The 55,227-nt window shown below is 51.7% G+C and carries 62 protein-coding genes; 7 read left to right on the top strand and 55 right to left on the bottom strand.

Going from position 1 to position 55,227, the window contains the following annotated elements; genetic code table 11:
* Positions 1-52: 52 nt before the first annotated feature.
* Positions 53-3,394, bottom strand: coding sequence for a GapS6b family protein (gapS6b, locus tag AC6I8C_RS22315; RefSeq protein WP_497823899.1), 3,342 nt, complete (start codon positions 3,392-3,394; stop codon positions 53-55).
* 15 nt (positions 3,395-3,409) lie between these two features.
* Positions 3,410-3,736, bottom strand: a complete 327-nt coding sequence (gapS6a, locus tag AC6I8C_RS22310; RefSeq protein ID WP_265135638.1) for a GapS6a family protein — start codon at positions 3,734-3,736, stop codon at positions 3,410-3,412.
* 238 nt (positions 3,737-3,974) lie between these two features.
* On the opposite strand from gapS6a, the gene AC6I8C_RS22305 reads away from it, so the two are divergent.
* Both AC6I8C_RS22305 and AC6I8C_RS22300 read left to right on the top strand, forming a co-directional pair.
* Positions 3,975-4,643 carry a recombinase family protein gene (locus AC6I8C_RS22305; protein WP_140034363.1) on the top strand — a complete coding sequence of 223 codons (669 nt, stop codon included), beginning with the start codon at positions 3,975-3,977 and terminating at the stop codon, positions 4,641-4,643.
* Positions 4,621-5,025, top strand: coding sequence for a hypothetical protein (locus tag AC6I8C_RS22300; protein WP_497823898.1), 405 nt, complete (start codon positions 4,621-4,623; stop codon positions 5,023-5,025). The genes AC6I8C_RS22305 and AC6I8C_RS22300 overlap by 23 nt, the downstream gene beginning before the upstream one ends.
* Positions 5,026-5,184: 159 nt before the next feature.
* Here AC6I8C_RS22300 and AC6I8C_RS22295 read toward each other — a convergent pair whose 3' ends face one another.
* The 34 genes from AC6I8C_RS22295 to AC6I8C_RS22130 form a co-directional block, all read right to left on the bottom strand.
* Positions 5,185-5,760, bottom strand: a complete 576-nt coding sequence (locus tag AC6I8C_RS22295) for a PIN domain-containing protein (RefSeq protein ID WP_265135643.1) — start codon at positions 5,758-5,760, stop codon at positions 5,185-5,187.
* Positions 5,760-6,221 carry a helix-turn-helix domain-containing protein gene (locus tag AC6I8C_RS22290; protein ID WP_064691087.1) on the bottom strand — a complete coding sequence of 154 codons (462 nt, stop codon included), beginning with the start codon at positions 6,219-6,221 and terminating at the stop codon, positions 5,760-5,762. The genes AC6I8C_RS22295 and AC6I8C_RS22290 overlap by 1 nt, the downstream gene beginning before the upstream one ends.
* 362 nt (positions 6,222-6,583) lie before the next feature.
* Entirely contained in the window at positions 6,584-8,092 is a 1,509-nt protein-coding gene (locus tag AC6I8C_RS22285) for a conjugal transfer protein TraG N-terminal domain-containing protein (RefSeq protein ID WP_497823897.1), read from the bottom strand.
* Positions 8,092-8,475, bottom strand: coding sequence for a hypothetical protein (locus AC6I8C_RS22280; RefSeq protein ID WP_265135649.1), 384 nt, complete (start codon positions 8,473-8,475; stop codon positions 8,092-8,094). The genes AC6I8C_RS22285 and AC6I8C_RS22280 overlap by 1 nt, the downstream gene beginning before the upstream one ends.
* Entirely contained in the window at positions 8,472-9,926 is a 1,455-nt protein-coding gene (locus AC6I8C_RS22275; RefSeq protein WP_497816623.1) for an integrating conjugative element protein, read from the bottom strand. The genes AC6I8C_RS22280 and AC6I8C_RS22275 overlap by 4 nt, the downstream gene beginning before the upstream one ends.
* A 9-nt stretch (positions 9,927-9,935) precedes the next feature.
* Positions 9,936-10,910, bottom strand: a complete 975-nt coding sequence (locus AC6I8C_RS22270) for a TIGR03756 family integrating conjugative element protein (protein WP_497816622.1) — start codon at positions 10,908-10,910, stop codon at positions 9,936-9,938.
* Positions 10,910-11,305, bottom strand: a complete 396-nt coding sequence (locus AC6I8C_RS22265; protein ID WP_140034356.1) for a TIGR03757 family integrating conjugative element protein — start codon at positions 11,303-11,305, stop codon at positions 10,910-10,912. Before AC6I8C_RS22265 ends, AC6I8C_RS22270 begins: the two co-directional genes overlap by 1 nt.
* A gap of 239 nt (positions 11,306-11,544) precedes the next feature.
* The gene (locus AC6I8C_RS22260; protein ID WP_497816621.1) at positions 11,545-11,802 is read right to left on the bottom strand and encodes a hypothetical protein; all 258 of its coding nucleotides are present in this window, start codon (positions 11,800-11,802) and stop codon (positions 11,545-11,547) included.
* A gap of 195 nt (positions 11,803-11,997) precedes the next feature.
* Positions 11,998-12,258, bottom strand: a complete 261-nt coding sequence (locus AC6I8C_RS22255; protein WP_497816620.1) for a hypothetical protein — start codon at positions 12,256-12,258, stop codon at positions 11,998-12,000.
* Between the two features lie 131 nt (positions 12,259-12,389).
* Complete coding sequence (locus AC6I8C_RS22250) at positions 12,390-15,248, bottom strand: conjugative transfer ATPase (RefSeq protein WP_497823896.1); 2,859 nt, start codon at positions 15,246-15,248, stop codon at positions 12,390-12,392.
* Positions 15,248-15,664 carry a TIGR03751 family conjugal transfer lipoprotein gene (locus AC6I8C_RS22245; RefSeq protein WP_497816618.1) on the bottom strand — a complete coding sequence of 139 codons (417 nt, stop codon included), beginning with the start codon at positions 15,662-15,664 and terminating at the stop codon, positions 15,248-15,250. The genes AC6I8C_RS22250 and AC6I8C_RS22245 overlap by 1 nt, the downstream gene beginning before the upstream one ends.
* A gap of 11 nt (positions 15,665-15,675) precedes the next feature.
* Positions 15,676-17,223 (bottom strand): TIGR03752 family integrating conjugative element protein, encoded by a 1,548-nt coding sequence (locus AC6I8C_RS22240; protein WP_497816617.1) that lies wholly within the window; start codon positions 17,221-17,223, stop codon positions 15,676-15,678.
* The gene (locus AC6I8C_RS22235; RefSeq protein WP_497816616.1) at positions 17,213-18,130 is read right to left on the bottom strand and encodes a TIGR03749 family integrating conjugative element protein; all 918 of its coding nucleotides are present in this window, start codon (positions 18,128-18,130) and stop codon (positions 17,213-17,215) included. Before AC6I8C_RS22235 ends, AC6I8C_RS22240 begins: the two co-directional genes overlap by 11 nt.
* Positions 18,130-18,768 carry a PFL_4703 family integrating conjugative element protein gene (locus AC6I8C_RS22230; RefSeq protein ID WP_193585627.1) on the bottom strand — a complete coding sequence of 213 codons (639 nt, stop codon included), beginning with the start codon at positions 18,766-18,768 and terminating at the stop codon, positions 18,130-18,132. The genes AC6I8C_RS22235 and AC6I8C_RS22230 overlap by 1 nt, the downstream gene beginning before the upstream one ends.
* Positions 18,765-19,130: a TIGR03750 family conjugal transfer protein gene (locus tag AC6I8C_RS22225; RefSeq protein WP_064691080.1), complete on the bottom strand. Its 366-nt coding sequence runs from the start codon at positions 19,128-19,130 to the stop codon at positions 18,765-18,767. The genes AC6I8C_RS22230 and AC6I8C_RS22225 overlap by 4 nt, the downstream gene beginning before the upstream one ends.
* A gap of 15 nt (positions 19,131-19,145) precedes the next feature.
* Complete coding sequence (locus tag AC6I8C_RS22220; RefSeq protein WP_193585628.1) at positions 19,146-19,535, bottom strand: TIGR03745 family integrating conjugative element membrane protein; 390 nt, start codon at positions 19,533-19,535, stop codon at positions 19,146-19,148.
* Between the two features lie 30 nt (positions 19,536-19,565).
* Positions 19,566-19,808: a TIGR03758 family integrating conjugative element protein gene (locus tag AC6I8C_RS22215; protein ID WP_064691079.1), complete on the bottom strand. Its 243-nt coding sequence runs from the start codon at positions 19,806-19,808 to the stop codon at positions 19,566-19,568.
* Positions 19,808-20,143, bottom strand: coding sequence for an integrative conjugative element protein, RAQPRD family (locus AC6I8C_RS22210; RefSeq protein WP_497816615.1), 336 nt, complete (start codon positions 20,141-20,143; stop codon positions 19,808-19,810). The genes AC6I8C_RS22215 and AC6I8C_RS22210 overlap by 1 nt, the downstream gene beginning before the upstream one ends.
* A 337-nt stretch (positions 20,144-20,480) precedes the next feature.
* Positions 20,481-21,173 carry a hypothetical protein gene (locus tag AC6I8C_RS22205; RefSeq protein WP_497816614.1) on the bottom strand — a complete coding sequence of 231 codons (693 nt, stop codon included), beginning with the start codon at positions 21,171-21,173 and terminating at the stop codon, positions 20,481-20,483.
* A 114-nt stretch (positions 21,174-21,287) separates the two neighbouring features.
* On the bottom strand, positions 21,288-21,902 hold the full coding sequence (locus AC6I8C_RS22200; RefSeq protein WP_265135677.1) for a hypothetical protein: 615 nt from the start codon (positions 21,900-21,902) through the stop codon (positions 21,288-21,290).
* A 249-nt stretch (positions 21,903-22,151) separates the two neighbouring features.
* A complete protein-coding gene (locus AC6I8C_RS22195) occupies positions 22,152-22,925 on the bottom strand; it encodes a TIGR03747 family integrating conjugative element membrane protein (protein ID WP_265135679.1) in 774 nt (257 codons plus the stop codon).
* Positions 22,918-25,017: a type IV conjugative transfer system coupling protein TraD gene (traD, locus tag AC6I8C_RS22190; protein ID WP_497823895.1), complete on the bottom strand. Its 2,100-nt coding sequence runs from the start codon at positions 25,015-25,017 to the stop codon at positions 22,918-22,920. Before traD ends, AC6I8C_RS22195 begins: the two co-directional genes overlap by 8 nt.
* Positions 25,010-25,582, bottom strand: a complete 573-nt coding sequence (locus tag AC6I8C_RS22185) for a restriction endonuclease (protein WP_497816630.1) — start codon at positions 25,580-25,582, stop codon at positions 25,010-25,012. Before AC6I8C_RS22185 ends, traD begins: the two co-directional genes overlap by 8 nt.
* Entirely contained in the window at positions 25,582-26,088 is a 507-nt protein-coding gene (locus AC6I8C_RS22180) for an integrating conjugative element protein (protein ID WP_265135682.1), read from the bottom strand. Before AC6I8C_RS22180 ends, AC6I8C_RS22185 begins: the two co-directional genes overlap by 1 nt.
* Positions 26,085-26,756 carry a lysozyme family protein gene (locus tag AC6I8C_RS22175; RefSeq protein ID WP_265135684.1) on the bottom strand — a complete coding sequence of 224 codons (672 nt, stop codon included), beginning with the start codon at positions 26,754-26,756 and terminating at the stop codon, positions 26,085-26,087. Before AC6I8C_RS22175 ends, AC6I8C_RS22180 begins: the two co-directional genes overlap by 4 nt.
* Positions 26,735-27,454 (bottom strand): TIGR03759 family integrating conjugative element protein, encoded by a 720-nt coding sequence (locus tag AC6I8C_RS22170; RefSeq protein WP_265135686.1) that lies wholly within the window; start codon positions 27,452-27,454, stop codon positions 26,735-26,737. The genes AC6I8C_RS22175 and AC6I8C_RS22170 overlap by 22 nt, the downstream gene beginning before the upstream one ends.
* A gap of 10 nt (positions 27,455-27,464) precedes the next feature.
* The gene (locus AC6I8C_RS22165; protein WP_497823894.1) at positions 27,465-28,208 is read right to left on the bottom strand and encodes a DUF2275 domain-containing protein; all 744 of its coding nucleotides are present in this window, start codon (positions 28,206-28,208) and stop codon (positions 27,465-27,467) included.
* Entirely contained in the window at positions 28,205-28,825 is a 621-nt protein-coding gene (gene pilL2 / locus AC6I8C_RS22160; protein ID WP_497823893.1) for a PFGI-1 class ICE element type IV pilus protein PilL2, read from the bottom strand. The genes AC6I8C_RS22165 and pilL2 overlap by 4 nt, the downstream gene beginning before the upstream one ends.
* A 127-nt stretch (positions 28,826-28,952) precedes the next feature.
* Positions 28,953-29,201 (bottom strand): DUF2442 domain-containing protein, encoded by a 249-nt coding sequence (locus AC6I8C_RS22155; RefSeq protein ID WP_265135691.1) that lies wholly within the window; start codon positions 29,199-29,201, stop codon positions 28,953-28,955.
* On the bottom strand, positions 29,185-29,427 hold the full coding sequence (locus tag AC6I8C_RS22150; RefSeq protein WP_497823892.1) for a DUF4160 domain-containing protein: 243 nt from the start codon (positions 29,425-29,427) through the stop codon (positions 29,185-29,187). The genes AC6I8C_RS22155 and AC6I8C_RS22150 overlap by 17 nt, the downstream gene beginning before the upstream one ends.
* A gap of 103 nt (positions 29,428-29,530) precedes the next feature.
* Entirely contained in the window at positions 29,531-30,019 is a 489-nt protein-coding gene (locus AC6I8C_RS22145) for an STY4534 family ICE replication protein (RefSeq protein ID WP_497823891.1), read from the bottom strand.
* A 325-nt stretch (positions 30,020-30,344) separates the two neighbouring features.
* The gene (locus AC6I8C_RS22140) at positions 30,345-32,387 is read right to left on the bottom strand and encodes a DNA topoisomerase III (protein ID WP_497823890.1); all 2,043 of its coding nucleotides are present in this window, start codon (positions 32,385-32,387) and stop codon (positions 30,345-30,347) included.
* Positions 32,388-32,402: 15 nt separating this feature from the next.
* A complete protein-coding gene (locus tag AC6I8C_RS22135) occupies positions 32,403-32,957 on the bottom strand; it encodes a hypothetical protein (RefSeq protein ID WP_497816612.1) in 555 nt (184 codons plus the stop codon).
* Position 32,958: 1 nt separating this feature from the next.
* The gene (locus AC6I8C_RS22130) at positions 32,959-33,672 is read right to left on the bottom strand and encodes a PFL_4669 family integrating conjugative element protein (RefSeq protein WP_497823889.1); all 714 of its coding nucleotides are present in this window, start codon (positions 33,670-33,672) and stop codon (positions 32,959-32,961) included.
* Positions 33,673-33,737: 65 nt separating this feature from the next.
* Between AC6I8C_RS22130 and AC6I8C_RS22125 the strand changes: the two genes are divergently transcribed.
* Complete coding sequence (locus AC6I8C_RS22125; RefSeq protein WP_497816610.1) at positions 33,738-33,926, top strand: hypothetical protein; 189 nt, start codon at positions 33,738-33,740, stop codon at positions 33,924-33,926.
* Positions 33,927-33,947: 21 nt separating this feature from the next.
* Here the strand turns inward: AC6I8C_RS22125 and AC6I8C_RS22120 are convergent, their stop codons facing one another.
* The 5 genes from AC6I8C_RS22120 to dnaB-PI form a co-directional block, all read right to left on the bottom strand.
* A complete protein-coding gene (locus AC6I8C_RS22120; RefSeq protein WP_497823888.1) occupies positions 33,948-35,123 on the bottom strand; it encodes an STY4528 family pathogenicity island replication protein in 1,176 nt (391 codons plus the stop codon).
* Between the two features lie 84 nt (positions 35,124-35,207).
* Positions 35,208-35,456, bottom strand: coding sequence for a ParE family toxin-like protein (locus tag AC6I8C_RS22115; protein WP_497823887.1), 249 nt, complete (start codon positions 35,454-35,456; stop codon positions 35,208-35,210).
* Between the two features lie 70 nt (positions 35,457-35,526).
* A complete protein-coding gene (locus AC6I8C_RS22110; protein ID WP_110412188.1) occupies positions 35,527-36,108 on the bottom strand; it encodes a DUF2857 domain-containing protein in 582 nt (193 codons plus the stop codon).
* Positions 36,098-37,675, bottom strand: a complete 1,578-nt coding sequence (locus tag AC6I8C_RS22105) for a ParB family protein (protein WP_265135706.1) — start codon at positions 37,673-37,675, stop codon at positions 36,098-36,100. The genes AC6I8C_RS22110 and AC6I8C_RS22105 overlap by 11 nt, the downstream gene beginning before the upstream one ends.
* The gene (gene dnaB-PI, locus AC6I8C_RS22100; RefSeq protein ID WP_265135709.1) at positions 37,672-39,051 is read right to left on the bottom strand and encodes an SPI-7-type island replicative DNA helicase; all 1,380 of its coding nucleotides are present in this window, start codon (positions 39,049-39,051) and stop codon (positions 37,672-37,674) included. The genes AC6I8C_RS22105 and dnaB-PI overlap by 4 nt, the downstream gene beginning before the upstream one ends.
* 557 nt (positions 39,052-39,608) lie before the next feature.
* Here dnaB-PI and AC6I8C_RS22095 point away from each other — a divergent pair.
* The 3 genes from AC6I8C_RS22095 to AC6I8C_RS22085 are packed head-to-tail and all read left to right on the top strand — an operon-like array spanning position 39,609 to position 41,022.
* A complete protein-coding gene (locus AC6I8C_RS22095) occupies positions 39,609-40,184 on the top strand; it encodes a hypothetical protein (protein WP_265135711.1) in 576 nt (191 codons plus the stop codon).
* A complete protein-coding gene (locus tag AC6I8C_RS22090) occupies positions 40,166-40,636 on the top strand; it encodes a hypothetical protein (RefSeq protein WP_115388365.1) in 471 nt (156 codons plus the stop codon). Before AC6I8C_RS22095 ends, AC6I8C_RS22090 begins: the two co-directional genes overlap by 19 nt.
* Complete coding sequence (locus tag AC6I8C_RS22085; protein WP_158150148.1) at positions 40,636-41,022, top strand: acyl-CoA thioesterase; 387 nt, start codon at positions 40,636-40,638, stop codon at positions 41,020-41,022. The genes AC6I8C_RS22090 and AC6I8C_RS22085 overlap by 1 nt, the downstream gene beginning before the upstream one ends.
* Positions 41,023-41,054: 32 nt before the next feature.
* Here the strand turns inward: AC6I8C_RS22085 and AC6I8C_RS22080 are convergent, their stop codons facing one another.
* The 12 genes from AC6I8C_RS22080 to AC6I8C_RS22025 form a co-directional block, all read right to left on the bottom strand.
* The gene (locus AC6I8C_RS22080) at positions 41,055-42,827 is read right to left on the bottom strand and encodes a TraI domain-containing protein (RefSeq protein ID WP_497823886.1); all 1,773 of its coding nucleotides are present in this window, start codon (positions 42,825-42,827) and stop codon (positions 41,055-41,057) included.
* A gap of 61 nt (positions 42,828-42,888) precedes the next feature.
* Complete coding sequence (locus tag AC6I8C_RS22075) at positions 42,889-44,295, bottom strand: UvrD-helicase domain-containing protein (protein ID WP_265135718.1); 1,407 nt, start codon at positions 44,293-44,295, stop codon at positions 42,889-42,891.
* A 162-nt stretch (positions 44,296-44,457) separates the two neighbouring features.
* Positions 44,458-45,393, bottom strand: coding sequence for a DUF1281 domain-containing protein (locus tag AC6I8C_RS22070; RefSeq protein ID WP_497816606.1), 936 nt, complete (start codon positions 45,391-45,393; stop codon positions 44,458-44,460).
* A gap of 101 nt (positions 45,394-45,494) precedes the next feature.
* Positions 45,495-46,481, bottom strand: coding sequence for an ArdC family protein (locus AC6I8C_RS22065; RefSeq protein WP_497823885.1), 987 nt, complete (start codon positions 46,479-46,481; stop codon positions 45,495-45,497).
* Between the two features lie 74 nt (positions 46,482-46,555).
* Positions 46,556-47,152, bottom strand: a complete 597-nt coding sequence (locus AC6I8C_RS22060; protein WP_265135722.1) for a hypothetical protein — start codon at positions 47,150-47,152, stop codon at positions 46,556-46,558.
* 68 nt (positions 47,153-47,220) lie between these two features.
* Positions 47,221-47,832, bottom strand: coding sequence for a hypothetical protein (locus AC6I8C_RS22055; protein ID WP_497816605.1), 612 nt, complete (start codon positions 47,830-47,832; stop codon positions 47,221-47,223).
* Between the two features lie 80 nt (positions 47,833-47,912).
* Positions 47,913-48,521 carry a hypothetical protein gene (locus AC6I8C_RS22050; RefSeq protein WP_265135726.1) on the bottom strand — a complete coding sequence of 203 codons (609 nt, stop codon included), beginning with the start codon at positions 48,519-48,521 and terminating at the stop codon, positions 47,913-47,915.
* A gap of 70 nt (positions 48,522-48,591) precedes the next feature.
* Positions 48,592-48,936, bottom strand: a complete 345-nt coding sequence (locus tag AC6I8C_RS22045) for a hypothetical protein (protein ID WP_265135728.1) — start codon at positions 48,934-48,936, stop codon at positions 48,592-48,594.
* A gap of 13 nt (positions 48,937-48,949) precedes the next feature.
* The gene (locus AC6I8C_RS22040) at positions 48,950-49,291 is read right to left on the bottom strand and encodes a hypothetical protein (RefSeq protein WP_312354222.1); all 342 of its coding nucleotides are present in this window, start codon (positions 49,289-49,291) and stop codon (positions 48,950-48,952) included.
* Positions 49,292-49,384: 93 nt separating this feature from the next.
* On the bottom strand, positions 49,385-49,732 hold the full coding sequence (locus AC6I8C_RS22035) for a hypothetical protein (protein WP_265135732.1): 348 nt from the start codon (positions 49,730-49,732) through the stop codon (positions 49,385-49,387).
* Positions 49,733-49,810: 78 nt separating this feature from the next.
* A complete protein-coding gene (locus AC6I8C_RS22030; protein WP_497816604.1) occupies positions 49,811-50,068 on the bottom strand; it encodes a hypothetical protein in 258 nt (85 codons plus the stop codon).
* Positions 50,069-50,382: 314 nt separating this feature from the next.
* Entirely contained in the window at positions 50,383-51,276 is an 894-nt protein-coding gene (locus AC6I8C_RS22025) for an integrase domain-containing protein (RefSeq protein ID WP_497816629.1), read from the bottom strand.
* 938 nt (positions 51,277-52,214) lie between these two features.
* Between AC6I8C_RS22025 and AC6I8C_RS22020 the strand changes: the two genes are divergently transcribed.
* Positions 52,215-52,835 (top strand): hypothetical protein, encoded by a 621-nt coding sequence (locus AC6I8C_RS22020; RefSeq protein ID WP_497816603.1) that lies wholly within the window; start codon positions 52,215-52,217, stop codon positions 52,833-52,835.
* Positions 52,836-53,306: 471 nt separating this feature from the next.
* On the opposite strand, the gene AC6I8C_RS22015 is transcribed toward AC6I8C_RS22020, so the two are convergent.
* Together AC6I8C_RS22015 and AC6I8C_RS22010 are read right to left on the bottom strand one after the other, a co-directional pair.
* Complete coding sequence (locus AC6I8C_RS22015; RefSeq protein WP_497823884.1) at positions 53,307-54,002, bottom strand: hypothetical protein; 696 nt, start codon at positions 54,000-54,002, stop codon at positions 53,307-53,309.
* Positions 54,003-54,140: 138 nt separating this feature from the next.
* A complete protein-coding gene (locus AC6I8C_RS22010; RefSeq protein ID WP_064691066.1) occupies positions 54,141-54,827 on the bottom strand; it encodes a replication initiation protein in 687 nt (228 codons plus the stop codon).
* Between the last annotated feature and the right edge of the window lie 400 nt (positions 54,828-55,227).

The raw sequence follows: 55,227 nt of genomic DNA, 5'->3' as shown, positions 1-55,227 counted from the left end.
AAAGACGTGAAACCCGACAATCCCCTCATAATAAAAATTAAACTATCGACTATCAGTTATAAAGAGCATCTAGTTTTTCAGTGATTCTTTTATTGACTTCATTAATATCAAGAAATCTTCCATTAAGATATCGCACGTAAAGTTCAGTTAAGAATTCAGTTGCTTTAGGACGGAATAAGAAAACCCCCGCGAACTTGACAAAAAAATCAGCTATCTTTTCTTCAGCGGAAAAACCTGATGAATCAAATTTATGCTGAATGACTGAGCTACAACATAAATTAAAAATCCTATCAACTTTATGTCCATATGGATTGTTAAAGAAAGTTAAATGAAGATTTTTAAAAGGATAAGGTGCTACATAAGCTGTGATTGACTTAAGAAAATAGCGTTCAAGTACTCTTGATAAAAAGTCGCTTACATCGAGATCAGGGTTATACGATCCTATGTATTTATTTAAGAGTCCATACAAAAAGTGTCCTTCTAAATCTGAAGGTGAGGCAGCTAAATTATAAAAATCAGTATTTATGATAGGGAAAGGTAAACCATTAATTGCATGTAAAAAAATCGCATGCTCCCTTTGTGATTTTGAAATTTTTGATGCCGCATCACTTATTATTTTGTATGGATTAAGAGGTGTTATTTGAAAGTGAGCTAATAATATCCAGCAAGATTGTGTATCTATTGAAAATACTGGTATATTGCTATTTTTTATTGCATAGATTGATTTGACATAACTATATCCATAAATGTCTATATTTTCAGCAAACTGTTTATCATAATTATCTGGGGTTATGTTTAAGGGCATGAGTATGGGCAAGATTGCTTTCAAATTACGTAAAAGTTCATTATTCCACTTTTTGAATCTTTCAGAATTAATAAAATGGAGTTTGCCATTTTCATCTTTGGAAACAGTACCATATTTATCACTTTCCACGGATTTCAGCCATCTGGTTAAGGCATCGATATCATCTTGTGTTAAATGTAATTTTATGCCATTTTTAATGAAATACTCAGAAGTTGATGTTAAACATAAATATAAAATCGTTATCATATCGGTACATGCATCACTCTCAATATTACCTCCATCATTAATTAATGCTTCGAACCGTGTTTTAGGGTTTTCAAGAAGCATCATCGCAGACTTGATTAGATCATTTTTACCAATTAAGTTCATCCTAACAGCTAAAGGAAGTCCTTTATTCGAAAAGTATGAATCATCAATTTTACTAAAAGGTAAGTATTTGCTAAACTGCTCAATCATAACTGATGGATCTTCAGAAAGCCTTAATATTTGAAAGGCATCTGAACCATCATTAGATTCGTCACGAACGTCGGATGCCAAATCCTTAATTGCAATAAAGGGAGGGAGAAATGCTTCAATTTTTAAGTGCTTAACCCCAGCAACAATCTCATCTCCTATCTCCTTATCCTTAAATGCTTGAGCTAAGAGCGAGTTTGGTGAAAGTATGTGTCTATTAGATAATTTCTCGTCATAGGAAATTACTCTCAAAATGACTTTATCACCATCACGATACCGTATGGCATGTTCTAAACCATTAATATGATATGATGGATTGAAATCCTTAGCCTTTTCACTGGTTATTATTTGTATGCATGCTTGTGAAATGTAAAAGTAATTGTCATCTAATGAGTCTTTAAACCAATTGATAACTATATTTTCTACTAACTCAAAGTGAGCCCTATTCACGAGGATACTTATTACATCAAGTGTGACTGGCTCAGGGTTAGCAAACAAGGAAATATCAATTTCACTGATTGTTTTGTCGAGGCGTTCGAATTTCTCTAACTTGTAAAGAGCTTTTAAAGTAAGCGAGATTTTTTGTATGTTATTGTTTTTATTGTTTTTTTCTGCCTCACATAAAGCATCATTCGCTGATCCATGGAATAGATGAGTCCAAATTATTAAATTATGGATTTCAACGGGTTTATCTTTATCATTTACCCTATTTGATAGGCATATTAAATCTTTGTGACGCGCTGTGTTGTGTAGCTTATATAAAGCATACTCAATTAATGGTGAGCACCATAATTCTTTTTTGTCGCTTAAAAAATATAAAAGAAGATCACAGGCCTCTTCTTCATTGCCACAGTTATATAAAGTTTCACTTAATCTTTTGATATATTCAGCATTTATAACCTCATAATCAGGCTTGGGTGTTTTCAATAAGGTTTTGATGCATTCTTTTAACTTGCTTGTATTATTTGATAGCAATGCAACACTTAACTCATTTAGCTTAACTTCAAGGTCATTAAAGTCCCCAGTGATAGTAACTCCATTATCAATCCAATTTTTAAGCTTTTCCTCTGGCATTATCTGTTGAGCAATCCAAAATGTACGATAATCGATTTCTTTAGTCTCGAATATAGAGCTAATTTTTTCTTGATGTTTCTGTTCATTACTAATTAGCTTTTCTACTATTTTTGTCGGGTGATTATCAGATACATCACCTGATTGACATAAAATTTTTATTTCGTCTGCGTAATCTTTGGCGAATATGTCAGTTTTATCTATGTTTAATCTACATATCTCTAAAAGTTCTTTACTGGATAACTTAGTGAAAACTAGTGCAGGAAATAAAATATTAAACAACCGCGAGTCATTACTCTCACTTTCCGTATAAACCTGCAAGGCCTCTTTGATTAAACCATCAACCTTTTCTTTTTCTGCTTGTGTTAGGATCCAGTAATCTTTACTTTTGATACTTTCGTTTAACACAAATGCTTTTGTTAAAACTGAGAGGTAGTTAGAGTTGTAGTTTTGAAAATCTTCTTTCAAGTGTTCTGCAGCTTTATGAGCCTCTGCAAAGCAATTAAGTCTTATCAAGCCATCAATCATTCCGTTAATTTCTTCTTCGGATATATTGTGGATTTCATTTTGTAATAAGTTTAATAGCTCTTCTTTGGTTGAAAATATTGATAATGCAACTGCTTTACTGTGCAGCCCTACATCTTTACTCTGGGAGAATCTTTCTTTTGCTTTTGCTAATCCTTTAGTTTGAGCCTCCACAGTCAGAATTAGTGACAAAGCTAAGTCTTTTATCAATTCGTTACTTGAGTTTTTGAGTGTAGATATGATTTCTTTTAGATCGAGTTCGCTTTTTGGATTCGAAGTGTGCTCACATTTTATTTTAAGAATGGTCAGGAGTTCTGTTACTTCACTTTCTAAGCCACTCATGCTCTCAATGAGCTTTATTTTTCCCCTCGCAGAGTCAAAGTCTCTGTTATTTATTTCATTTAGAATTGCCCTGACTGGTTTTCTCAAGTTATCAGGAGTAGTTGCCGTAATTATTTCTTGGTAAGTTCCAGCGTTTATTATTTTAGGTCCTGCTACTGCATCGCCTGAGCCTGAATGAATTAAGGTTGTATCTGACATGGGATTACCTATTAACTATTTATTGTTAACTATTTTGCTGCCGCCAACGTTGTCGCCTGAGCCTGAATGCTGCTGATTTATATTAACTACAGATTGAGCGGGTATTGCGGTTAATAATGCTTTAATTTCCGGGGATTCATCAAATCTTCTTTCAATAGCTATAGGACTCATTTCATCGTTCAAAGGCATTGATTCAATTTTATCTGAAAGTGATTCAACAGCCTCTTCATCCAGAATAAAACTTTTTAGTTTTTCTTTAATCGTGCTTTTTGAGAATGATAAACCAGCTTGTAATAATTCATAAATACCGCGTGCCAGGATTGCTGTAGTGATTGCTTCCATGTGATTTTCCTTTTGGGTTAGATCCTGTTCATTTCTGTCAGATACACCTTCTCTTACAAATTAAGACTTATCTCACTCATTGGCAATCATCATTCAAGCTTATGTGAAAGTATTTTTGCTGTGACATTTATGTATACCCAAATGTCACCCCCTAAAATCATGCGTTTTTACCTTTAAGTCATGATATAAAAGTCATGCTATTCTTAGTCATAACCTAAAAGTCATTTATGGGTAAAAAATGTACATTTTTGCTTATCTGCGTGCTTCCACGCGAGAGCAGGACGCTGAACGCGCTAAAGATCGTCTTCAGCAGTTTGTTTCAGAACGTGGACATCGGATTGCCAGCTGGTACGTAGAGAATGTATCTGGCGCGTCACTGAGGCGACCTGAGCTGATGCGATTGCTTGAGAACGCGGCTCCGGGTGATGCGATACTGATTGAACAGGTTGATCGCTTATCTCGCCTTGATGATGATGGCTGGAAAACACTTAAAGAGCTTATAAGTAGCAAAAGCCTGTCGATCATCAGCCTGGACCTGCCTACAAGTTATGTCGCGCTCGAGAACCATCGTGGAGACGAATTCACAGCTGCCATGTTGCGGGCTATAAATGCCATGATGCTGGATATGCTTGCAGCCATTGCACGCAAAGACTATCAGGACAGACGTCGCCGGCAGAGCGAAGGGATAGTTAAGGCGGTAGAGAGCGGAAAATTCAAAGGTCGTCAGCCGAATCTGCAGATGCATCAGAATGTCATTAAGCTGCGTCTGCAAAACGGGATGAGTATCAGGGAGACAGCTTCAATATGCGGCATCTCAGAGCGCCAAGTGATTAGGATTACGCAGCGCCATCTCAGTAACAGTGATCCCGAAGGGAAAGGGGTAGATGATGAAGCACACAGCATATGAGCGCGGAGCTCAGGCAGCGGGTCTGTATAAGAAATTAACAAAAACAATGCGGGTATCGAATGATGCCTGCATAAGCTGGGCCCAGAAAAATGGGATACCAAACATTTTGGGACGATTACCCGTTCCGATAGCAATTTTCTGTTTGCTGATTACAGCTCTGCTTTGTGGGGTAGTAATAGGTAGCTTAATTGTTGTGGCAGCTATGTTCATTTATATGCTTTGCAACATAACTATCAGTAATGAAGACGGTTACAACAGTGAGCATAACCCCTCCTATGGCACGGAGTGGCGTAATGGTAGCGAGGGCACTGGAATCTATACTGGCCCGGAGCATGGCCCCGGACCTTCTTATCGTGTAGATAATGATGACGATGAAGATTAGAAGTCTCATGCATCTAATCTTGGGGGCAGTTTGGATATAGAAAATTATTGTACGGTAAGCCTGTTTTTTGTACATTTTTAGGGCTATTGCCGAAGGTCGTTCACTACTTACTTCATAGGCCGTAACCGTAGCCAGTGGCCTTATCGGCCACTAAGCGGACTAGATCAGCAAGCGATACATGCTTAACTCTTTTACGGTTTGCGCCATGCCTTGCCGTAGTAAGGCTTCTAAGTATTCATCAACTGACATTGGCGGTCTCCTCAGATTGCTACGCTGCGTAGTTACTGCCGAGAGTACGAGCGCGCGATTTAAATCGAACAAATCCATCACAAAATCATCAGGATGCAACGCTTCTATACCGAAAGCATTAAGTGCCGGTGCCGGAAAATCTTTAAGATTGAACGTCACTATGATTTCAGAATTGCTACGAACAGAAGCTGCGACGACGTGGCGATCGTCAACGTCAGGTAAATCAACACTATCAATTAGCGGTTCAAAACCTGTAATCATCGCATCGGGAACCACTGTATTCATCAGTGCGGCGGTGCGTTGAATCTGTTCCGGGGTTAAATCAGTCCTATTTGCCAAAAGATTCCGCTGCCATTCATCTTCAATAGTGGCTGACCATTTCGGCTGATACAGTCCAGTCAGCCCTAAGCGGATCAGTAAATCCCGTAGAAATGACGGGTAAAGTACACAAGCATCTAAAACTACGGGATAAGGTGTGTGGTTCATTAGTAAAGTCCAAGCTCCTGGCTTAGATCTGCCAACTCCTGCATTGCTTTATTGCTTTCGCTATCTCGCTGATCTTTGTACTTCATCAAATCGGCGAAAAGCACGCGGCGGTGGCGACCTGTTTTATGAAAAGGCAGCTTCCCGTCTTCCAGCAGTTTCACCATGTGAGGGCGTGAAACATTCAGAATATTGGCTGCTTCCTGCGTCGTTAATTCTGCATGTACAGGAACAACTTGAACCGCGTTACCGAGGGCCAGTTCACCTAAAATCGACATAAGCAGCGTCAGTGAAGACGTTGGCAGTTCGATCTGGTGGGTTATGTTATCTGCGTCCTGAATTGCAATTTTTTGTGTTTCCATTTTTGTGGAGAGGTAGGCGGCAAGCTCCCTTTGTCCACGTACAGCTGCCTCAATCTCCCCTTTAGCCGGAAGGCTAAGGCTGTCAAGAATTGAGTTTGTCATTTTAGTATTCCAGTTATCTAGTTGATTTGAATGTATAATTTTATGTGTATATGCGTATGTTTGTGATTTCAGTTTATGGTTTTAGTATGTGATTTCAGTTTATGGTCTTAGTGTGCGATTTCAGTTTTAGTGTTACAGCAGCTGTTAATAAATAGATTAATCGAAACAAACGAAAAACGCAACAAACGAAACAAGCGAAACATACGAAATACGCACAAAAGGCGATTATTGACGAGTGCGGCACTCTAGCCGTTTCGGTCTGGCGCGGGAGTGCACCCGATTGCTATAGGTAAGCCTGTCTAAAAAACAGGCTTACTGTACAATAATTTTCTATATCTAAACTCACCCCATCTACACCGACGTTACAATTTCACGGCTCTTTTAGCGGTATCAACAGCACTACCACCTGCTTTTTGCACATCAGAACTTCCGTTTTTAAGCGCACCATCAAGTGCTCCACCCACTCTGATACCTGCCCATGAAAGCGCACCCATCCAGAACGCCGGCAGAACCAGAAACATCGATGCCATTACGAAGTTCATGATCAAGTCATCCGAACTGTTCTGAAAGCCGGCCATGTTGAAACTGCTGTGTGTGTCCGAGCTATAGAGCGCCGTCAGCAGCCAGCTGTCCAGCCAGCGCGCCAGCTCCCACCAGAACGTCAGGAAGTTCAGGGCGAATACAACAAACGTCAGTGTGATAACCGTCTTAATCTCATACGCAGAGAACGCCAGGATAAGCGGCAGAATGAGCACTACGGCCATCAGCATCACAGCCTGAACCATTGGTAATGCCTGTCGCATGGCGTCAAATGCCGGAAACGCCGCGAGGCTTCCAAGGGCCGTTCCTCCGATCGCTGCGACGCGAGATACTGAGTTATCCAGGGTGAAATCCGCATTGCCGCCGTAGCCGGCATAAACGTGGCCGCCCTGTGAAACCGTCAGGCTCTCAGGGCTTACCAGACGGCGTACTACGGCCTCCCGGTAGTCGGTCGCATTGCCTCCGATCATGGTCATGGCTGCTGAGAGGCGAGTCCATAAGCCAGGGTCAGCCTGGTCCACGACGCGAGCCTGTAGGCCAGTTTCAGCCTTACTCCACCATTCGCTGCAGGTCGGATAGCCACCCCGGCCGGTGTCCGGTCGCCCGCTATCCCGGCTTTCGCTCCATGGAAACGCGGCGCGTGGTGTTTTTGACTGCAGGCTGCCGTAATAGCTGCCCAGGAACGTCTTACTGCCAATCCACTCAATGTCGCGCAGGGTGGCTTTATCCTTCGTCTGCCCCTGGTCCTCGCGCTTCCACATGTACAGTGCCAGGGAATAGCAGTCGTTGGTGAAGTCCTGCAGCTCCTCGGCGAGTCCCTTGTTATCGATGCGCGTGTGCTGTACCTCAAAGCGGATCTGGCGCATATCAGGACGGCAGGGGATGGTGGCGACGGACGCCTGGGTGATGCCCTTTGCCAGCTTGTGCATCAGATACCACCACACAGGTGCGGCGGCGGTCTGGTCATTAAGGCTGGAAATCACGGGCGAATAGCCCGTGTCATCCGGTGCCTTCGGTGTCCAGGTCCCGCACGTCTGCGCGCGCGTGGCGTCATATTTGATGGTGCTCATGTCCACGTTCATTAGCGGCATACAGCAGGCAATTATGACCAGAAAGGAGGTGTAAATGGCGTGCTCCATCCGGGGAATGGACAGCGCGCCCTTATTTCCCTCATCTTCACCTTCCTCCCGGACCTTCAGCCAGATGCCGATAAGGCGAAAGGCCACCGGGGCGGCAAAAAGGCCGGTACTGAGCAGGATATTCCACAAACCGTTATTGACGACCCAGCCGAGCAGGGTCAGGAAATACTCCAGGTAGCTGTTGGTCAGCATTATGATGCTCCCGTGCCGCTGAGCAGCACCAGTTCACACACAACGGCAAAAACCACGCTGACGGCGGCAATCCGCATAAGCGGCTGCCTGTACTGCGACCTGAAGCCCGGCGCGCGCAGGATCTTCATAAACCCCCACGTCAGGCCGCCGTATACCGCCAGCCGCCACATCAGCCATCCGTATTTCGCCTGCTCCATCCACTTGCTGAAGGCGGCCGTTTGGTCAGGGTTTTTGATCGCGTTATCCGCAATAACGAGCGCGGCGAGCAACAAAATTAGCAGCGTGCCGGCAATAATCAGCGTGCGCTGCAGAAAAGGATGACGACGGAAAAACGAGGCGCGGCGCGCCTCCTTCACAGGTTTCATGGTGCGGGCCTCGCTCATTTGCTTTCAGTCTCAGGCACCGCCAGGCGGTTCATGCGGCTGTCAGTGTTGTCATCGCTTTGAGTCTGCGGGTTGCTATTTACGCGGCCATTTTCGCGATCGATAATGGTCAGCACGGAGTTGCGGGATAGCTCGCGTTTGAGCTCCATTTCATTACGCAGCGCGGTAATTTCCCTGTCGATGGCAGTTACCCGGCGGTCGCCTTCTTCAATGGCGGCTGTCTGGGAGGCGGCGTTCGGCTCTGACATGCCGGTGACGATCATACGGCGCATAATCAACGCCGTTTCTACCGTATCAGCCATTGCCAGTTCACCCGCAAGCCGGGCTGTGAGTGCGGCATTGTCAGGATCACGCTGCAGCGCCCTGATAACGCCGGCTGTGATTGGCAGGCTTCCAGTTTTAAGCTTCGCCAGGTTGGTGGCGTTGGGGGGCTCGGATCCGTTAACCAGTTTCACAAGCTGATCCGTATTCTCTTTTGTTGTTTCCTCAAGAATGGGGGCAAAGCCGGTGCCGGCCTGAGTGGCTCCCGGCTGTTGTTCGTCATCGCCACTGGTGCACTGGGATGCATCAGCGCAGGTACGCAGTGAGCTGTCGCCAACCACCTGGACCACGGCTTTTGCCGCTTCTTCTGCGCTGCCATATTTTGCGCACGCACCGCCGTTGCAGCTGCTGTTGCTGATTGGCGTGTTGCTTAGCACGGGCTGGCTGTTCATCATGTTGTAGCCGGCGGCGGCCAGATCGTGCGTAGGACGAATGGCAGGCTGATTTTGCCCGCCGCGCTTCTGTCCACCTATCCAGTTCTGTCCGGACTTGCCCTGCAGCTTTTCAGAGGCGTTGTTAACGCGTACCGCGTCGGCATCGCCACTGTTGACAAGCGATTTATACTCATCCATGACTGCGCTCTGGTTCCACTTGTTGTTGCCAGCAAAGTTCATCATGCGTTTGGACATGTTCTGACAGTTAAGCTGGGCCTTATCAAATGCCACGCTTCCCTGTAGCACCCCGTTGGTCAGCATGTCGTACAGGCCCGGATTGGCGCGCTGTATCACCATGGCCGGCAGGCTGGCGACCGCGCCGGTGGCCCCCTGAATAACGTCGCTCATCAGGTTTTTATAGCCGCTGGTCACGCCGTTCAGCTGGTTACCCACTGTAGTTTTAAGATCGAAATTGCCGCACATCAGGTCACTGCTCCAGCCTAAATCCATTCCCAGTTTGCGCATGCTGCTGCGCGTGGCTGGCTGGGAAATTACGGAGCCTCCGCCGAGGGTGTAATAGAGCTTGTCAGATACCGCGCCGCTGACGTTTTTGCCGTAGCCGAACGCACTGTCGTTGACCGACGGCAGTGAAAGGCCAAATGCGCCGGACCGGTTATCGTCATCAGCCTGTGCCATGCCGATCGATATGCTGACCAGGACCGCAAGAAACGCTGGCCTCAATGTGGTTGTGTTCATGGTTGCCTCTTAAAAATTGGTTGCATAAAGAAAGGTCTGGCCGCGACGTTTGCAGCAGCTGTAGGGCTGCCACAGGGCATAGGCTTCGTTGCCGTCCTGCGCAGTGGGATAGGCGCCGTCAGGGAATACGGCACAGGTAGCCGAGAGCGTGGGCGACAGACGCTGCCATTTATGGTTGGCCGTGCCGGTGTTTTCTTTCACCTCGCCCGGCGGCCAGTAGCCCGGCTTACGGGTGCCCTTCAGCTGCTGATAAACGTGGATCTGCCCGGATCGGGTTATGAAGTCGGCCACGCGCTGGGCGACGACGGCGGAAGCCTTGTCATCGTCCGTCTGGCTGACGAAGCCCGATCGTGGATAGAGGTTGCCCCACATGTTGGCGGCGGCCTGGCTGCCCAGCTCGCGTTGTCCGGGAATAAGCGCCTCCGGATAAAGTGATTCCGGCAGGCCCGTGCGCCACATAAGCGAATCGAGGGTGCTGAGGAAGTAGGGATTAAATGCCTGTGCAGCGGTGTCGCAGGAGTAGCCGGCGATGCTGCCACCAATCAGGGAGGTCGCCGGATGCCCGATGGCGTCTGCGTATTTAAATTTGATGTTTGACTGACGACGCCCTGCGTCCTTGATGTCGGCGGCATTCCCTCCGCCGGCGGCAGCGCCGCTGGTCAGTCCGCCGTCAACAGCTCCGGCAGCTCCGCTCATAAAAGCCATTTCATGCCAGGGATTGCCGCCCGGGCCGGTGTAGGTTGATACCACCACCTCAGGGATATAGTGCGTCACCTTAACCGAGGTTTTGACCGAGCAGCCAAAGGGCGTACACATCAGCCAGTAACAGACGCCACTCACGCGCCAGCTGATACAGTCCTGCGTCACCGCGCTGGCAATAATCCCGGCGGTATTGATGGCGGCAAACGTGGCGGGCGCAGCGGCCACGGCCAGAACCGAGGCCGTGCCAGCGGCGGAGAAGTGCTTTTTGAATGACCCTAGCATCAGCCTGCCCCCTGCGTGCGGTGCAGGCTGGCCTGCGCCACGTCAGCCGTGCCATATACCACGTCCCGATCATCAAATACGACGGCTGGGTACTTGTGCAGGCCGATTTCCCAGGCGTGGACCACCTGACGATAGGCGCCGGCAATTTGCGCCTGCTTCCGGGGCCAGTCGGGTGACTGAATGACCTGCTGAGCCTGCAGGGCGGCCTGCTGAGGATCTGACGACAGATCACCGAAAATTGCCTGCTGCAGACGATCTGGCCCATCCAGCCAGACGACTTCAGTATCGGCGGTAAGGTTCAGGGGAGGGTGCTGAGCGTCGGTAAAAACGACGGTGCCTGCCATTACCTGGATCGGTATCAGCAGGGAAAAAAACAGGAGTGTCCTGATGCGCATTGCAAATCTCCGTCACGGGTATCAGGATGCCAGCGTGACAGCGCGTGCTCAGGGATTCAGCAGTAAACTCTATTTCGGATTTTGAAAATTTTCAGGTCACGCCAGAATTCGGCGTCTGAACAAAAAAGTACACGAGGTAACATTTGTAGCGACAGGTTAAACCAAGAGGGCAATTGCCTCCTGCGCTTTCAGGAAGCAATTGGACAGACAGATAAAAACTGGACAGTGTAGATTTACTGCTAAATTTTCTTATCCATTTGAGCCATACCAATGTCGAATTTATGATTTTTTGCTGCATCCAGCACCTCTCCGAGCCCCTGACGTTCAGGTCCGTCCCGGCCATCAAGACCCTCGCCTTCAGAACGATTAAATTTAACAAACTTATAAATGGTTTCAACGCAAAACTCAGCCAGTTCGGCTCGTGAGCTGGCACTGTCATTTTCACCATTGTTTAAAAAATTCTCCAACTCCTGGGCAATACCATTTGTGTTTTTCACTAAACAATCCTCTATGTGATGTATTGAAATAATATAATTTTATCAGAATTCGTTAGTGAAATTAATGTATTCAAGCATCTGGGATCAAGACGAGATCATGTGGTAATTGAAACCGAATGTTAATTAACATGGATTAAAAGGTTTGATAAGAAACCGGCCAGATTAGCCGGCTAATTGATACATATGAGACGCGCATTATTCCTGAAAAACGCTGCTAACCCAGAGCGTCATATAAACCATATCCGCCGCGTCGGGCACGTTGACGTACCAGCGGGGCGTGTCAAATTCATTGTCCAATGGCAGGCTGGCACGGCCTTCCTGAGTCAGAAGAATGTCCGCGCGCTTTCCCCGGCCATCTTCCAGATGAATGGCAACACAACTGTTTTTCCCGATTCGGTGCGGGTTACAGGTAATGGCGACCGGGGGCTGCAGGCGCTCCTTCAGCGCACCTTTCATCGCCTCAAGTCGCTCCTGGGTACTCTGCGTGGCGACAGGCTCACCCTGAGGGTACAGGCCGAAAAGGGTAGGCGTGGGCGTCTCGTCAGCCGCAGGGGTATGTGTTACAGGGCTCGCGTATTTAAGCTTAATCATGCGGTCAGCTTCTCTCTTTTATCGTTGTATTCCGGCATCCCAGCCGACTCAGCCGTCATCAGTCCACGCAGACGATCCAGTTTTCTTGCTACGAGAATAGCAGCATCGAGCTCTGAACAGTTATGTTTACGCATCAGTGCCTTGCGCTCCGCTTTCTCTTCCTTTTCTGTCATTCCCAACGCCAGAAACAGGCTGGACGGCACGGCCCGGAACAGTGCCTGCATTTTTTTCGACAGCACCACGCCCTCGGTATAGCACCCGGAAAGTTTGCTGGCAGACAGCAGCACGGTCTTTTCCTCCTCCGAAAGCGTGCGGAAGCGGGCGATGTCCTCAACTTCTTTCTTCGGCATGGTCAGGCAGATCCACCATTCGGCCATGTTCAGCATTTTGCCTGCAGCCGCCGGATAATCCTCCAGGTTCTGGGTGGCAAGCCAGAGCCATGCGCCGAGCTTACGCCACATCTTGACCACTTTAGTCATGTACGGCGCGAGAAGCGGGTTAACGGTCACAATGTGCGCCTCATCCACGGTAAAGACGATGTCGCGCTCACGATACTGGTCGCGTTCGGCAATGTTGTTAACAGTATTGGTCAGGGATACCATAGTCAGCGCCATCTGCGCCTCGTAACCCTCGCGTGCAAGGTGACCGAGGTCGATAAGCGTAACGTCCGCCTCCGGCCACAGCGCGCCCTCCTGATTGAATAGCTCGGCCTCAAAGCTGCCGGGCTGAGTGAATATGCCCAACGACTCCGCCATTTCAGCCGCCTTTGCCCGACGCGACTCATTGCGGTTCTGGCCACCTTCACTGGCCTCATCAACGGATATGCGGTTCAGTGCGTTCTGCAGATCGCCCGGCAGCATCTGGCGATTTTCATTCAGGCTCTGCCTTGCGGCCATCAGCAGCGCTTCGCGGATCATGGCCCGGTCGGCGCGTCTGAGCGCAGCGTCTTCCTTCGGGTCGCCGCCGGTGATCATCATGCGGGCTGAGATTTCCATTTCGCCCAGGATGTCGCGCTTCTCGTTGCCGTCTCCCTCTTCGTCTCCGTTGTCCTCGTCGATCTCAGGCAGGTCGCTTTCATTTACCGCCGGTGCCGGCGCGTCCACCTCAAACAGCTTGTGTGCGTCGGCGAACGGCGGCAGCGATACGCCGCTACCAGGCTTGACGCTGACCTTATTCACCGTGAGGCCAAGGCTTTCAAAGTAGTCTGCCGTCAGGCCGAAGCTGTTGCCGGCCTCGGCGATAAACAGACGTGGGCGCTGTACGGCCATCAGCTGGCAGAGCATTGAGCACAGGGTGGCCGATTTGCCCGCCCCGGTTGGCCCGAACAGCAGCATATGCGCGTTCTGGGAACGGTCGTGTTTGTTGAGCGGATCGAAGTCCAGCACGTCGCCGCCCCGGTTGAAAAAGCTGAAGCCCGGGTTGCCGGTGCCGGTTTCACGACCGGTAACGGGCAGAAGGCCGGCAAGGTGCTGAACCCACGTCAGGCGGGTGTACCAGTGTTTTTTGTCATTCTGGGGGTTAAAGCACATCGGCAGAGCGCGCAGCCAGGCATTCAGTGGGCCTACATCGTGCTCGGAGCGGACGGGCTGCAGCCCCTCGTTGAGCAGCACAGTGGAAAGCTCGATGCGCTTGCGGTTCATTTCCGTCATGTCCTTTGCGCGCAGCAGGAAAGTGATGGCGGAGCGGTACAGCTTGTGCCGGCTACCCAGCAGCTCCTTTACAGCGGCCACGTCCTGGCGCACGCGCCCCGACTCTGTGTTTTCCCCGATGGCGTTCTTTGCCAGCCGGTTAAATTTCTCTTCCAGCGTGTCCTGTGGCTCCGCAATGATGGTCATACATAGCATCGTGCCTTCGGGAAACATGTCCATCAGAGCATTGACCTTTTTCTCGCCCCGGCTTTTCTCCCCTGTCAGCGTACCCGGCGTCGGTGGCTTACGCAGCCGCTCAACCGACAGCGCTGAATGCGCCAGATCGTCAAACCACCACACGCCGTTCTCTACGTCAGAACGCGGCGGTGTGAACAGCAGCGTCTCGGAGAAATCGTTTTCAACGGGGATCGTGCCGTCCGGAGTGTTGCGGCTATCCTCATAGGCCGCCGCACGGTAAAAGCTTTCCCTGTCCATGCCCTCCGGTGCTGGGTTAAACAGGCGCAGCAGCCAGGCGTGGATCTGCAGGCCGTTCTGGCGTGTGCAGCCGATGTTGACGCTGGAGAGGGCGCCGCACAGCCTTTCGCACGCCTGGTTCAGCATGCTGACGGGAGGCATCAGGTCGCGGCTGTTTTTATCCACCCAGCGGTATACGACCATGCGGGTCCGCCGTTGCTGGCCGCGCCAAGGCTGCCCGGTGATCAGCTTATCTTCAAAAAGCCCCTGCGGCCTCGCGATGCCGCGCAGGTGACTTTCGGTTTCCTGTAACCACGCTTCGGTAAATTCGGTGTGCTGCGCGTGCGGCTTGACGTACCCGCGCAGCTTGTCCAGATAGGCGTCAATGTCGTTTTCGTCCTGGCAGAAAAACTGCACAATCCAGGGGTTGGCCTCAATGTCATCAAAGCTGTCCTGCAGGGCGTCCTCAATCACATCACGGATTTGCTCAAGGCGTGAGTCGGGACGTCCCTCGGTGGCAACCGGGGTGATGTCGTACACCGCCCCAACCGAGACGCCATCGTCAAGCAGCAGGCACTGTTCTTCGTCCAGGAACTCCGCCCACGGCAGGTAGTCCACCACGGACGGGTTATGCGCATAAACACGCTTTTCATCATTCTGCGTCATATTTCCCGGACGCGTCAGCGGCTCCGGGATACTTTTTTCAGGTGAATCCTGTCGCGTGTGCTGGCTTTTTTTAAAGAGTCCGAACATCAGAGCGCCTCCGTGCGTTCGCCTGGCATCGCGTACTGCGTCTGGTCATAGAAAGGGAAAACGGTGCTGTAGCCCGGCACGGGCGTGTTGCCCTGCGCCAGGTGCGGGAAAACGTACATCACCATGTCTGGATTCGGCAGGCGCGGAAACTGCTGGCTGATCTCCGATTCCTGGGTACGGCTGTAGCTGCGATCGTCGCTGGCGGCCGCCTGCTGTTCCCCGTCGGTCAGGGCGCGACGTAGCGCGGCGCGCCCCTCCACGCCGCGTGAAGGACCGCTTTCGCCGTCCGTACCCTTCCACAGCTCCAGCATGTTGCTGTTGCCCGCCGGCAGCATCTCATCCTTTGACGTCGAGCAGCCCGTGAGAGTGGCGGCTGCGACCAGAACAAAAACGCCGAGTGTTACTGAAATCTGCATGTCATTTCTCCTCAGTCGAGCCCGCCGGTGCTGCCGTCTTCACCGGGCAGGGTGAAGTCGTAACGCACCTTGCGGCCCTTGTCTTCATAGTCAATTGCCAGCTCACGGGTGATGTGCACGGCGAGGTGCGCGCCCGGCTGAACGTAAATGGCGTCAAAGGTCTGCCCGTAGCGCTGCTTCACCCACTCGGTGATCTCGTCGGAGCTGCCGGAAATCGCCTTGCCGAGCACGGCCTGTCCGGCGTCGCCGGTCAGCGTGGAGGTCACGCCGCCGTAGGCGTTGGTCTGGCTGGTCTGCTGGTTCTGGCCCACCGCATCGCCGGCGGCACCTGCGGCGCCCAGCAGGCCCAGTGTTGGCAGGTACGTGGACGCGTTGGATTTACGCGCGCCTGAAATGCACGGAATGCCGTTTTCATCGGAAATCCATCCGATGCCGCCGCTGGTGCCGGTGTCCTTGTCGCCGTTGCGGGCGTTCTGACCGTTGCTGTTGCCGGCGCGCCCGCTGCGGTCCGGCTTCGGCAGGGTGCGCACCGTACCGTCGGTAAACACGAAGGTGATGCTGCTGACCTGGCCCCTGACGCAGGACAGGGTCCAGTCGCCCGAGGCCGTGCCGGACACGATCGCGCCCTCCACATCCGGGAGCTCGATACCGTTGGCGGTCAGGTTGTCCTTACCGATAAGCACCTTGAAGGGATACGGATCGGTCACGGTGCCGTTAACCGGCACGCGACCCAGCAGGGCGGTCATGGCGCGGCTGCCGATAAGCGTGGAGTTTTCCGGCAGGGTATAGACCGGCTCGGCCTCGTCTTCCCCGCCCTTTTCGCTAGTCGATCCCTTCACCTGCTGCTCGTAGCTGGCCTTCTGCTTTGTGATTGCATTGTCGCTCATGAAGGAGGTCGGGAAGGCCGTTGTGCTGCCGGTTCCTGCGCCAGCGCTGGATCCGTTGCTGCCCTGCCCGGACGCGGCGCTTTTGCCGTCCTGCGGCGTTACCCACATCAGGCCGTCGTTACCCGCCGCTGCCGGGCTGCCGCTCCCGCTTCCCATACCGTCCAGCCCGAGGCCCAGCGGTATGTCTCCGTCCTGGCCGGTGGCCTTATCGGCCAGCCCTTTGCCGGTACTCTGCAGCTGGGAAGTGAGGTCGTTAATTTTTGACGTCAGCGTATTCTGTTGCTGGCGCAGCTGTTTTTCGCGCTCGCTGAACCCTTTCTGTACGCCCTGCACCGCCTCGTTAACCTGCCCGGACACGTTCTGGTTGCGATCGCGCAGCTTGCGGTTTTCTTCCAGCAGGTCGGCATTCTGTTTGTTCAGCGTGGCCTGCTGCTGGCGCACGGCGTTGAGCGAGCCTACGATGGTACGCAGAGTGTCCTGCGGCGTGTCACCCTCAACCCCGATGGCCTTGAGCTCCTGTGGCGTCAGGTTCGCAAGCGCTGGCGAGCTCTGAGTCGAAGGCTGCGCCGGTTCGGACGGTTTGCTGTTGTGGCCTTTAACGACCACAAAGACACCGGCAATCAATACCGCCGGCACCAGAACCTTGACCAGGCCGTTGGACTTAATCTTCATAGCGGATCACCTTCTGGACGGAATGGGCGGCCTTGCGGGCGGTGGAGGGCTCACGCACGAATGCCTCATCGGCGCGGCCAGCGGTGACCAGGTACAACGTGGTGGTGTCCTCCGGCGTGCCGGCGGCGCCCAGCCAGCGGTGCTGGAAGGTGGCAGTAACGAACTGGCCCTGCAGCTCGCGCGGATCGAGCACGATCTTTTGCGGGGAGTCGTTGCGCACCCGCAGCGCTACTACCGTACGTCCGGCCACGCCCCAGCCGGCCACCGGTGACACGGTCACGGGTGCAGAGGGATAGAGTGTGGTGATGCGCGATGGCAGATGCGGATTAACCGGATGAATACCCGGCACACCTTCAACCGTGCGCACGGGGGCGTACAGGTTCTGCGCGGCGTAACGCGTCAGCAGGACCGGAATAGGCGCCTTGTAGCTGACTTTTTTACGGTTAGTCTGCGGTTTATCCCCTTCGGCGCCGGACGCCGGGGAGCTGGCATCAGCGGCGCTGCTGGCCGTGCTGACGTCGCCGCTGTAAATGATTTTGACCGGTTCGGTCGGACCCGTGCCGGCGGCATGAACGTCCAGCAGAATGACCTCGCCCGATTCCATGTCCTGCAGCTGCAGGCGAGTTGACGGAAAGTCGCTTTCGGCCTTCAGGTAAACCGCGCCGCCGGTGCTCTGCACGCGCAGCTTGCCATTCAGTGCGGGCGGAAAGCCTACGCGCACGTTTTTGTCGGCAAAAATAACGCGCTCGGTGCCGGTTTTCAGGGGGATCTGCAGGGGAACGCGCTCCCACTTCATCAGCTCATCGGCCCGGGCAGATGCTGAGCTGAGTATCGCGGCGGGCAGCAGCGTGAGCGACAGCGCCACCAGGCAGGCGCGGGAGCTGAAGGTCATCTTTGAGCAAATCATCACATTGTTCCCTTATTTTCTGCCTTTGAAAGCCGTTGCGGGATACCCTCATAGCAGTCCAGTGCCAGCCCGAAGGGGTTGGTTTCGGAATCGCCGTCCCAGCGAACGACCCTCAGCGGATAGCGCACTGTTGCGCGTTTGACCGGCTCGGTTAGGTAGTATTCATCCGCAATCAGATCGAGGCTGACGACCCAGTTGTCCCGATCGATAACCTTGACGCTCTTAGTGGTGTAACCCCTGCCGGGGATTTCATAAACAACGCGCACGCGGTCAGTCAGCTCGCCTTTGGCATCCCGCTGGTTTGAATCCTCTTTAAGAAACGCCTTACATTGTGGCGTGAGGTACGGTGAAAGCGACTCAATACGGGCGGGATAGTCCACCTTGCCGTTTTTCGGCCAGGCGTTAAGCTGCTGAAAAATATAATACGCAAAGCTGTAAACGGTCGGCGGTGGCACTTCCCACACGGGACGCGTGCTGCCCTTGCGCAGATCGGGCGGAATATGAATGGTCAGCTTCTCCGGGGCGCGCATCCAGCCACCCAAGGCGGTCATCAGCAGTATCAGCAACACGAAGCAGGCCGCCCTCAGGGAAAAAATATGCTGATCGCGGCCCTTAACCGCGTGGCGAAAACGACTCATTTGGTACTCCTGATTGGTATACTCCGGCGCACAGACCAGCGCCGGGAATCGACGATCAGTTTCGGGTCACCGATCCCCATGTGGCGCTTTCTGAGCGCGAACATCTGCCAGATATAGTTCTCAGGCTTGCCGCGCTTTTTGCGGGCAAGCCACTTTCCGCCAAAGCTGATGAACACCAGGGGAAAGAGCAGGCTCCCCGTGGGGATAACCAGCCAGCTGAGAAAAAGTGCAAAGGGCAGTGAAATGATTAAGCCCAGAACGACTCCGATGCAGGCAGCCAGGCCTAACTCGGGGGTGGTAAACCCCCGGAATACGACTGGCTCTGAATTGAGGCGATCCGGCATATCTCGGATGGTCGCCATTCACACCGCTCCTTATCAGGTAACAATCTCGGCGGATTTGCCCAGCAGCCAGATAACCAGAACCAGCAACACAATGCCCACGATCACGATCCCGCCGAATTTACCCCACGTGGCGCGGCCGTCGCGGACTTCGCTGAACGTGGTGATGCCGGCTTCCGCAACCTTCAGGAAGCACACCGCGGCGATGACGAGGCCGATGAGAACGATGCCGTCCTGTAAATAACCCTTGATAGTAGACATCAGCCCGCCGCCGCCTCCGCCCGAGGTTGGTGCTTCCACAGCTGGCAGATCCGCCATAGCGTTACCGACCGACAGGGCACTCAGAGTGACCAGCGTGGTAGCTCGGGCCCAGCTTTTACGCACGCCGGAACGCGTGATGGAAACGAAAGACGCAATTTTTGACATGATATTTCCTGTTTAAGTGATTGAAAAAAATTAACTTCCGAACATCCAGATACTGATTACGACTAAAACGAGGCCCCTTATAAAAAGGCTTTTTACTGCTGATTCCCTCACGCGCTGGTTGGCCCAGCCCGAGTAAAGGTCAATGGCGGCCCAGGCGACCCAGGTAAACAGCGTGGCGAACAGCAGACCAAGGCATAAGAGGTATATCGCTGCGGGGTCCAGATCGCCCGAAGCTGCCTTAAAGGCCATCACCTGCGCCTGAGTCATTGCCATCAGGGACGCTCCCGACGGTAATTGCCCGACACGCCCGACAGATCGCGAGGCTGTGCCCGGGACGGCTCAATGTAACGATCGATGCCGGCGCTGATGGTGCGCAGATCTGCTGTGGCGCGCTGGTAGTCAAAGAAGTAGCGGCCACGTTCTGCGGTATCCCCCTGAGCGGCGGCCACCCGGGCACGCTCCAGCGACGCCTGCACCTGAACGATCATGCGCTGGGCGGACGCCAGCTCATCCTTTTCAGATGCCTGGGCTGACAGCGCCGTGAGAGATGAAAGGCCCAGCACGCCGCCACACAGAAAAAGTCGGGCTACCGGGCGGAAAGATTTCATATGCACCTCCAGTGGTTGTTTGGTGCGGTAAGGATGCGGAATCCGGGCGAACGGGTCAGCCGTTAACTCATTACCCGAAAATGAAAATTAACTGGGAGAGGTTGAGGAGGGGGGGAGTGGTTAGAATGTTTTAGATTGTTGTAACTACTAACTTCTACTGTCGCACCGCTTGGCGGCTTGCCTGCTGACGACGTTACCCGAAACGAGTTCAGGTAACGTCGTCCAGCCTGGTAAAAGCAGTAGTTATGCTGTTAAGGCATTAAAGTCCGCTATGAGCGAATTTCGGACGTTATCGCCACATTAACCGGCTTGTCCGGAGCAACACCCTGATAAGCGTTTATATACGCGGACCGCCTCGATCTGGAGTTGGCTCATCATCTTCGGGTGAAGGTAATTTACTGAGATTTAGATTTTTCGAGAACTCAATAAGCTCAGATATTTTAGTAAATATTGTAAGTTCTAATCCATCCACAGGATCAAAAGTTATATGGGTCCCGTAAAAACTTGCATCTCCCTCCCCACCTGCGATGTCTGACAGCTCGTTTATGTATAATTCAAAACCCTCATTACTTATCCCAGCTTTCATATCTAAGAAATCATCAACAAAAGCCGGCATAAATTTCTCATTATTGCCAGAAAAACTCTTATTAAATAATGGGCATACTGTAGGAAGATACGTATCAATCTTTAATACAATCTTATTGTCGCTTGAGTTATCAAGCCGCCAAGAAATGAAGTGAGCATTTAATGAACTAGGGAGATTCAAATCACTTATAGTATTGCAGAGTTTTGCTCTTAATGGCTTTGCTGACTCTGATGATATTTCAGATTTAAACTCTTTAAACTCTATAAGTATATTTATAGCATTAACCCCTGCAAAGTAGTCAGCATATTTTTTATCTTGGCTTCCATTAAATGCGCCAACATTATAGGGGTATTCAGGGCCGAATTTCTTAGTAATCTTATATTTTAAATGCTCAACGAATGCTTGCTGTACTTGGGCTTCGCCTATTTTAGTTTTAGGTTCCATTTACCTTCCCTATTTTCTATAAATTCAACAGATTGTGACACCTTTAGCCCGCAATAGGGGCCAAGGCAAGCAAGGTTCAGGCCCAGAGGGCCGAATTCCTTGCGATTGGTAAGATTAACCGGCATTAGCACTACAAAGAAGTTTCTGTAGTTCATTCACTGTTTTTTGAACCAAATTATCGTATGTGTCTGGCCCATACCTTTCGGCCATAAAAACAGTAGCATCATCAAATTCAATAATGCATTTAGTACGGTCTCCCTTCATCGGAAAAATATTACAAGGAGCAGCCAGCACACTCGATTTTATGTGCCCATCAATAACAGCCTCGTACTTATCAAAAACACCAAATTCGACATGATTACTAAGAACTAATCCTCTATAACCACGATCATTATTTCCTTCAACAAATGGATTGCGTTGTTCAAATTCTAATGGTGTTAGTGTTGCTACAAGATGCTTTTCATTACTTATAACTCTTTCATTTTTAGGTTTATATTCGCCCAGTGAGTTAGCGCTCCCATTCCATGAGATGTCTACGCCTTCTCTATGAACAGTAACAAACCCAGTATTGCCATTAGCATTCATAGCCCCCTGATGGGACATATTTGCTATTACTTTATAACCTTCATACTCAAATTCAGCATGGGTTTTATACACTATAGCAGGATATTTTCCTTCAGTTGGTCTTGGTTGCTCATAATTCGTTGGTGATAGATATGCTTCAGACATTTTCACTTCCTCAAAATTGTAATCCTTCTTGGAGAGCCTGATCATCTCCCCCCAACCTCAACTACCAGAGGCTACTAGCGCCTTTTATGCGTTTTTGCGCATTAAGGTGATAGTGGCCAATGGTCATATTGAAAGCGATTGTTATAAACTTCGACTTAGTAATACCAGATTTCACTAAGGATAAAAATTAATGAAAGAAGGGAAGTGACCTGAATAAGTGAAAGGCCCGCTTTTGCGGGCCCGGGGAGATCAGAGGTACTTTTTAAACGATGCGGTGGTTACCGTAATCGCAAGCCCCAGCATTATGGCTGCGGGAAGCAGCAACAGGTTGGGATAGACCGCCGACGGCCATGACAGGTATGCCATTGCCGGTATGTATACCGCCGGCTTAATCATCCTTTTTGCGCGGTGGTATAAAAACGACGATTCATACCCCGCCCCGTAGCGACGCAGGTCGCGGCGCCCCAGCCCCTCAACCACTGCTACGGCGATGACCAGCATAAAAAGCGGGATGGAGAGCGTCAGTATCGTAACCCGAATAAGCGTCACCACGGCCACCCAGACGCTGGCAAGCAGATACTGCTGCAGGTAGCCGGCGAGCCAGCCGCTGGCCGATTTCAGCTGGCGGGAAATTTCGTTGCCGCTGTTCATTTCCGATTCATACATCGACTGCACCCAGCCAACGAAACCGCTGTCTACGAAGGCCCACTGATAGGCGAACGTAATCCAGTGCGTGACGGTAACGGAGGGTTCAGAGAGCAACAGGCTGCGGGTAAAATCCGACGACAGGTAGCCCATTTCCGTGGTCATCACCTGCTGGCTGTGTGCGGCGCCCATTTCCGGCCAGAAGAATGCGATACCGATGTATTCAACAATCAGGCTCAGGAACAGGGAGGCCAGGATCATGCCGACCAGCTTCCACGGCCAGCCCCAGACCAGGTTGTAAATCAGTCCGTGCTCTCGCGGCGGAACCGGCTGCTGTTGCGGGTTCTGTGGCGTGACGTTGCGACGTGGTTCAGCCATTGTCATCTCCTTTCAGAGCTCTGGGACCGGCCGCGCCGCCGTTCCACCACCCTTCGCTGCTGTGGTAGTTCCGGCGCATCTCTTCGGCCAGGCGGGTAATATCGTCCGGCATGTGCTCGTCAGCGGCGTCGCCGGCGGGCAGTGGCATGCGGATTTTCCAGAGCTGACCGCCCTCAAGCAGGGCAAACGCCTGGCCCTTCGGCAGCGACACGATATCCGACGGCTCCAGCAGCGGCACCTTGATTGTGCCGACGCGGTCCTGCGTACTGGAAGTAAAATCCTGATTAACGGCGACGTCTGCTGAATCCTGGTGCCCGGAGACCAGCGTTTTGCTGTAGATTTCAACCTGTGGCAGCTGGGTGGTCAGCAGCTCCGCTGTCCGGTTCTCGCGCACACGCAGCATGATGAGGTTATTAAAGTTACCCTGCACCTGAGAGGTTTTGGCCGCGCTGCCGATACGCGCCTCAATATCAGAGGACGTCTGCGTGTAGGCCGTGACCTGCATCCCCGCGCCCCCGCCCTTGTTGATCAGAGGAATAAACTCATCGCCCATTAGCTCGTTAAACTCATCACAGTGAAGGTTAATCGGATTTTTGCGGTCGTCCGCTCCCGGCAGGCCTGCGTTGATTCCGTGCTTGTAAATGTGACCGGCCACGCTCACCAGATCGGCAAACATGCTGTTACCCACCGCGCTGCCCACCTCGCTGTCGCTGAGCGCGTCGAGGCCGATGTACACCACCCCTTTTTTACGGATCACCTGCTCCCAGTCAAAGATCGGGCGCGGGTCGTCCATGTTGAGGTAGTCAGGCGATAGCAGCTCGGCAGTTTTTCCCGTGGTCAGCTTCTCCAGCAGCGGCAGCAGTGACGCCACTATCTTGTCGAAGTAGGTCCGGTCGTAGCGCACGGCGGAACGCAGGCCGTCCAGTATCGGATCGTACAGCTGCTGTCCCTGCTCGGAGCTCAGCGCCACCTCATACGCCCAAATACGCACGGCGTCCGGTTGTCCCTGCATGTTGCGGGGCACGTCATCTTCACCGAAGAGTTTAAGGTTGTTTTCGATCTGCTTACTCAGGTCGGGAAGTTTATTCGTAATGACTTTCACCGCGTAGCGCAGGTACAGGTCCGCGATGTTGTTCACGTAGCGTGTGATCAGCGTGTAGTCCGGCCGTTCACCCAGAGCAACCAGCGCCCGCGCCACGATGTTCACGAACCGCCAGGCGAATTCCCGGAACGCCGCGCTGTTGCCTTCGCCGCTCAGCTGCCCGGCCACGCGTGATGCCACCTCGGAGACGCGTCCGAAGCGTCCCACGGCGTTATAGCGGGCCGATATGTCGGGCCACCCGAGGTGAAAGATGGTCAGCTCATCGCCGCGGCCGGCGCGGTGCGCCTCCGCCCATACCCGCTTGAGCAGGTCGGCGTCACCTTTCGGATCAAACACGATCGTCGTGTCGCCGCGCCGGATGTCCTGGGTTATCAGCAGTTCGGCCAGCCGGGTTTTGCCCACGCGCGTCGTGCCATAGACCACCGTGTGCCCTACGCGCTCGCGCAAATCCAGCGTAACGTCGATCTCGTTGGGTTCGATGCCGTGTATGGCCGGGTTGCCTCCCACCGGCGGCAGCGGCCGCACCGGGTTCAGAACGGAATCGGCGTTCAGCAGTTTGCTCAGCGCCGGCAGGCGCTTTTCCGTGGCCTCCTCGGCGCGGCGCGCCAGCTGGTACAGCCTAGACGGCTGCAGGTAATGTGCGACCTCGGGGCGCAGTGTGTCACGCAGGCGCTGGGTATGCGTCTGCGTCCAGCGAAATCCCCTACCGATAAACAGCCGTCGCTTACTTAGCGGGATCTGCCGGGAGGTCATCACGTAACGCGGCAGCCGGCGCAAGTTACGCCGGTAGCGGATCACCTGCATACCCTGACGGGCCCGCACGATGGACAGCACGGCAAAGCCGCCTGCTGTAACGTAGCTGACGGAGGGGGCAAGGGCGACCGCCCAGGGCGCGCTGACGCACACCACGGCGGCGGTACCGGCCACGGCGGCCGTGTTCAGCTCAACGGCCGGGCGCAGCAGCGCTTCTATAACGTAGCGGTTACTCATGGGACCATTCCTTCAGTGAAATGCCGGACAGCAGCCTCAGCAGGTTTTGCCCACTGATGATCTTAAGCCGGGAAGAGGTACGGCAGACGGCATGGCTCATCTGCCCGGTTCTGCCGGTATGGATAAAAAAGCCACGATGGCCGGCGCGGGAGAGCAGCGCATCGAAATCCCGGACGTGACCCGGGGAAATGGCCCGGCTATAGCGTTTAGCCTGTATCAGCCAGCACTCGCCGTTGATAAACACTTTGCCATCCAGGCCGCCGTCACCGCTGTAGGACGCGTTGCGCTCGACCTTAAGCCCCTGCCGCTCAAAGGCAAGCAGCAGCAGCTCCTCAAAAACGTAGGGATTTATTTTGCGCAGGTAGCTCATCCGCTGGCCGTCGCCGTTCAGTTCGCGCAGGCGCTGATGCACGCGCGCTGCAGTGGCTCGATAACGACGGTGCCGACGGGCGGTGGCCGTCTCCCGGCGAAACAGCCACGCGATGACGATAAGCAGGACGACAAGCCCGGCAGCCAGCAGAGGATTGACCGACAGCAGCAGGGCAACGGTTTGGGGCGTGCCCATCATGGCGCGGGCTCTTGGGTCAGCCCGCCGTCGGTGATAAGCACGGGGTAATGCGTCAGCTGCAGGCGGCGCGCCAGATCCGAACCGGAGGCCGGGGCAAGGGTCATGCCGGGCGCCAGGCCGCGCAGCCCGTCAAGGGCGTCCTGGCTGTCCACGTTCACGACAAGCCCCACGGCACCTCTGGCCGACAGACGCTGCGCATTGTGCCGCAGCCAGGACCGGGATACATCATCGTCCCCGATGATGAACAGCGCGCCGATGCCGGGCAGCTGCAGGTTGCGAGGGCTGATCGCGCCCGGCGACATTTCCGGCGTGGTAACAGGCAGCATAGCCGCTTCGCCCTGGGCGGGCGGCGCGGAGACGGGTGCCGGCGAGTCCTGCCGGTTAACCGCGTCAAAGATGGCCTGCGTGCTCTGTCCGCCGAGGTCGGCCAGCACGTTCAGCTCCGCGTGGGACGAGAGCGACAGCAGGATAAAGGGCATAGCAAGAAAGCGGACGTTTTTCATGGTATCGGGCTCTTGGGTTCAATCCAGACGAATCCGGTGTTGGAAGTGGCTGCGGGCACAGGGGCGTTGTCCGCCAGCTGCACGGGAGCTGGCGCCGGGCCGTTATCCACGGGGGCAGGCTGCAAAGGCGGCGACTGCAGCATGGCAAGCTTTGTTCTGATAAAGGAACGGTAGCGCGCGGCGGCCTGTCCGCCGGCGGGATGGTGATAGCATCCGGCGGCGTCCAGCCAGCTGCCGGGCTTGCGGTCCCAGCATTCGCGCAGGATAACGGCGGCGGCGTTGAGGTTGGTGTACGGATCCAGCGCTTCCCAGGTGGACGTGAAGTGATCGCCGTTCCAGCCCAGGTTGACCTGCGCAATGCCCACGTCAATGCGCTTCAGGGAATGGGTCTTCATGAACACCTGCAACGCCTGCCAGGCCTCAAGCCGGGTTTTATAGCGATACCCCTTGCCCGCCACGTTCAGCGTCCAGGGCCAGGGACGTACGCCCTGAGGCAGCGTGCGGGAGGATTCCTGCAGGGCAACCGAATACAGCGCCTCAGGTGGCACGCCGTGCTGGCGCGCCACCTTTGTATAGCCGTCGGGCACGGTCTGCATACCAGATGACCAACAGTTTACCGACGCCAGCAGCAGCAGGGCAGCGCCGGTCAGTATGCCGCGAGTTGCCATCCGTTTTCCCCCTGCTGCAGCACCACGGGCATCATGCCGTTGCCGAACCGCATCCAGCGGCCACCGTCGTGATTAAGCGTGATCTCACGGCTGCGTACTCTGTCAAGAGGGATGTGATGCGCTTTGGCCCAGCTGCGCAGCGCGTCGTCGTCGCCCTGGCTGTCAACCAGATAGATATCGACCGGACGCTTGTCGGCCAGCACGGCGGACAGTCGCGCATCGCACTGCGCGCATCCGGCAGACTTCACGAACAGCGCCAGTCGGCCGCCGGTGTCGTGAGCAATACCCGCGGCGTTTCCCATGTTAACGGCCAGCGTGTTGGGGTACAGCCGCTGCCAGGCGCTGTTTACCTCGCGCTGAAATTCCATTTCTTTCTGCGTGCGGGCAAATTCCTGTTTCACCCACTTCTCGGCGTACTGACGGCGCTCTTCGGCGCTGCGCGCCTCGATGCCGAGCGTGGAGAGTGGATCGAGGCCGGGCGACTGCGTGCCCCGGGGGCCGTTCATCAGCTGCTGATAGCGCTGATAGTCCTGCTGGTTCAGCCCCCACTGCCCCGCCTGCTGCTGCAGATCCTGAACCGCGCTTTGCCCGGTGTGCTGCGCGTCCGTAGCCTGGCCCTGGCTGTCAGTGGTCTGGACACTCGCGTACGCGGTGCCGCCGCATGTAAGTAGAAACAGAATCAGTGCTTTTATCTTCATTTCGACTCCGTTAGTGAACGTTAACGGTGGTTACGTGCCCGTTTACCCGAAACTGCGCCTGTCCGTAGCTGGCGCCGATCAGCGTCCAGCCCTGCACGGACTGGCCTTCGCCGATAAGGCGGATCTGTGACAGGTCGCTGAAGTCCTCCGGGGCTACGGCGGCAAAGGACGTGGTGCCCCGCTTTTCCACGCCGGTCAGCACAAACGGCGCCCGGCGTGCCACTTTATGGGCGGCACGATGTGGCTTAGCGGGTGTCGGCTTTTTTACGGCGGGCGGGGTGTCGGCGTGAGGCGTGTCTTTCGTCTTGTCCTGGAGCGCGTTCAGCTGCGCGTCGAGCCCGGACAGCTGCGCCAGCATGCTCTGCCGGGCGACGCTGAGATCGCCGACGGCCTGCTGCAGGGCGACAAGCGCCGGGCCGCTCCGGTCCTCCTTCAGCTTGGCCTGCAGGGCGCCTATCTGCTGCTGCTGCCGTTTCAGATCTGCGCCGTACGCCTTCAGGTTGTCCTGCAGGGGCGTAAGGTCGGACTGGGTCAGTGCCTGCGAATACACCACGTTTTGCTGTTTTTCGACGTGAGCGAGGCGCTGATCGAGCGCGCTCACACTTTTAAGGGAAATAAACGTCAAACCGGCCACGGCCAGCGCCACCGCGACGCCGCCGTAAAGCGGCAGTCGGCGCAGAATCGCCGCGCCTTTGCGTGGCTTCAGCTGCACTTCACCGGCGAAATCGTCTTCATCAAGGGCGGGATTGCTCATTTTGTCAGAAACCCTCCGCGTACGGGCTGGCCCTGAATCACCGGAGGGGAAATGGTGTTGCCGGACGCCTCAGGCAGCGTGGCGGCGCGCGGCGACAGCTGGGTGGCCGGAAGCTGATAACCGGCGCGCAGGCTGTGGCACACCACGCGCTGCACGTCGTCCACCTCAAGCTGCCAGGCCGCTCCGGCCATTACCTGTAGCGCGGTGCGCAGACGCATCGGGCCGAGCTGATACTGCACCGCCGGCAGCGGCTGCCGGTATAGCACGCCATTGGCCGGGCCGGTCTGACAGAGCGAGTAACCGGACTGCTTCAGGGCATAGCGCATGGCGTCGGCGACAGTGGGCTGTAGGGACGGGGGAATGCGGATGTCGATAATCTGGGAAAGCGGATCCTGCTGGGCTGCCTGCGGGTCGGTGCTGACCAGAAGATAACGGTCGTAGCGCACCACCTCCGGCACGCGCCCGTAGGGATCGTCGGCCGGGGTCTGGACGTTGCGGGAGACGCTGACCGACGGCGTCGGCTGGGCGGGCGCCCGCTCCTGCAGCTTCTGGGGCGGCGTGGCGCATCCCGTCAGCAGCACGAAGGGCAGGACGGCGGCGAGGGCGTGTAGTTTCATCTGAAGATTCCTGTAGGTGACAGAACAGGCATCACTGTGCGGAACTCTTCAGCGGGCTTCTACGAACAACTCTTTTTCCGGATCCAAAAAAAAACGCCGACCGGGGTCAGCGTTCAGGCAGGGCGCGTCAGGCGACCTGATGAGGAGGGTGCGTGATGTCACCGCACCCCTGTATCAGCCCCTCAACGGAGATGTCTTCGTCAAGGGCGTCCCAGTGTATGCCACGGGGAGATAGTTCGTAGTCGTTGCGCTGCTCAGGCGTGGCGTCAAGCAGCCGCGGAAACCAGGACAGCGGTACGCCAAGCGTACGATCGTCCGTGAGTTCAACCCACATGGTGGAGTCATCGAACCGGACGTCTCTAGCTGAAATAGTCATTCCAGGCCTCCAGTAATGTCGTTTTGTGTAGCTTCACCAGTACGAACAGCTCTTTAAGGGTCCGTGAGTCAAATCCGTCATTTCTTGCCAGCGCCACCACGGGTTCAAGCCAGAACTTAGCTTCAGCGCCAGATTTGGAAACGTGGATATGCGCGGATTCACGCGGATTGCCTTCGTTGGAGTAGAAAAAGAACCGAAAACCGTTCAGCCGAAGTATGACAGGCATCGTCAGTAACCTTTAGGGAATTATGGTGGAGATTACAGCGGCAGTCAAAACCCTGCAAACGCCGTAAAACTGCCCGTGAAAGGGCAGATTTGGGAGGGTAAAATCAGAACGAGTTGTCAGCGTAGGACGGCGCCTGCTCTGAGCCACTCTGTGCCGTCGGCGCATCGCTGCGTTCCGGTTTGTAGACCATGTCCTGACCGATTTTAATCCAGTCTACCTTGATCAGTCGGGCCTTCAGGCTGACGCGGCTTTCGCCGGCGTGCTCACCGTTTTTCAGCTGAAAAATGTCGGTTGACGGGTTGCTCAAAGAAAACCCGATCAGCACCTTCTTGTCCTCATCAACCGCCTTCTGGCAGCGGTTAATCAGGCTACTGGCTTCTTTGCCGGCAACCGTTACGTCAAAACGAACGTAGGAAGGACTGTCACTCGGGCCGGACAGCGCGTTGATCACGCAGCTGATGAAGGTGCCGGACTGCGCGTTAACCTGCCGGACGTTACTCAGGTAACCCAGGCCTTTTATGGTCAGGTTAAAGTAATCGTTGCGGCTGGCGGCGGACGTGGTGGTGGCGGACTGCGCGTTGTTTACAGACATGATGTTATCTCCGGGGGTCAAAAAAAATCGACGGAGAAAACTTCGGCCCGGACGGGAGAAGTCTTCCCGTCGGGGAGTCAGATTCAGGTGAGTCTGACTGTCTGGTTAGTTGAATAAACCCTGAGCGTCAGGCAGTAGGTGCCATATGTTGACGATATCTGCTTCCAAAGGTGCGCAGATGTACCACACAGTGTGCGCTCCCTTTCAGGCTACAGGAGCTTTCTGTTCAGCCACCCGAAGGCGATTCTCTCAGGCTGATGAATCATTGGTGGTCGTCAGAGACGACGGATAAGCCCTTTTATTTTTAGGCCGCGCGTTCGCAATGTCAACCGTCCACCTGTAAAACGCCCGGGGCTTTTGGCCCGCTGCTCCTGCGCTTCCCGGCGGCCCGGCGTTTTGTTTTGCGGTTGGCCTCACCAACGATCCCCTTGCATTCCGGGTACTGAACGCAGCCCCAGAACGTGCCCTCTTTACCCGTTCGCTGACGCATCGCCTTGCCGCAGAGCGGACAGTCTGGACCGACTGGCACTGTGACGTGAAACGGCTGCGCGCGCCCCTTTTCAATCAGGTGACGCGTCCACTGCGCTTGTTTTTGCATAAAGCCGTGCAGATCCGATTTCCCCTGCGCGATATCGTCCAGCGCCTGCTCCCAGAGAGCTGTCATGCCGGGGCTGGTCAGCGTCTCCGGTAGCGCGGCGATCAGCTCGCGGGCCATCTGAGTAGAGTGAATGTGTTTCCCTTTTTTCTCCAGGTATCGACGCTTGAAAAGCGTTTCCAGCACGCCGCTGCGCGTGGCCTCCGTACCCAGCCCGGCGTTTTCCCGCAGGACCTTTTTGAGCTGGGGATCGCTGACCAGGCTGGCAGCATTTTTCATGGCCGCAATCAGCGTGCCCTCGGTCATGGGCGCGGGCGCTTTCGTCACGTTGTCTTTTACGGTCCCGCCCTTCACGCGGCATACGTCGCCTTTATCGAGCGGCGGCAGGCTGGCCGGCGCGTCCTCTTCACCTTCCGCCTCGTCGTCATCCTGCAGGCCGCTGAACAGCGCTTTCCAGCCGGGCACCACGGTAACGCGTCCGCGCGTCCGGAACAGCTGGTTTCCCAGGTTAAACGTCGCGCCGGTGACGTCAGATTCCTGCAGCGGCATAAACTGCGCCAGATAGTGCTGACGAATGAGCTGATAAACCTTCAGCTCATCTGAGCTGAGGCGCGCCAGGTCAAATGCCTGGCGCGTGGGAATGATGGCATGGTGAGCGGTGATTTTTTTATCGTTCCATACCCGGGACATAAAGCTTTTGTCCAGGCCCGACAGCGCCGGAGCGACCGAAGGGTCGGATGCCAGAACAGCCCGGAGAACGTCCGCCACCTCGTCCCGCATGGACAGCGGCAGGTAGCCGCAGTCGGTACGCGGATAGGTTGTCGCCTTGTGGTTTTCATAAAGCGCCTGCGCGATGGTCAGCACCTGGCTGGCCCCCATCCCCCACTTTCGGGAGCACACCTGCTGAAGCGTGCCGAGATCGAAGCACAGCGGCGCGGGCGTTTTTTCCCGCTTCTTCTCCGCGATCAGAACGGTAGCCGATCCGGTTTTCTGGCAGAGCTGCAGAACGGCATGGGCAATCGGCTGATTGATGCAGCGCTTTTCCTCGTCGCAGTATTGTTCTGCGCCGACCCACTCGGCGTGAAAAGTAACGCCGTCTTTTTCCAGCTGTGCCCGGACTTGCCACCAGGGTTTGGGGGTGAAGTTCGCGATCTCATTGTCGCGGTTAACCACTATAGCGAGTGTCGGCGTCTGTACCCGCCCCACAGAAAACATCTCCGCATGGCCGGCCTCGCCGGCCTTCAGGGTGTACAGGCGCGTCAGATTCATCCCGATAAGCCAGTCGGCATGCGAACGGCCGACGCCCGCCTGATACAGTTTTTCGGTTTTTTCGCCGGGCAGCATGTTCTGTAGCGCCTGGCGAATGCTGCCCTCGTCCAGCGCGGACAGCCACAGGCGGCGAATAGCGCCACGGTAGCCGCAGTACGTCATCAGTTCCCGGGCAATCACTTCGCCTTCGCGATCCGCGTCGGTGGCGATCACTACCTCGCGGGCTTTTTTCAGCAGCTTTTTAATCACGGCAAACTGATCTGCCGTTTCTTTCTTAACCACCATCTGCCAGGTTTCGGGGATCACCGGCAGCACGTTTGCCCGCCATGGCCGCCCGAACTGTTCACCGTAAGCCTCGGGCGTGGCCGTTTCCAGTAGATGCCCCACTGCCCAGGTGACGGTGACGTTCTCACCTGAGATATATCCCTGCCCGCGCTGGCTGACGCCCAGCACTCTGGCGATATCCTTTGCTTGTGACGGTTTTTCACAAAGATAAAGCTGCACAGCTGACCTCCCGGATTAACGGACCTTGCCTGATGCGACTTGCTTAACTTCCGTCATCAGCTTTTCAAATGCGCTGCCGGTCAGGTGCGATGCCGACGGCGACCGGTATGTGACATAAGCGCGCGTGCCGGCCCCGTTTTTTTCCAGTTCAATCTCCATATGATCGTTGTCACCTACATCACTGCCCATTCGGTAAGAACTGCCCTGTACAGCTTCCCAGACCGGATGGCTGTCTTCTATCGCGGCGGCGGCCCAGCGGCTGTTACGGTCTTTATTGCGAATATGGGCGATCTCATCAGGGGTGACATAGCCGTAATGTCGCTTGAGACGGGCGGCGGCGGTATCGATGTCAACCGGCAGGATGAATTCGCGGTTGACACTTTCGGTTGCTCCTGTTGACGCTTTTGTCATTACAGGCATGCCATTGCCTGGATCTTCGCCACCGCCACGTAGGGTTTTACTGACGCTGAAAGCGGTATCGCTGATGTTCTTGTTTATGGCGGCCAGGTCGGTGCCGGCACAGCCGGTAAGAAGTGCGCAGACGGCGCCGGTAAGCAGTATGTTTTTCATGTCAGACATTCTCAGCAGGGGTTGTCAGAAGCGGGGAAAAAGAGGATCGCTTTTCACCGGAAAGGATGGCCGGATCAATTTTTCCAAGCTTTTCAGCAGCGGCGATACCCCGGGCGGTGTTATTGCGGATATCGTCATAGGTCACCGGCACGGTTTTGTATCCCTGAATGACGCCGTAGACCTGACGCACGGCGTGACCACCCACGTTAAGGTACTGATCACGTTCCGACAGGGAAATCAGACCGTAATGGAATGCCTGGAAAACCTTGAGGGCTAGCTGGTCAAAGTGCACCAGGAGCCACACGCAGCGGTAGCCAAGAGGCGATCGGCTGAAGACATCCAGATTCAGGGGCTCAACGGATGAGACGTCAGACAGATTGATACCTGCCGGGATAGCCGAAAGGACGCGTTCAACCTTTTCAATGGTTTCATGTACCCGGTCGGTAGCGGCTTTCAACGCATCCTCAAGACGTACGAGAACCTGATCGGCATAAGGGTTGCCGGCGGCAGAATCACGCCCGGCCAACCCTGCCCGCGCGATAGCCTGCGGCATGCCGATAATTTCTGGTCTTTTTTTACCCTGATTCGGTATTTCATCCCGGCGCCGGCCTTCCCACAGGCGAATGGCGTAGTGTGAATGCAGGTCGATGGAAAGTGATGACTGCAGGGCTCCCGAGCGGCGTGGTGCGGCCTGATGGGTGGTTTGTTCGGCCATAGCTGTCTCCTGTTAGGCAAAGGCATCGATTATGCTGAAGGGGCATCCTCATTCCTGAGGAGCGAATGAACAATTCAAAATCAGTTTTCGGAAACAGAAAATTTCCGCAGGAACAGGAGTTGCGGAGCGGAGTTCTGCTTACGTTTCGTACTTTGTTGCAGGCCGCAACACTGCTCACTTTTCGTACTTTATTGCAGGCTGCAACACTGCTTGCTTTTTGTACTTTGTTGCAGCGTGCAACACTGAGCGCCTGACACTCCAATCCGGAAGCTGACTTATTCATTGTCAGAGCGGTCAGAATGAATGTGAGATCGCACACGCTGAATGATGTCCCGCACGCGGGCGTCATTAGTGACCTGCCGGCGCAAAGGCCGTTCGGACTGGACTGGCCGGTACTCAGGCCGGGCGGGTACAGGTTTAACGATGGATTCCCTCTGCGGCTGGTAAAGCTCGCCCTTTCGGGCTTTCTTGAGCATGGTCAGCATCCATCCCACCGGATTTTGCAGAGTGCCTTCTTTCATGGCCCTGGCGAGGTTTTGCAAAACCAGCTGTGCCTGTTCTGGCTGAAGCGCCTGAAGCTGTGCGCTCAGCATTTTACGGTCTTGCTCACTGAGCAGGCTGGCAAATTTCTCCGGCAGAGCAGATGCCTGCTGTACGTATGTATTTTTAGTATTGTTATTAACAATACGTACGTAACTGTTCGGTTCCCGAACTCTGTTGTTTTCAGAGGCTTTTTCACCGGGTTCGGAATCCGAATCCGGTAATATTTTATAGCCTTTGTCACCGGGTTCGGATTCCGAACCGGGATGCATTAACTGCATACGATTTTTCATGTCAGAGGGATTTTGCGCTGCCCCCAGCCGCCCTTCTATAACCGCCAGGTGACTTCGGTGATGACGCATGGCGGGATCAAGGCAAACATCGTTGATAATGGTTTTTGCCGTCTGGCTTATTGTCTTATTGCTGCTAAAGCACGCCTCCGCTACCGTCTGAAGCCAGCGAGGATCAAGTAACTCGGCATCTGCAAATGCCAGAGGTTCGTCATGCTGCGCATAAATATTTCCCCTTATTCGTCCCTTATCATCTCGAACACGCTTACACAGGCTCAGCCAGCCGGTAATGCGCAGCATAAGTAATACCCGGCTGATGGTTTCTCTGGAGGCTTTACCTTTGCCCGGCGTTGCCAGCTGAAGCTGCAGATCGTCATAAGAAGGAAATACCGCGCCGTCGTTATGCTGGGCGTGCAGGCGAATAATTATCCAGGCCATTTTATCGAGAGGAGATAACCGGGTATCCAACAACAATCGTCGGGGAAGTGCATCATGCACGTTACCCATAAACAGCAGCCCGCCGCGCGCAAAGTTATTTTGCTCTCCCGACTCACGCGCCTGTAGGCGGTCATTCATTTTTTTGACAGCGTGGCTAATCAGGCTGTCATCCGGAAGCTTCATTACTCTCCCTTATGCGGATCGTGGCTATAAAAAAACACTTAGCGCTATGCCTGGAAGCGTACCGCTAAGCAGTCTCTCTCGCGTTCAGTTACGAATCGCAGTGTTGTATCTTTCATGATTCATCATTATCCAGGTCTGGCCTTCATCTCTGCTGAGTAAGCGCCAGAACGGGCCAATATCTATTTTGTAATAACCAGTCCGATTTTCATGGAGCCGCTTAAAGTTACGCTCCGCCTTATAGAAACCGTGTACCGCTCTGGCGGCCTTGTTGCAAATGGCAGATGGAGCCGTAGCCGGCGCTTTCAGACCCGGGATAATTTCATTTAGCTTCACGATGAGTCCCTTAGCTTACTTATTACAGTGAATGTTCATGCCCGCTCTGTCTCAAGCCGCGGGCAGGCTCTTATGCCATTCTTCGACTCGCAGCGGTCAGCTTTTCACTTTCCCATTTACGGATCGTATTCCAGACGGCGGTAAGCGGAATGTTCATTTCCTCAGCCGCAAGCAACATGATTTCAAGACCTTCTTCCGTGTCGCAGGAGACCGCCTTGCCGCTATTATCCCAAATCGACCAGAGCCGGGCGCTCTCATCGTCAGATATGACCGTTCCACGACCGGCACGAACTTTTATGCCGGCAATGCGGCGGCGGGTAGCAACTTCGCTGCTTGGTAGGCCAAAGAAGTGGGACAGCAGCGCAATGGAGCCACCCAAGGCCAGGGCACGATCGAGCCTTTTAAGCCGGGTCTGCTCTGTCCGCGCCTGATTCAGCAGCCGGCTGAGGTTTTCATGGTTTATCTGGAACGACAGCACAGAAACCTCACTGTTACAGATGTAGTGAATATCCTCGATCGTCATATCCTTGAGTGCTGCGATTTCCTCCCCAGTCAACCCCATTTTGTCACAGCGACGAATGAAACCATTTTTAAGCTCCATAACGAGATCGAGCAGAAAACCGTTAGCAGCGCGGGATAAATTAGTGTTCATTGTGCAACCCTTCAGTTGTTAAGGCATAAGTCGGAGCAGCGGCCTGTCGCTGCAGTTCGCGGAGGCGACGAAGCACCCTGACCAGGCGAAATAACGTCAGGGTCATATCATCATTGAGTAAAGGAGGATGAGATTCAGATGTACCGATCAGCAGATTTACAACGAGCTCCATATTCACGGTGTCAGCACCGGTGCCAGTGAGCGAAGCCAGAAGTAGTGCAGCCGGATGTGAAGTTTCTGCAGATGCCATACGATAACCCGGGGCGTTTTCGTCTTCGCTCGCCGGCTCGAAACCTTCAGCACAGCCTAACGCTTCGCTGATATCCCAGCACAGTCGATAGGCCATGCTTTGCAGATGTTCGATATCGTCCTGAAGGGCATTTATTTGCCAGAAAGAAACATCTGATTGGTTGTTTGCAGTGAATTCAACAGACTGAGGGGATTGTCCATCAGTTGCAGTATGTGTTTCAAACGCTGATGAAGCGACTTCTGCATGTACAACCGGAGATGACTCGCTTTGAATATCATCAAGCAAATCAGAGGCTTTAGAGGGAGTCTTTTCTTCTGTAATGTGGAGTTCGTTATTTCGCGGTATATCAGCAGCGATTGGTTCAATCTCTGTTTCTGCCGTATGAGCAACTGCCTCATCATTGGCCCCAACAATAGGCACGACTGACGCTTGAGGTTGATGCAAGACCTCCTGCTCAAGATCCCCAGCGTGCAACATTGGTTTTCTGGCGTCTCGAAGTTCCAGCAGCCAACGGTCATAGTCCATTTCATCATCAGGCAGCGCATCAGTCAGATCACCAATAAGCTCGTCAAGGAACATGTCCTGAGACCAGCTTTCAGGATCGTCGAATTTTTGGCAACACCCGCCGTACACCTCTGCGAAGGTTTTAACAGGCTCAATGCCTTTATTAAGGCAGCAGTTGTCCCATACTTTTTCGGCACTTTGCCTGAGCGACAGAAGCTGGTTGATACTTTCTCGTTTGAAACCGGATGTCAGCAGGGTCGGCATCCAGGGAAAAAGATGCTTCAGAGTGTCTTCCATCCGACTTATTGTGGAATAGTGAACGGGCAGACCTTCCTTCGCCAGAATAGCTGACAGCTCACGTAAGGTTGCCTTTCGACCAACCGTTTCCTCGTGAATTTTTCGGACATTCTGCACGCCAAACGCTTTATCGATAAATGTCAGTGACCCGCGCCCTTCATTTTCGGCCAGATGACCAACCAAGCAATTTAACCTGCCTGGCCAGGGTTTAATGGCGCATAAAATCTCATTGAACCGGCTTTCACCCGTTTCTTCCCAAAGCTCTTTAAGAATTGCATACCGGGTGTTACCCCCGTCACTGAACGTCCATATCCCATCAGGAAGGCGTGGGTCATGAGTAACAATCGGCACGGAGGCAAGTCCGCGAGCCCTGATTGACTCTTTTATATAGTCGAAGCGCGGATTACGCGTTTTGCGCGGATCGTCAGGATTAGGACGTAACTGATCAAGCGTAAACACCCGCGTAAGCGTGCTTTCTACTCCAGCAATTGAACCTTCAGGCAGGATTTTTTTCATCGGTACTGCTTCCTGTCATCGTATCCGAGGTCATAACTGCCTTCAGGGTACTCAGAAAACAGCGTGTATTTTCCATCAAACTGCACTTTCAGGGTTCCGGTTGGCCCCTGGCGCTGTTTACTGATGATGATCTCTGCCTGCCCTGGACAGTTAGTGTCGGCGTTATAAACCTCATCCCTGTAGATAAAGCTAATCAGGTCAGCATCCTGCTCAAGCGCGCCGGAATCACGAAGATCGCCATTATTAGGGCGTTTATCAGCGCGTTGTTCTACCTGACGATTAAGCTGAGAGAGCGCAAGTACCGGGCAGCCGAGTTCTTTTCCCAATGCCTTAAGAGAACGTGAAATCTCGGCGATTTCCTGCGTACGGTTCTCCATGCCAGGACAACGTACAAGCTGCAGATAATCGATCATGATGAGTGAAGGCTGCCCGTACTTACGGATATAACGTCGCGCACGGGTACGAAGCGTTGCCGGGGTTTGGGCGCTGTTATCATCGATGATAAGTCGATTGCGCCATTCGGCCAGTTCGTGAGCCCCTTTACTAATGAGATTCCATTCAGTGTCACCAAGATCACCGCTGCGCAGACGACTAAGCTCTACCTTGCTACGCATGGAAAGCAGCCGCATCATCAGCTGTTCGGTAGGCATTTCAATACTGAAAATGAAAACGCTTTTTTTCGGTCGTCCCAGCAATGCGCCAATGCACCAGCTCAGCGCCATAGAGGTTTTACCCATTGATGGTCTGGCGGCCAGCAAAATCAGATCCCCTGGCTGAAGCCCGCAGGACATATAATCCAGCGCTGCCATACCTGTTGGAGTGCCGGTTATAAAATTGTCTGATCCTGTAGCTGATTCAAGTTTGCTGAGCAGTAAGTCCAGCGCTTCCGTTACTTCGATCTCTTTCGCATGCTGAATAATGCCCTGCTCACTTAGTTTGAAAAGGGCATTTTCAGCATGCTCTGCAACCTCAGGCGCGCTAAGGCGATGGTGATGCACGTCGGCAAGAATGGCATTGCCAACCACAAGCAGTTCTCGTAAACGACTTTTCTCCACCAAGACAGCGGCATAGCCCATAATGTTGGCAGCTGAAGGGGTGTTTTTAGAGAGTTCTGCCAGATAAGCGAAGCCGCCGCAGCGCTCGAGATCATTACTGCGCTCAAGCTTCTCGCTAAGCGTGATGAGATCAAAAGGCTGGGCCGCGGCAGACAATTTAGACATAGCCATATAAATGGCGCGATGCCCGGAAATGAAAAAATCTTCCTTCTTCAGCAGTAGATTGACGTCATCCCATCGATCATTTTCCAGCATCAGCGCACCAAGCACGCACTGTTCTGCCTCAGTCGAAAAAGGTATATCAGTAGCTTTTTCAGGCATGAAATTCCCCTCTACCGTCAAGTAGATATAAAGAAGTAAACAATCAAATTATTTAGTTTTGCGGGCCGTTATTTCATTAACGTAAATATCTAAATAACGGTCGATCAGGCCTTGTATGAGCTTTGATGACGTCATAACTCTTCCGAACGCGGATCCGACTGACATAGCGGCCTGCTCGGTTTGGACTCGTCTTGCGGGACCTATGTAAACCAGAGGGGCTAATTTTTTATCGTTTTCGAGCGAAGGCATAGCTACTGACTCCTAGTTAAGTTTTGTTGTGGAATTAGCCATAAATAAGATTCCATATGAAAACGAACAGAGCCCCTGAAATTTTAATGCGCTGCCATGTACACCGCGCTAACCCTCGCTCAAACAGGTTTGTGTTAAGAAAGAGCAATCTTATGATAATGTTAAACACTAAATAACTTTATAGTTTACATATTAACATTGCTGATGAAAAAAACGCAATTATTTTGCGTTCGATTGTTTTTTATTTACCTTCAATGCTTAAAAATTTCATTTAAAATCATAAAATTAATTAGCCTCATGGTGTGTGCATGTTAGATACGATTGGGAAGCGGCTTAAATGCTGTAGAGCTGCAACCGGCACTTCTCCTCAAGAGTTAGTTGCCTATGTTCATGAAAAAAACCTGGACCTGTCTTACACTTCTTACACACGCTGGGAAGCCGGCAGTGCTTTTCCTGTCAAAAAAATCCAGGCACTCAATGTGATTGTTGAATTTTTCAACAATCATGGGCTTCATGTTGAAACGGAATGGATCTTAACTGGCGAAGGATTTCCTCCTCAGTTTGCTGAATACACCACGCTGGACGAAGACACTCTTTTTATTCTTGCAAGCCGGCAACTGGCTAACGTTGAGCTAATACAAATTGGCGGCGTCTATGGTGAGCCGTACGTAAATTTCGGAGAGTTCTGCATTGTATCTAATGAGATAAATATCGACCCTAATAATGGTAAGTTGTGTTACATCAGACATGATGATGGCATAAAGATAGGGGTTATCTTAGTTTTGGATGAAGATACGATTCAGATTCAAGGCAAAGAAATAATAAATGTAAAAAAAGAAAACGTAATAGAGTGTCGGAGAATAAAGTGGATTCAAAAGAAATAAAAATTAACTTCCATCGTTGTAGTAACGAGGTGATTAATTTTTTAGATAAATTTGAGCGAACCACATACGTATCTACCTTACTTGTAGAGAATAATCTAATCTGTGCTCATCAGAGCAATGGTTACGCAGATTGGGATAACAAGTTTTATTATGAAGGTAAATACAAAGACAGTCTTCTGATAAAAATAGGTATCGAATTAACCAAGATACGGAAGGGTGATGTTAGCACCGTTATATGGGATGAAGCCCTTAAGATTGACAAAGATAATATTATCGACAAACAACGTCGCGAGCATAATATTTATCATGGCATAAGCTTTATTTACGGCATTGAGGACAATGTAAGTATGGCCCTTAATGTCTGCACTGGAGAAGACACATCGCAAAAGGAGTTTGAAAATCTGATGCTCCCAATGCGCTTTGCGCTTCTGAATTATTTTAAGGATTTATAATGTTTACTAAAGACTTTACTGTTGACGAAAAACATGTTGATTTTCAAGGTGTTGTTGACGGACTTTACTACCCGTTCTATATGGAATGGACGCGCCATGCGTTTATGAAAGATGAGCTTGGTCTGGATCTGGAGCAGGAATTCACTGAAGGTAGAATTCACATGATTCTTGAGTACACAATGAAATTCAAGAAAAGCCTGCAAAAAGGTGATGAAATGCAGGTCACATGCTCCGTCGCGGAAAATGAAAAAAAGAACCGTATCAATTTCGTTCAGCAGATATTAGTAAATGGTTCAGTGTATGCAGAGGCTGTATTTGTAGCAACCTGCCTTGTTAAAGGACGTCCTTCTGTCCCTGATGTCGTAAAAAACGCTCTCGCTAATTGATATTAAGGGAATCCGTTCGGATTCCCTATTAACTAAACATCTATAAATATATATTTTCCATCCCCACCGGTAACTCCCTTCCCCCCTAACACCTTTGAAGACTTCAACATATAACCGCTCTTTTTCTTAAACTTCCCCTGAAATTCAACCTCTTCATATATACGAGCCCTGAAAAAACGATTGTCATTTTTAGAATGTAAAATATTCATTTTCTCTATCGCTGATTGTACTTTCCTTTTATCTACCTCAAGAGAGTTAGAATTGATGAATTTGAATATGGTGTCAGGTAACGATACGAATATGAATCCACTTACTGTATGCACTAAGCTTTCATTCTCATTAATACTCAGGTCTCCCCTTTCAATTCCCTCTGATAGCCATGAAATAAACCGGGGACCTAAATCATTAATGTCAGTTATGTTATTTTTTGGTTCTTCAATGATTGATATAATTTTTTCATCATTTAATTTTTCCTTAACGCAAATTTCCAGATCTTCCCCCTGGGTGATAGTATCTTCCAAGTCTAAATTGTTGCTTTTTACTGAAGTATCAATGGCTAGGCATGCTTCCTTTAGGAGAGGTACTGGCTCCAGTTTTGACTCCTGCGAATTTTCCGAAAAATCGGGTGCGTGAATAGGCATTTCAGCATGCTGATCTGTGTCTAATCCTATGTCGTCATTAACGTTATCAACAGCAAACATGCTTATTAAAAGAGCAGTGTCGTCCTCCTGAGCTTGAGCAGCGTCCTCCGTCACCTTTTGCTCTGACTCTGTAGTTTCTATGCCTTGTTGCAGTTTTTCTGGGACCAGATTTAGGTCAGATTCAGAATGAGGTAAAGCCGATGAGAGTAAAGCATCCAGATTATTTGCAAGTTCTGGATTAGCAGATAGAGCCTCCCCTGAAGATGTCGAGCCGTGTTGGTGGCTCTTCGCAATGCTTTCATCAATTGCAGGTTCCAGACTCGCTCCTGAAGCTGTCAGACTTAGCGTATCTTCTAAGCCTGGAATCGGCGATGTCTCCTTAGTAGAAGGATGACTTTCTGCTGTCGTCAGTGTGTGGTTTAAAACACTTGGAGCATGCAGTTCAGGTGAGCCCACCAGTTCCCTTGCCTTTGCAATGATCTCCTCAATTAAAGGTATTCCACTTACCCCCTGATGGAGCAGAAGAGTCATAGCCTTAAAAGCAGCAGGTTTGGAAGAAAGCCATAAAATTCCGTCTTGCGGCAAAAGTCGGGCGGCGATGAATGTTGCTAATGGCTGTCCACTGACATTGCCGGTATCTTTAGCAATATTCCGGAACCTGAAAATACTGTCTGGTGCTTTAACCCCGGGAGGCCAGAAACTACCATCCAAAAACTCGCCTTCGTAGTGAGCCAGTAATGGCAGATGATGGAATAAAGCCGCCCAAAAAATCACAGCATTCCATAAAGAATTCTGCGCCGCCTGCTCCTCAGGAGCAGCTCCGGGTGGAAACATATACCCCTTCGCTAATCTGACGCTGTAAGCTGTAAACTTGAGCGTCAAATCAAGATATCCGCCTTCTGAGCTCCATTCTCCAGCTGAAGTGGCTGGGACATTCTGGGTAGCTTGAGCGAGCGTTCTGAGGGGGTCCAGATAAAGTCTTTCATACACATTTTCTGGAAGCGACGTATTATCCCAGAGCTGTTTTAAAAGCTTTTTTCGGTGCGGCATAGCCAGCAACTCAGCGCCTGTGGAAGGAGTAAAGTATCCTGAAGGGGATTTTTTTGCTGAACTGTCTTCAGCTGTATCCTTACTTGAGAATAAATTTTTCAGCTTGTTTAACATACGGAAATCCTGGAAAAGTTGGTGTCGGTCCTTAAGAGCTATACAGAGGGATTTATGACGTTTATTTGACGACTTGCCTGACTATTTCATTGAGGATCAGCATTTTTCTGGCTCGTGTTGCTGCAACGTAGAGCAAGTTGATCTCATCTCTTCTGTCCTCTGCGCTTATCAGCGGATTGTTGATGTCATTAAAATCGTCATTAAGAACGACCGTATCCCATTCCAGGCCTTTACTGCGATGAGCCGTTACTACTGTTAAATCTGCCTCGCTTTCGTTATGTGCTGTCTGTCGCTTTAAAATCACGAGTTTCTGCGGAAGTGGAAAGTACATTTCCAGCAGCTTAATAGCCTGCCCCATATCTGCATCTTTTGTAGCTTTTGCGATCGCTTTGTACTCATCAAAATCCCTGTAATCTTTGGTGAGCAGCGAAGTTTGCATTCGCTCAGGCATATCAACCGAGAACCAATATAAATCTTCCAGATCCTCGACACGATATCCTTCGATACCGCCTATCCAGAAGACCCTTTTCCCTGCAAGGCTTGCTGTAAGTGCTGCCCCAATAACGCCGGCTATCGTTCTGCTGATTACACAATGATGCTCTGCATCTTCCGGAAGCGTATCAGCAACACTGTCATCACCACCGCAGCCAGTGACTTTTCGTTGTTCTCCCGCCTCTCTCAATAATGCATTTGCCACTTCTGCTACAGCAGGCCCGAACCTAAAGCTGTTTGTTAGCCAAAGTCGATCTGCGTCTACCAGCTCAGCTGCATTAAGAGCATTTTCAGCCCCCCTGAAACGGTAAATCTGTTGGTACTGGTCACCCACCAGAATGACGCTACATTTCTGATTAAGTACAAAATGACTGGTTACGGGATTTGCATCCTGAGCCTCATCAAAAAGGATTAGATCCCATTTCAAACTAAGGTTTGGAGTTGAAAGCTGAAATAGTTTCAGATAGGTATCGTGTGTGACGGGAAAGCGGGAATCAGAGCAGCTCATTTCTCGCCATAGAACCTGAACAGCACCCAAGATTTTGCCAGCATCAAGACCACTACGATCGTTTTCATCAGGCAAGTGGGCAAGACACGGGGCTAAATCAGCACTGTAGAGGAAGTTATTCAGCGAAGTGAGGCAGGCTTTTGCAAGAGGCCAGTAGCGTGAGTTCAACAGCCTTGCAACGTCGGTTATGCGAAGAGACGTTGTGAGTCGATGCTGAAAGAAACGACCGAACTGTGACCAGGCAAGCTGATGCGACGTTTTGCATTCAACATTGAAAGGAAAGCGGCGCTCAGCCTCATCCCGGATGGCGCGATTATATGCCAGATACAGCATTCGCCGTTCCGGGTTAGCTCTGGCGAATGCTTCAAGCGTTGATGTTTTTCCGGTTCCGGCAAAAGCGCCCACGACAAGCTTGTTTCCCGTCCACGTAATGATTCTTTCCTGTTCGGGAGTCTGTTTAAAAGACATAGCTTGGCAACCTCTGACAATGGGGAGTCTCAAGGCTGACGGTTTTCAGGGCGATAAACGACCATAAACTGAATGTTGAAATGGAATATTTTCTTCTTCCGCTTTTTTCCAGATACCAGACAAAAAAAACGCCTCCGAGGAGGCGTTATGGTTCAGGCAGCGTTATAAGGCGGCAAACGATGACTGCGCGCTGTCCACGGCTTCAGGTTCATCCACATTATCAGGAACGACTGCCTCTTCTACTTCCACGACCAGTTCGTCGATAGTGACTTCGCCACTGCTGACGTGTTGCCCCCGATCGTAGCAATCGAAACCTTCAAGTTCATGGGCGGGCTCGGTGTACCAGTGACGAACCTCGCAATCGAACATTGCCGATAGTGCGGCCACTGATTCACCGGACGGCGGAAACCAGGGTGAGTCGAAGGACAGCTGTATGCTGTTTATCCCTTCACGCTGAAAGCGGACGTTATGGCCGGCGGGCCATTCCATTCCGTACAGCCGACAGTAAAGACTGGTTGCCGTAGACATACCGGCCAGCAATCCACCACTCCCGTTTATCTCAGCCGCAAGTCGGCTGGGAATAATCTGCAACAGATCGCAGGGCTGGGATCGTTCGGGAAACTGCCCGAGTTTTTCCCAGCACAACGCAAAGTCAATGTCTCGCGAAAGAGACGCTACACCAAACCAGTCGGCATACCGATCTTCCATAAGCCTGCCAATATGTCTGCGCGACAACTCTGGAATGCTTTCCCACTTTATGGCGCCAATACCCGACTGATGATAAACACGATTTATCAACCGGATATGATGACCGTCCAGGGGGACGTCTTTTTTCAGATATTCCAGCCACTGCTCATAGGCCTGATTAGCCAGCGTATTCTGCCCGACCCCAAGTTTTATAAGCTCCGGGAAGGGTGAAAAAGATGCCGCTTTAACGGGGCGAAGCAGGCCGCCATAGCCAGCAAGGAAAAGTTTTATGCTCTGCATAACGGCATGACGGTAAAGAGGCTCTGTTTCGCCTTTTATCCATTCCTCCGCAACGGCCAGAAGCGGAGATTTGCCGGTAATTTCAAAATGATTTCTGCACCAGTCAGACATGGTTGATTTCCTCTCAGGTAAAAAAAGAGGGCATCATCCCGTGAGGAATAATGCCCTCACGGGATGGCAGCGCGCGAAGTGAGCGCTACCGGTTTGGTTAATTAAGCAGCCTGGGCCGCTTTTTCAGTTGACTGCAGTAAAAAATCTGACGCTTCTCTTGCATGCCGGCAGGCACGAAAAAGGGCTTTTTTGTCCTCTTTAAGCGCCTTCAGCCAGGAGTCGATATAGCTTTCGTGCTGGACCTCACCATAAACGCCAAGCTGGGCGCAGAGAAATGCGCTGCCCATTTCGGCTATCAGCTCCTCAAATGCATAAACCGGATCGCCAAACTTTCTGGATGATTTGGTTATGCCTTCGCGGTTGAGTCGTTTCTCATGGCCTGATGCATGCACCATCTCATGCAGCAGCGTGGACCAGTAATCGGCCTCGGTAAAAAATTGCTTCGCCTCCGGCATCACAATTCTGTCGGTGGACGGGCTGTAGAAGGCGCGATCCTGTAAACGAATGCTGATAGCCACGCCTGCGGCATCAAGCAGTTCCATTATCCGCTGCTCGGTCGGCCAGTGAAGCCTGCCCTGCTCATCTTCATCAGGTGAGGCATGCGGTATATCGACAGCAGATTCGGGTAACCCGTCACACTGATCGACGTTAAACAGGAAGTTGGGCTTTATCATCACCCGCGACTCCATCAGCGGATTACCTTCGGCGTCGAAACGCAGATTTCCGCTGAGATCTTCAGCCTGTTTTTCAAAAGGCTTGAAGATAACGGCTTGTGCGCAGGTTTCACCCTTACGAACCTGGCCGCCCATGTCCTGAGCCTGTTTGTATGTCAGCCAGCGATCCGTTTTGTATCCCTTCTCTTCGGCCTCAAGCCAGAGAAGCAGAACGTTAACACCGCTATAGGCGCGCCCCGTCGATGCATTGACCGGCAGCGGGCCCGCGGCGGCGTACTTATGTGTTGTGCGCCAAGGTTTTTTCCACGGCTCGACGCCTTTCTCAAGTGCTTCTACGATGCGATCCGTTACCTTCTGATAAAGATCGACGGTATCAGTTTTCTTAGTGCGACGCGCTTTGGTTGGTTTCTTCACGGGATACTCCTTTAGTAAAAAAAGGGCGTATCCCTCCCCTGATGGGCGAGAAATACGCCCGTCAGGGTAAGTTGTTAACGCACCGGAGAAATGATCTTTCCGTCGGCGGTTATGCTGTTTAGTCGCGACCGGAGTTGCCGCCTGGAATGATAAAAATCGTGGCGGACATGCCGCTTACTGTCAGTAAACATTGCTTCTTCAAGCATTGAAGCTGCCGAACCGAACCACCGGGCCCGCTCTTCGTCGCAGCTGCAGTCACTAAAATCCGCAGTCCTCATCAGGTCCATCCGTTCACGGAACAGCCCGAGTTTATGCTGACTGAGCCAGCTGATGGTTTTGCGCTTCAGCTGATAGGTTGAACGGACAGACAAAACAACCACCTTGTCTGCAGGCGTTATGGGACTGAAAAAAGCCGGGTCATCTACAGTGAGAGCGTACGTCTCAGAGATCTGACCAAAATTCAGTTCGACCTGCACGCCCGGGTCGGCACTCCCACCGCTGTATTCCAAGGCATAAATGCGCTCTTTGCGGTAGAACAGCTGGCCGGGTAATCCGTTCCTGAATTCCAGGAACAAACCTTCCTGCGAACAGATAACAAGCCTGACTGACATAGCCTGATGGTAGGTTTCATGAAACAGCTGCGCGAGCGCGTCACTGTTGAAAGTAAACATAGGATCACCTGCTGTAATAGCGGGATTTGTCTCCTTACGGAGAGCAAACCCCGAAGGATGGGTACAGGTCAGTCGTTGTGCTGCTGAGCAAGCCAGAACTCAATGCCTGATATAGCCTCCCACTCTTCAGTCGTGATCTGCTTGCCAGGACCGGAGGTTTTTACCAGCAACAGGTGTTCAATTGCGCCAGGTATAACAAACGATGCCGGTATTTTTTCAGGTGCTTTGGTAAACATATCCATATTCCATGCCAGCCATCGCTGCGCGAAAAGCCAGTTTTGTGGACAGGAACTGGTTATGTAATAGCTGTCCGGGCATAGGTTATGCAGAAGAACCAGCACGATGCGCACGAATAAATCCTGTTTGCATCGCTGGCTATTCACTTTGCGGTACGGCCGAAAATTATCCGAAAGCGTCTGCCTGAGGTAGAACGGATTGAGGCAGTAGCCTTCACCGTCCTTATGGTTGAACGTGACTGAACCCTCTTCGTCAAAAAGTTCTGACGCGCGGTTCATGTCAAAACCCAGCTGCTTATAGGGCCGGAGCTGAGCAGGAAGAAGCCAGAATGCTTCTTTAACTGCGTCAGTAAATCTGAACCACTGTTCATCATTTATGGACGCTCCCTGCTCAAACTGGTAAACGCCTGGAAGGACCAGAGGCTCGGTTGGTGTATGTGTCATGGTGAATCTCCATTAAAAATGGGATTTACCGCCCACAGGGAGGTAAATCCCCGTTGGGTTAAGTTAAATCGATTGCGGGATCAGCGTTTGCGGGTTTTCTGTTCTTCGAGTGTGAACTCAAGTTCTGAAACCAGTCCCCAGTCAGCCGTCGTAAACGGACGTTCACCCCCGGAAACGCTTCTGATAAGCAGTTCATCAGCTGCGCCGGTAATGAAACCTTCCGTGCTGAAAGGCTGAGGAGCATCACTGCCACCAATCAGTTGGTGTCGTATTGCCCAGCGAACAGGAAGCGCCCAGCTGACGCCGCCAGCTGATGACGTTATCTCAAAGCAGCCTGAGCAATGGTGATACAGCATTAGCAGCGCAATCCGCGTGAAAAAGTCGATGGGCTGACCTTCCGTTTCAATACGCAAATCAGGGCTCATATCCCGGGTAAACATCACGCTTTTGAGTATGTAATTCCCTTCGTCTTTTCCACCGAATTCAAAAGCATCGGGGTGAGTAAACATCATAGATGCACGTTCCAAGCGTGTACCGTCAGTTGGCGAACACGGACGGAGATGTACCGGTAACAGCCAGAATGCTTCAGTGACTGCCAGGGTAAAACTGTGCCACTGGCTCGGGGATATCCATCCGGTCTGCTTCACGGTATAGGTAACGTGTTGGGGCGGTACGGAGATTGGTGTCATGATAAATCCTCAAAAAAAAAGGGGATTTATCCCCCTGATGGGGAATAAATCCCCACAGGGTTAAGTCTGATTAGAAAGATTCTAATCGGCTAATTGCCAGATCGCCCAAGCCTTCAGAGCGTCCATTTAAGGAAATCCGTTCATGCAAAGAGCGGTCAAGCCTGATGCTTATGGCACGGATGGAGTCAACCAAATCAGCACAGCCAGAACTGAGAAAACGATCCTGAACCATACCGAACTCAAGGTTGTATATGACGTTGATCTGAACGGCTATCGTGAAGGGCAGCTCACCGTATAGGTGCACCTGCTCGTCAAGGTCGTCCAGACCAAATCGCTGATAGGCTAATGCCGTAAGCATGTCGCACTCGTATTTAGCTAACTGCAGCATATCTGCCAGGTTTGTTGAAATAGTCATATTCCACGTCCCTTTACTGATATGCATAACGCAGGTTTGCCATCTGATTCGCCAGCTTCAGTGCAAAACGGCGAGCCTGACGGTAAGAGCGGAATACCTCATCCGGCTTTTTCAAAGAACCAAACCGGTGATTACCGTAAAAAGTGCCGGAACGAGTAAGTATGCCGGCCGTCCATTTTCCTGAAGGTAACTGATGAACCTGAACCTTAAAGCTGAGTGAGCCAGTCCGGTTCGTTATCCACTCTTCTTTTCTTTTGCCGGCCGCAACGCGATCCCGCAGGGATAAAGCTGCAGCGAAGGCTGCTGAAAAGATGCCTTTTATGGAAAGGGAGGTTGGTAATAAAAGGGTAATCATGGTGTTTCTCCTGTAAAACGGGAAACACCTGCCCTGTCGGGAAAGATGTTTCCCGAGGGGGTCCGCTGAGCGGATGGATGGTTAAGAAAGTAATCAGTCCTGACGCGTTAAGACGGTAAGTGTCGCCAGTGCTGACGTTGCCATTTGCGCCGTTTTACGGGCCGCTCTGAACGTATGAAACTCACCGTGACGGCTGTGCACAAATGCTTCCGACGGCTGTACGTCGATCATCTTACGGGCCATAACAATGGCGTGGTAACGACGATCGTCAAACCAGACGCGGGAGCGGTATTCATGCAGACCGGAGGGTGAGGCAAGCCAGGGCGTTCTTCTGATAGCAGCTTTCAGTCGGGGACAATCTGAAACAACGCGAGTTGTGGCAGAACGGGCCAAATCAAACGGTTTGCTGAGCTCAGTAAGAAACGAACGGATAAGTGACATGATTTCTCCTGAAAACGGGAGAAACATGAGCCCGCTCGGGAATGTTTCCCCGAAGGACGTAAGGCCGAAGCCGGATAGTTAAGAAACTACATGTACACCCTTTATTTCCCGTGCGAGAGTTTGTATTGAGCACACTAAATCTGCACAGGCCGGGGCGAGAAAATGTCCTATCTCAATTCCGTACTCGAAGGTGAAAATAGCGATTTCACTATCGATATGCACTTCATGATTAGGATCATCTATGCCGAGTTTTTTATAAGCTAATGCCGTGAGCAATTCGCTCTCGAGTGCAGCTAATCTCAGCATATCGGACAGAGTTGTTGATAGATTCATCATAGGTATAGTTTCTCACGATAAATGGAGAAACATGAGCCCGCTCGGGAATGTTTCCCCGAAGGACGAAGGCCGAAGCCGGATAGTTAAGAAACCTCGATCGTCACGCAGTAGGAGCGAAAACTGACGATATCTGCTTCCAGAGGTGAGCAGATGTACCACACTTTACGTGTACTTCCTTGCAGGCTTTGGAAGTGTTCGTTTGTAGCTACCCGAAGGCGGTCATCTCAAGCTACGAGACCATTGGTGGTTGTCCGAAGACAACGTGCGAAACAGGTTAATAATAACGTTTATTGTACTTATTGTTCAAGAAAATATCATTCATCATTCATCATTCTATTATATACGCGGGCAACATATGCACCCCGCCCGTCGCCATGCCCAAGATCCATTGAAACAAGCGCCTCAGCCTCCTTACGACTCATTCCATTTTCAACATGAAAATTAACAGCGTCACGCGCATAAGCATATCGCAGGCTGTGCGGAGCATTAACGCCGGTCATACCATTTTCTCTTAAAACATTATGAAAACGGTCAAGCGACTGATGAAGAGTAGGTTTATTAATCAACTTTCCATTATTTTCATTTGCATAAGAAATGGCTTGACTCAATAAGTGCATGACTTTTTCACGCTCAAATATTGTGACGTCCCGTGCCCGCCCGCCTTTTGATCCAAAAACAACGCTGATTTTATTTTCACCGGTAGCTAAAGTTTGCTTCCAGGTTTTGAGGGACTTTGCCGCCTGGACAACTTCTTCTGCACGAAGACCTATATATCTTGCAAGCTGAATTCCGATCGCCACTCCTTCATCTTTGGGCGAGACAGCAGCCACGATTTCGGCCAGTCTTTCATCAGTAATTGCAATTTTCTTCCCTTCCCTGCTTGCCCCTGAAATTTTCAGCGCCTCATTGCTTAACTTTTCATGCGAAGGATTAGCAAGGATATTCCTGCCTCCCTGTGAAAGCACAGAACGAATAGCGGCCATTTCATTCTGCAGCGTTCGGGAAGATATATTTTCTTCCTGTCGGCTTCTTATATAATACTCGATATGCTTTGTTTTAACATGGCTTACGTCCCGAATCTGAATATTAAGGGTTGCCAGTCGCTCCGAAAAGCGGCTGGCAATCTTAGAACGATCTGAAACAGTTTTAAAACTTCCTCCGCCCTGGCGTGCCAGCGTCACGAGTTGTTTACTTAATTTATTGGACATATCCACCTCTGCCAGAATCCAGAACATTCAGCACGCATGTGCTGACCGTTCTGTAACTCTGTGCGCTTACATCTCTTCCCCGACGGCGTGGTTGCCTTTGCGCTTCCTGCGGCTCAACTGGTATCTGTGCATCGGGGCGGCGAAATGTTGAGTTCTTGCGAGGCTTCCCCAGGTCTCTGACCTGTTTGCGGCTTGCGCCGTGCTGACGTGAGTCAGTCTGCCTCCGTACATCAGTTTCCTGATGTCGCCATCGATACCGAGTCGATCATTCTCCTTGTAGTTGAACGCCCCTGACGTTTCGTTCGTCAGTGCCGCGTTGTGGTTGATAAATAGCCAGAGTTGTTCTGAAAACACGTACTACGTGCACGTCAGATTGTACCGGTCTGTTGAAAACCGCACTGTACGTGGGTTTGGACGTTATGCGCTGCGCGCGTCACTTTGTTCTCGTTTCACTCGAACCAAAGTGACGCCGCGCAGCTTCATGCTCCTAATGCGTCTTCCGCAAGCGCCCAAATGTTCCAAATGGGCTTATGCGTCATAGCAAAAGTCGGATGCAGCTCAGGCCGTACACCTGAAAAGCTTCATAACGGAAGTGTGCGAAACAGCATAAGCTATGCCGTTCGTGAGATGCCTGGCGTATGTAAAAGCCGTGGCTGAGATGTGTATATAAACCTTCATCGTCTGCGACATAGATGCGCTGTTAAGGACGATATCCGCTTCCAAAGGTGAGCAGATTTACCACGCTTTTGCGTTCCCCCTTTCAGGCTGCGGGAGTGTTTCTTGTAGCTACCCGAAGGCGATCCTCTCAAGCTACCGGACCATTGGTGGTCGTCATTGACGACATAGAACAGTTGAAAATATATCAATCAATCTGTAGAAATGTCAAATGTTAGATTTTGAATTAATATACAAAGCTAAAACTCATCACAGGAGTAATCGTGAATATTGAATGGTTAAAATTTGGTAGTTATGTATTACCTGCTATTGCCATGACACTTAATTTTGCTGCAAGATTTAAGACACTTACAAATGAGAGAATATCTATTTATAAAGATATCAAGCCGCTTTGTACAGCGATAGAAATGAAACCCTATGAGATAAAGGCGATTGACAAAGAAATAAATAATCTAATTCTATTTGAATCCACGCGAATTAGAAACCCTCTTTTAGCGCAGCAGCATTTAAAAATATTAAGTTGTAATGATCTTAATGATATTCAAAAATCAAGAATTAAGAAACTTGCACATTGCATTGATCAGGAGGCTAATGACACCGCAACAGGAAATAAAGAAATAAAATTCACGCTCAACAAGGAAAAATACAAAAAAAGAAAAGCGGAGGGTTTCGGCTATATAATTACGTGCCTTATTGCTTATTACATACTTTTCTTTTCGGCGCTTAGCTTTCCCAAAGAAGACATTCCAATTTCAATAGCAATGCTTGTTATGTCCCTTGGCCCTGTTTGGGTTATATTAGTAACAATAGCTACATACCCCGTGTATGGATTTTATAAAGACAACAAAAAGATCATCGATTCATTGAATGTTTTTTGCGATTAAATATAAATACTGGTCAGATAAAAACCCCATGAATGCGGTGGATTTTTATTAGGAGGGCTTCACCATCAAAGAGACGTTAACAGAAATAAATAAACTATTTAGAAGGTAGTCATATTTTTCCGGCAACCAAAGTTCTATGTAACTCCGGTTAATACGCAGATCAATATGTCAGGTCTTTAAATGTCACTATATTAACAGTATGGGGCCGGAAGAATCCCCCCTACTTTTTCTGCCACGTTCTACCAGTAATGCGCCATAGGGGACGATATGGGGATCGCCCCTAATTTGGCTACCAGGCTTTGCCAGTGCAGCGCCTAATAAGTCGGTATGGGAATCGCCCCTACTTTTGCTATAGGGTTCTGCCAGTGCAGCGTCCAAAAGGAGGTATGGGAATCGCCCCTATACTTGCTGTCTGGTTCTGCTAGTGCAGCCCCTAAAGGCCGATATGGGAATCCCCCCTACTCCCGGGCGCTACGTAATTGCAGCTGGGCCGCCGGCGCCGGTTATGGGAAACAGCCCTACTCCCAGGCGTGCCGGAACAGCCGCTGAGCCGCCGGCACCAATTATGGGAAACAGCCCTACTTCCGGACGCGCACGCACCGCAGCTGGTACGCCGGCGCGGGATGTGGGAAACAGCCCTACTTCCGGACGCGCACGCACCGCAGCTGGTACACCGGCGCGGGATGTGGGAAACAGCCCTACTTCCAGACGTGCACGCACTGCAGCTGGTGCGCCGTTACGGGATGTGGGAAACAGCCCTACTTCCGGACATGCACGCACCGCAGCTGGTGCGCCGGTACGGGATGTGGGAAACAGCCCTACTTCCGGACATGCACGCACCGCAGCTGGTGCGCCAGTGCGGGATGTGGGAAACAGCCCTACTTCCCGGCGTGCACGCACCGCAGCTGGTGCGCCAGTGCAGGATGTGGGAAACAGCCCTACTTCCCGGCGTGCCGGAATGGCCGCTGAGCCGCCGGCGCCAGTTATGGGAAACAGCCCTACTTCCCGGCGTGCCGGAATGGCCGCTGAGCCGCCGGCGCCAGTTATGGGAAACCGCCCTACTTCGCGGCGTGCCGGAACGGCCGCTGAGCCGCTGCCACCCGTTATGGGAAACCGCCCTACTTCCGGGCGGGCCGCAACTGCCGCTGAGCAATCGGCGCCAGTCATGGGAAATCGCCCTACTTCCGGACGCTACGTGATGGTAGCTGGCACCTAGGTGCAGAATATGGGAAACAGCCCTAGTAAGAATATAGGGCCGTAGTGAGGAAGGTACAGCTGAGGATCTGATAAAATAAATGAAATATCTTATTGTTTTGGATAGATATTAAAAATTAACTTCCCGTTAGAATCTGCTTGATAAGAGACTCGCAAAGGGGTTTTATCATTGATCTGTCTTAGAGCAGGTTCTAAAAATGTACGTTTGAGTTCTGCGAGATTAGATTTCTGAGACTCGGGCAGCATGAATCTTTCAGAAAGCCAATCATGAGAAGTGACCCAAATCTGAGAGCTTCTGAACTGGCAGAGGCTCTCATAAAGTCGCACAGTACGCGGGTTTTTGAGGCTTCCACAGTCCCTGAGTGAGTAGGTAGTGAACTGACTTCCCAGTACATACAGATAAGGCAAAACCTTATGGTTAAACTCTATTTCCCATAACCCTTTACTGGAACGTCCTCCTGCTTCTGTTAACCAAGGACGTGCGATCACATCGTGGCGGCCAGTCTTGGGATAGAAGATGATGGCAGAACGTGAGAGCTCGAACACACCTTCTTTAACGTCACGACTAGCCTGATTACGGCTTACATTGAAGATATCTTCGTAATCTGCAACAGCAACAGTAAATATTGGATTTGCAGACTCCTCTTCATCAGTGAAGTAAGTTTGCATAAGACATAGCCACAACACACGTTTTGCCTTTAAAGATAAATGATAAGCAGCTTCAGTCAGCTCATTAGATTGCTTAACATTTATCTTTTTTTTCAACACATTAGCCATAGCAATAATCTTTTATGGGTTAATTTATGTCCCCCACAATATCATTCAGTACACACAAGTCAACTAATTATTAATTCGTGTGTGATGTAGGGCTAATTCCCATGGCATGTAGGGCTGATTCCCATACGAAGAAGGGCTGATTCCCATATTAAGAAGGGCTGATTCCCATATTAAGTAGGGCTGATTCCCACAATATGTAGGGCTAATTCCCAGAAATAAGGTAATTTTATTCAATAAAATCATTGCTTTAAGCCACTCTAAAAAGCTTTAAAAAGATATAAAATACTAATTAAAAAGCTATTAAAAATAGTGCTGTGGATAAGTGGATAAGTTAACATCGGCATAGAAACCGGCTTCACTACGTTCACCCGGTCAACCCCTCTGCAGCGCAAAAACAAGT

The organism is Pantoea sp. X-Soil-YNGN-844, assembly GCF_059730595.1.
The sequence above is the reverse complement of the archived record's forward strand: the minus strand, read 5'-3'. Positions and strand labels throughout refer to the sequence as shown.

What these genes read in the sequence shown, in the direction of transcription:
- gapS6b (WP_497823899.1), bottom strand. Translation starts at nt 3,394, where the DNA reads ATGTCAGATACAACCTTAATTCATTCAGGCTCAGGCGATGCAGTAGCA.
- gapS6a (WP_265135638.1), bottom strand. Translation starts at nt 3,736, where the DNA reads ATGGAAGCAATCACTACAGCAATCCTGGCACGCGGTATTTATGAATTA.
- AC6I8C_RS22305 (WP_140034363.1), top strand. Translation starts at nt 3,975, where the DNA reads ATGTACATTTTTGCTTATCTGCGTGCTTCCACGCGAGAGCAGGACGCT.
- AC6I8C_RS22300 (WP_497823898.1), top strand. Translation starts at nt 4,621, where the DNA reads ATGATGAAGCACACAGCATATGAGCGCGGAGCTCAGGCAGCGGGTCTG.
- AC6I8C_RS22295 (WP_265135643.1), bottom strand. Translation starts at nt 5,760, where the DNA reads ATGAACCACACACCTTATCCCGTAGTTTTAGATGCTTGTGTACTTTAC.
- AC6I8C_RS22290 (WP_064691087.1), bottom strand. Translation starts at nt 6,221, where the DNA reads ATGACAAACTCAATTCTTGACAGCCTTAGCCTTCCGGCTAAAGGGGAG.
- AC6I8C_RS22285 (WP_497823897.1), bottom strand. Translation starts at nt 8,092, where the DNA reads ATGCTGACCAACAGCTACCTGGAGTATTTCCTGACCCTGCTCGGCTGG.
- AC6I8C_RS22280 (WP_265135649.1), bottom strand. Translation starts at nt 8,475, where the DNA reads ATGAGCGAGGCCCGCACCATGAAACCTGTGAAGGAGGCGCGCCGCGCC.
- AC6I8C_RS22275 (WP_497816623.1), bottom strand. Translation starts at nt 9,926, where the DNA reads ATGAACACAACCACATTGAGGCCAGCGTTTCTTGCGGTCCTGGTCAGC.
- AC6I8C_RS22270 (WP_497816622.1), bottom strand. Translation starts at nt 10,910, where the DNA reads ATGCTAGGGTCATTCAAAAAGCACTTCTCCGCCGCTGGCACGGCCTCG.
- AC6I8C_RS22265 (WP_140034356.1), bottom strand. Translation starts at nt 11,305, where the DNA reads ATGCGCATCAGGACACTCCTGTTTTTTTCCCTGCTGATACCGATCCAG.
- AC6I8C_RS22255 (WP_497816620.1), bottom strand. Translation starts at nt 12,258, where the DNA reads ATGAAAGGTGCGCTGAAGGAGCGCCTGCAGCCCCCGGTCGCCATTACC.
- AC6I8C_RS22250 (WP_497823896.1), bottom strand. Translation starts at nt 15,248, where the DNA reads ATGTTCGGACTCTTTAAAAAAAGCCAGCACACGCGACAGGATTCACCT.
- AC6I8C_RS22245 (WP_497816618.1), bottom strand. Translation starts at nt 15,664, where the DNA reads ATGCAGATTTCAGTAACACTCGGCGTTTTTGTTCTGGTCGCAGCCGCC.
- AC6I8C_RS22240 (WP_497816617.1), bottom strand. Translation starts at nt 17,223, where the DNA reads ATGAAGATTAAGTCCAACGGCCTGGTCAAGGTTCTGGTGCCGGCGGTA.
- AC6I8C_RS22235 (WP_497816616.1), bottom strand. Translation starts at nt 18,130, where the DNA reads ATGATTTGCTCAAAGATGACCTTCAGCTCCCGCGCCTGCCTGGTGGCG.
- AC6I8C_RS22230 (WP_193585627.1), bottom strand. Translation starts at nt 18,768, where the DNA reads ATGAGTCGTTTTCGCCACGCGGTTAAGGGCCGCGATCAGCATATTTTT.
- AC6I8C_RS22225 (WP_064691080.1), bottom strand. Translation starts at nt 19,130, where the DNA reads ATGGCGACCATCCGAGATATGCCGGATCGCCTCAATTCAGAGCCAGTC.
- AC6I8C_RS22220 (WP_193585628.1), bottom strand. Translation starts at nt 19,535, where the DNA reads ATGTCAAAAATTGCGTCTTTCGTTTCCATCACGCGTTCCGGCGTGCGT.
- AC6I8C_RS22215 (WP_064691079.1), bottom strand. Translation starts at nt 19,808, where the DNA reads ATGGCAATGACTCAGGCGCAGGTGATGGCCTTTAAGGCAGCTTCGGGC.
- AC6I8C_RS22210 (WP_497816615.1), bottom strand. Translation starts at nt 20,143, where the DNA reads ATGAAATCTTTCCGCCCGGTAGCCCGACTTTTTCTGTGTGGCGGCGTG.
- AC6I8C_RS22205 (WP_497816614.1), bottom strand. Translation starts at nt 21,173, where the DNA reads ATGGAACCTAAAACTAAAATAGGCGAAGCCCAAGTACAGCAAGCATTC.
- AC6I8C_RS22200 (WP_265135677.1), bottom strand. Translation starts at nt 21,902, where the DNA reads ATGTCTGAAGCATATCTATCACCAACGAATTATGAGCAACCAAGACCA.
- AC6I8C_RS22195 (WP_265135679.1), bottom strand. Translation starts at nt 22,925, where the DNA reads ATGGCTGAACCACGTCGCAACGTCACGCCACAGAACCCGCAACAGCAG.
- traD (WP_497823895.1), bottom strand. Translation starts at nt 25,017, where the DNA reads ATGAGTAACCGCTACGTTATAGAAGCGCTGCTGCGCCCGGCCGTTGAG.
- AC6I8C_RS22185 (WP_497816630.1), bottom strand. Translation starts at nt 25,582, where the DNA reads ATGGGCACGCCCCAAACCGTTGCCCTGCTGCTGTCGGTCAATCCTCTG.
- AC6I8C_RS22180 (WP_265135682.1), bottom strand. Translation starts at nt 26,088, where the DNA reads ATGAAAAACGTCCGCTTTCTTGCTATGCCCTTTATCCTGCTGTCGCTC.
- AC6I8C_RS22175 (WP_265135684.1), bottom strand. Translation starts at nt 26,756, where the DNA reads ATGGCAACTCGCGGCATACTGACCGGCGCTGCCCTGCTGCTGCTGGCG.
- AC6I8C_RS22170 (WP_265135686.1), bottom strand. Translation starts at nt 27,454, where the DNA reads ATGAAGATAAAAGCACTGATTCTGTTTCTACTTACATGCGGCGGCACC.
- AC6I8C_RS22165 (WP_497823894.1), bottom strand. Translation starts at nt 28,208, where the DNA reads ATGAGCAATCCCGCCCTTGATGAAGACGATTTCGCCGGTGAAGTGCAG.
- pilL2 (WP_497823893.1), bottom strand. Translation starts at nt 28,825, where the DNA reads ATGAAACTACACGCCCTCGCCGCCGTCCTGCCCTTCGTGCTGCTGACG.
- AC6I8C_RS22155 (WP_265135691.1), bottom strand. Translation starts at nt 29,201, where the DNA reads ATGACTATTTCAGCTAGAGACGTCCGGTTCGATGACTCCACCATGTGG.
- AC6I8C_RS22150 (WP_497823892.1), bottom strand. Translation starts at nt 29,427, where the DNA reads ATGCCTGTCATACTTCGGCTGAACGGTTTTCGGTTCTTTTTCTACTCC.
- AC6I8C_RS22145 (WP_497823891.1), bottom strand. Translation starts at nt 30,019, where the DNA reads ATGTCTGTAAACAACGCGCAGTCCGCCACCACCACGTCCGCCGCCAGC.
- AC6I8C_RS22135 (WP_497816612.1), bottom strand. Translation starts at nt 32,957, where the DNA reads ATGAAAAACATACTGCTTACCGGCGCCGTCTGCGCACTTCTTACCGGC.
- AC6I8C_RS22130 (WP_497823889.1), bottom strand. Translation starts at nt 33,672, where the DNA reads ATGGCCGAACAAACCACCCATCAGGCCGCACCACGCCGCTCGGGAGCC.
- AC6I8C_RS22125 (WP_497816610.1), top strand. Translation starts at nt 33,738, where the DNA reads ATGAACAATTCAAAATCAGTTTTCGGAAACAGAAAATTTCCGCAGGAA.
- AC6I8C_RS22120 (WP_497823888.1), bottom strand. Translation starts at nt 35,123, where the DNA reads ATGAAGCTTCCGGATGACAGCCTGATTAGCCACGCTGTCAAAAAAATG.
- AC6I8C_RS22110 (WP_110412188.1), bottom strand. Translation starts at nt 36,108, where the DNA reads ATGAACACTAATTTATCCCGCGCTGCTAACGGTTTTCTGCTCGATCTC.
- AC6I8C_RS22105 (WP_265135706.1), bottom strand. Translation starts at nt 37,675, where the DNA reads ATGAAAAAAATCCTGCCTGAAGGTTCAATTGCTGGAGTAGAAAGCACG.
- dnaB-PI (WP_265135709.1), bottom strand. Translation starts at nt 39,051, where the DNA reads ATGCCTGAAAAAGCTACTGATATACCTTTTTCGACTGAGGCAGAACAG.
- AC6I8C_RS22095 (WP_265135711.1), top strand. Translation starts at nt 39,609, where the DNA reads ATGTTAGATACGATTGGGAAGCGGCTTAAATGCTGTAGAGCTGCAACC.
- AC6I8C_RS22085 (WP_158150148.1), top strand. Translation starts at nt 40,636, where the DNA reads ATGTTTACTAAAGACTTTACTGTTGACGAAAAACATGTTGATTTTCAA.
- AC6I8C_RS22080 (WP_497823886.1), bottom strand. Translation starts at nt 42,827, where the DNA reads ATGTTAAACAAGCTGAAAAATTTATTCTCAAGTAAGGATACAGCTGAA.
- AC6I8C_RS22075 (WP_265135718.1), bottom strand. Translation starts at nt 44,295, where the DNA reads ATGTCTTTTAAACAGACTCCCGAACAGGAAAGAATCATTACGTGGACG.
- AC6I8C_RS22070 (WP_497816606.1), bottom strand. Translation starts at nt 45,393, where the DNA reads ATGTCTGACTGGTGCAGAAATCATTTTGAAATTACCGGCAAATCTCCG.
- AC6I8C_RS22060 (WP_265135722.1), bottom strand. Translation starts at nt 47,152, where the DNA reads ATGTTTACTTTCAACAGTGACGCGCTCGCGCAGCTGTTTCATGAAACC.
- AC6I8C_RS22055 (WP_497816605.1), bottom strand. Translation starts at nt 47,832, where the DNA reads ATGACACATACACCAACCGAGCCTCTGGTCCTTCCAGGCGTTTACCAG.
- AC6I8C_RS22050 (WP_265135726.1), bottom strand. Translation starts at nt 48,521, where the DNA reads ATGACACCAATCTCCGTACCGCCCCAACACGTTACCTATACCGTGAAG.
- AC6I8C_RS22045 (WP_265135728.1), bottom strand. Translation starts at nt 48,936, where the DNA reads ATGACTATTTCAACAAACCTGGCAGATATGCTGCAGTTAGCTAAATAC.
- AC6I8C_RS22040 (WP_312354222.1), bottom strand. Translation starts at nt 49,291, where the DNA reads ATGATTACCCTTTTATTACCAACCTCCCTTTCCATAAAAGGCATCTTT.
- AC6I8C_RS22035 (WP_265135732.1), bottom strand. Translation starts at nt 49,732, where the DNA reads ATGTCACTTATCCGTTCGTTTCTTACTGAGCTCAGCAAACCGTTTGAT.
- AC6I8C_RS22030 (WP_497816604.1), bottom strand. Translation starts at nt 50,068, where the DNA reads ATGATGAATCTATCAACAACTCTGTCCGATATGCTGAGATTAGCTGCA.
- AC6I8C_RS22025 (WP_497816629.1), bottom strand. Translation starts at nt 51,276, where the DNA reads ATGTCCAATAAATTAAGTAAACAACTCGTGACGCTGGCACGCCAGGGC.
- AC6I8C_RS22015 (WP_497823884.1), bottom strand. Translation starts at nt 54,002, where the DNA reads ATGACTGGCGCCGATTGCTCAGCGGCAGTTGCGGCCCGCCCGGAAGTA.
- AC6I8C_RS22010 (WP_064691066.1), bottom strand. Translation starts at nt 54,827, where the DNA reads ATGGCTAATGTGTTGAAAAAAAAGATAAATGTTAAGCAATCTAATGAG.